The sequence below is a fragment of the Desulfatibacillum alkenivorans DSM 16219 genome, assembly GCF_900142135.1.
Classification (GTDB): domain Bacteria; phylum Desulfobacterota; class Desulfobacteria; order Desulfobacterales; family Desulfatibacillaceae; genus Desulfatibacillum; species Desulfatibacillum alkenivorans.
Window position 1 is genome coordinate 115,344 of record NZ_FQZU01000004.1, and the last position, 57,671, is coordinate 173,014.

Annotated in this window: 50 protein-coding genes and 1 tRNA gene (2 of these 51 cut by a window edge); 24 read left to right on the top strand and 27 right to left on the bottom strand. The window is 55.6% G+C overall.

All coding sequences use genetic code 11. The features are described 5' to 3' along the window. Positions 1–876, top strand: partial view of a PAS domain S-box protein gene (locus tag BUE18_RS05265; RefSeq protein ID WP_073473651.1) — the 3' end only. It extends 2,247 nt beyond the left edge of the window; 876 of the gene's 3,123 nt are visible here — the last part of the coding sequence; its start codon lies off the left edge, out of view; the stop codon is at positions 874–876. A 397-nt stretch (positions 877–1,273) separates the two neighbouring features. Here BUE18_RS05265 and BUE18_RS05270 read toward each other — a convergent pair whose 3' ends face one another. Beyond that, positions 1,274–1,651 (bottom strand): hypothetical protein, encoded by a 378-nt coding sequence (locus tag BUE18_RS05270; RefSeq protein WP_073473653.1) that lies wholly within the window; start codon positions 1,649–1,651, stop codon positions 1,274–1,276. Positions 1,652–1,781: 130 nt separating this feature from the next. Between BUE18_RS05270 and BUE18_RS27435 the strand changes: the two genes are divergently transcribed. The 10 genes from BUE18_RS27435 to BUE18_RS05315 all read left to right on the top strand — a co-directional run bounded on the left by BUE18_RS27435 (position 1,782) and on the right by BUE18_RS05315 (position 12,166). Continuing rightward, the gene (locus BUE18_RS27435; RefSeq protein WP_139264618.1) at positions 1,782–2,078 is read left to right on the top strand and encodes a hypothetical protein; all 297 of its coding nucleotides are present in this window, start codon (positions 1,782–1,784) and stop codon (positions 2,076–2,078) included. A 426-nt stretch (positions 2,079–2,504) separates the two neighbouring features. Continuing rightward, the gene (locus BUE18_RS05275) at positions 2,505–2,948 is read left to right on the top strand and encodes an Hsp20/alpha crystallin family protein (RefSeq protein ID WP_073473655.1); all 444 of its coding nucleotides are present in this window, start codon (positions 2,505–2,507) and stop codon (positions 2,946–2,948) included. 20 nt (positions 2,949–2,968) lie between these two features. Then, positions 2,969–5,326, top strand: coding sequence for an endopeptidase La (gene lon / locus BUE18_RS05280; protein ID WP_073473657.1), 2,358 nt, complete (start codon positions 2,969–2,971; stop codon positions 5,324–5,326). A 14-nt stretch (positions 5,327–5,340) separates the two neighbouring features. After that, entirely contained in the window at positions 5,341–6,057 is a 717-nt protein-coding gene (locus BUE18_RS05285) for a septal ring lytic transglycosylase RlpA family protein (protein ID WP_073473658.1), read from the top strand. 7 nt (positions 6,058–6,064) lie between these two features. Further along, a complete protein-coding gene (gene gmhB / locus BUE18_RS05290; protein WP_073473870.1) occupies positions 6,065–6,658 on the top strand; it encodes a D-glycero-beta-D-manno-heptose 1,7-bisphosphate 7-phosphatase in 594 nt (197 codons plus the stop codon). Then, positions 6,651–8,840 carry an SF1B family DNA helicase RecD2 gene (gene recD2 / locus BUE18_RS05295; protein ID WP_073473660.1) on the top strand — a complete coding sequence of 730 codons (2,190 nt, stop codon included), beginning with the start codon at positions 6,651–6,653 and terminating at the stop codon, positions 8,838–8,840. Before gmhB ends, recD2 begins: the two co-directional genes overlap by 8 nt. Positions 8,841–8,848: 8 nt before the next feature. Continuing rightward, entirely contained in the window at positions 8,849–9,595 is a 747-nt protein-coding gene (locus tag BUE18_RS05300) for a retropepsin-like aspartic protease (protein WP_073473662.1), read from the top strand. Positions 9,596–9,611: 16 nt separating this feature from the next. Then, positions 9,612–10,346 carry a methylenetetrahydrofolate reductase C-terminal domain-containing protein gene (locus BUE18_RS05305; protein ID WP_073473664.1) on the top strand — a complete coding sequence of 245 codons (735 nt, stop codon included), beginning with the start codon at positions 9,612–9,614 and terminating at the stop codon, positions 10,344–10,346. A 555-nt stretch (positions 10,347–10,901) separates the two neighbouring features. Next, on the top strand, positions 10,902–11,477 hold the full coding sequence (locus BUE18_RS05310; RefSeq protein WP_073473666.1) for a hypothetical protein: 576 nt from the start codon (positions 10,902–10,904) through the stop codon (positions 11,475–11,477). Positions 11,478–11,593: 116 nt separating this feature from the next. Then, a complete protein-coding gene (locus BUE18_RS05315; protein ID WP_073473668.1) occupies positions 11,594–12,166 on the top strand; it encodes a hypothetical protein in 573 nt (190 codons plus the stop codon). A 12-nt stretch (positions 12,167–12,178) separates the two neighbouring features. Here BUE18_RS05315 and BUE18_RS05320 read toward each other — a convergent pair whose 3' ends face one another. Further along, positions 12,179–13,009, bottom strand: a complete 831-nt coding sequence (locus tag BUE18_RS05320) for a 1-acyl-sn-glycerol-3-phosphate acyltransferase (protein ID WP_170868272.1) — start codon at positions 13,007–13,009, stop codon at positions 12,179–12,181. 598 nt (positions 13,010–13,607) lie between these two features. Here BUE18_RS05320 and BUE18_RS05325 point away from each other — a divergent pair. Both BUE18_RS05325 and BUE18_RS05330 read left to right on the top strand, forming a co-directional pair. After that, positions 13,608–14,276: an Hsp20 family protein gene (locus BUE18_RS05325; protein WP_073473670.1), complete on the top strand. Its 669-nt coding sequence runs from the start codon at positions 13,608–13,610 to the stop codon at positions 14,274–14,276. An 81-nt stretch (positions 14,277–14,357) separates the two neighbouring features. After that, on the top strand, positions 14,358–14,915 hold the full coding sequence (locus tag BUE18_RS05330) for an Hsp20/alpha crystallin family protein (protein ID WP_073473672.1): 558 nt from the start codon (positions 14,358–14,360) through the stop codon (positions 14,913–14,915). Positions 14,916–15,209: 294 nt separating this feature from the next. Here BUE18_RS05330 and BUE18_RS05335 read toward each other — a convergent pair whose 3' ends face one another. The 12 genes from BUE18_RS05335 to hemL all read right to left on the bottom strand — a co-directional run bounded on the left by BUE18_RS05335 (position 15,210) and on the right by hemL (position 25,259). Next, positions 15,210–16,037 (bottom strand): universal stress protein, encoded by an 828-nt coding sequence (locus BUE18_RS05335; protein WP_073473674.1) that lies wholly within the window; start codon positions 16,035–16,037, stop codon positions 15,210–15,212. Positions 16,038–16,094: 57 nt separating this feature from the next. Continuing rightward, a complete protein-coding gene (locus tag BUE18_RS05340; RefSeq protein ID WP_073473676.1) occupies positions 16,095–17,816 on the bottom strand; it encodes a chloride channel protein in 1,722 nt (573 codons plus the stop codon). Positions 17,817–17,823: 7 nt separating this feature from the next. Next, entirely contained in the window at positions 17,824–18,348 is a 525-nt protein-coding gene (locus BUE18_RS05345) for a PTS sugar transporter subunit IIA (protein WP_170868273.1), read from the bottom strand. Positions 18,349–18,863: 515 nt separating this feature from the next. Further along, positions 18,864–19,226, bottom strand: a complete 363-nt coding sequence (locus BUE18_RS05350) for an LIM domain-containing protein (RefSeq protein WP_073473680.1) — start codon at positions 19,224–19,226, stop codon at positions 18,864–18,866. Between the two features lie 91 nt (positions 19,227–19,317). After that, on the bottom strand, positions 19,318–20,385 hold the full coding sequence (locus tag BUE18_RS05355) for a histone deacetylase family protein (RefSeq protein ID WP_170868274.1): 1,068 nt from the start codon (positions 20,383–20,385) through the stop codon (positions 19,318–19,320). Positions 20,386–20,404: 19 nt separating this feature from the next. Further along, on the bottom strand, positions 20,405–21,319 hold the full coding sequence (locus BUE18_RS05360; protein ID WP_073473682.1) for a diguanylate cyclase: 915 nt from the start codon (positions 21,317–21,319) through the stop codon (positions 20,405–20,407). 98 nt (positions 21,320–21,417) lie between these two features. Further along, a complete protein-coding gene (locus BUE18_RS05365) occupies positions 21,418–22,068 on the bottom strand; it encodes a redox-sensing transcriptional repressor Rex (protein WP_170868275.1) in 651 nt (216 codons plus the stop codon). A gap of 110 nt (positions 22,069–22,178) precedes the next feature. Then, positions 22,179–22,457, bottom strand: coding sequence for an ATP synthase F0 subunit C (gene atpE / locus BUE18_RS05370; RefSeq protein WP_073473685.1), 279 nt, complete (start codon positions 22,455–22,457; stop codon positions 22,179–22,181). A gap of 90 nt (positions 22,458–22,547) precedes the next feature. After that, positions 22,548–23,237, bottom strand: coding sequence for a F0F1 ATP synthase subunit A (atpB, locus tag BUE18_RS05375; RefSeq protein WP_073473687.1), 690 nt, complete (start codon positions 23,235–23,237; stop codon positions 22,548–22,550). Then, positions 23,238–23,630: an ATP synthase subunit I gene (locus BUE18_RS05380; protein WP_073473689.1), complete on the bottom strand. Its 393-nt coding sequence runs from the start codon at positions 23,628–23,630 to the stop codon at positions 23,238–23,240. A gap of 8 nt (positions 23,631–23,638) precedes the next feature. Beyond that, the gene (locus BUE18_RS05385) at positions 23,639–23,860 is read right to left on the bottom strand and encodes an AtpZ/AtpI family protein (RefSeq protein WP_342039436.1); all 222 of its coding nucleotides are present in this window, start codon (positions 23,858–23,860) and stop codon (positions 23,639–23,641) included. Positions 23,861–23,981: 121 nt separating this feature from the next. Then, a complete protein-coding gene (hemL, locus tag BUE18_RS05390; RefSeq protein WP_073473693.1) occupies positions 23,982–25,259 on the bottom strand; it encodes a glutamate-1-semialdehyde 2,1-aminomutase in 1,278 nt (425 codons plus the stop codon). A 145-nt stretch (positions 25,260–25,404) separates the two neighbouring features. On the opposite strand from hemL, the gene BUE18_RS05395 reads away from it, so the two are divergent. After that, positions 25,405–26,193 carry an RNA 2'-phosphotransferase gene (locus BUE18_RS05395; protein ID WP_073473695.1) on the top strand — a complete coding sequence of 263 codons (789 nt, stop codon included), beginning with the start codon at positions 25,405–25,407 and terminating at the stop codon, positions 26,191–26,193. Positions 26,194–26,585: 392 nt separating this feature from the next. On the opposite strand, the gene BUE18_RS05400 is transcribed toward BUE18_RS05395, so the two are convergent. Continuing rightward, complete coding sequence (locus tag BUE18_RS05400) at positions 26,586–27,638, bottom strand: helix-turn-helix transcriptional regulator (protein ID WP_139264620.1); 1,053 nt, start codon at positions 27,636–27,638, stop codon at positions 26,586–26,588. 360 nt (positions 27,639–27,998) lie between these two features. Here BUE18_RS05400 and BUE18_RS05405 point away from each other — a divergent pair, with 360 nt between their 5' ends. The 3 genes from BUE18_RS05405 to BUE18_RS05410 are packed head-to-tail and all read left to right on the top strand — an operon-like array spanning position 27,999 to position 29,675. Next, complete coding sequence (locus BUE18_RS05405) at positions 27,999–28,847, top strand: alpha/beta hydrolase (protein WP_073473698.1); 849 nt, start codon at positions 27,999–28,001, stop codon at positions 28,845–28,847. 12 nt (positions 28,848–28,859) lie between these two features. After that, positions 28,860–29,027: a hypothetical protein gene (locus BUE18_RS27850; protein WP_015947611.1), complete on the top strand. Its 168-nt coding sequence runs from the start codon at positions 28,860–28,862 to the stop codon at positions 29,025–29,027. Between the two features lie 6 nt (positions 29,028–29,033). Beyond that, positions 29,034–29,675, top strand: a complete 642-nt coding sequence (locus BUE18_RS05410) for a YkgJ family cysteine cluster protein (protein WP_073473700.1) — start codon at positions 29,034–29,036, stop codon at positions 29,673–29,675. Positions 29,676–29,883: 208 nt separating this feature from the next. Here BUE18_RS05410 and recD read toward each other — a convergent pair whose 3' ends face one another. The 7 genes from recD to BUE18_RS05445 form a co-directional block, all read right to left on the bottom strand. Beyond that, positions 29,884–31,650, bottom strand: a complete 1,767-nt coding sequence (recD, locus tag BUE18_RS05415; RefSeq protein ID WP_073473702.1) for an exodeoxyribonuclease V subunit alpha — start codon at positions 31,648–31,650, stop codon at positions 29,884–29,886. Beyond that, a complete protein-coding gene (gene recB / locus BUE18_RS05420) occupies positions 31,647–35,153 on the bottom strand; it encodes an exodeoxyribonuclease V subunit beta (RefSeq protein WP_170868276.1) in 3,507 nt (1,168 codons plus the stop codon). Before recB ends, recD begins: the two co-directional genes overlap by 4 nt. Then, positions 35,150–38,407 (bottom strand): exodeoxyribonuclease V subunit gamma, encoded by a 3,258-nt coding sequence (gene recC / locus BUE18_RS05425; RefSeq protein WP_073473706.1) that lies wholly within the window; start codon positions 38,405–38,407, stop codon positions 35,150–35,152. The genes recB and recC overlap by 4 nt, the downstream gene beginning before the upstream one ends. A gap of 88 nt (positions 38,408–38,495) precedes the next feature. Beyond that, complete coding sequence (locus tag BUE18_RS05430) at positions 38,496–40,097, bottom strand: two-component system sensor histidine kinase NtrB (RefSeq protein ID WP_073473708.1); 1,602 nt, start codon at positions 40,095–40,097, stop codon at positions 38,496–38,498. Positions 40,098–40,115: 18 nt separating this feature from the next. After that, on the bottom strand, positions 40,116–40,979 hold the full coding sequence (locus BUE18_RS05435; RefSeq protein ID WP_073473710.1) for a substrate-binding domain-containing protein: 864 nt from the start codon (positions 40,977–40,979) through the stop codon (positions 40,116–40,118). A gap of 34 nt (positions 40,980–41,013) precedes the next feature. Further along, on the bottom strand, positions 41,014–42,930 hold the full coding sequence (locus BUE18_RS05440) for an ATP-dependent helicase (RefSeq protein WP_073473712.1): 1,917 nt from the start codon (positions 42,928–42,930) through the stop codon (positions 41,014–41,016). Positions 42,931–42,932: 2 nt separating this feature from the next. Continuing rightward, complete coding sequence (locus BUE18_RS05445; RefSeq protein ID WP_073473714.1) at positions 42,933–43,160, bottom strand: hypothetical protein; 228 nt, start codon at positions 43,158–43,160, stop codon at positions 42,933–42,935. A 176-nt stretch (positions 43,161–43,336) separates the two neighbouring features. Between BUE18_RS05445 and BUE18_RS05450 the strand changes: the two genes are divergently transcribed. The 4 genes from BUE18_RS05450 (at position 43,337) to BUE18_RS05465 (ending at position 49,358) form a co-directional block, all read left to right on the top strand. After that, entirely contained in the window at positions 43,337–44,545 is a 1,209-nt protein-coding gene (locus BUE18_RS05450; protein WP_073473716.1) for an aminopeptidase, read from the top strand. Continuing rightward, positions 44,542–47,016, top strand: a complete 2,475-nt coding sequence (gene priA, locus BUE18_RS05455) for a replication restart helicase PriA (protein WP_073473718.1) — start codon at positions 44,542–44,544, stop codon at positions 47,014–47,016. Before BUE18_RS05450 ends, priA begins: the two co-directional genes overlap by 4 nt. A gap of 43 nt (positions 47,017–47,059) precedes the next feature. Further along, a complete protein-coding gene (locus BUE18_RS05460; RefSeq protein ID WP_073473720.1) occupies positions 47,060–47,530 on the top strand; it encodes a PaaI family thioesterase in 471 nt (156 codons plus the stop codon). A gap of 589 nt (positions 47,531–48,119) precedes the next feature. Next, a complete protein-coding gene (locus BUE18_RS05465) occupies positions 48,120–49,358 on the top strand; it encodes an iron-containing alcohol dehydrogenase (protein ID WP_211482782.1) in 1,239 nt (412 codons plus the stop codon). 154 nt (positions 49,359–49,512) lie between these two features. On the opposite strand, the gene BUE18_RS05470 is transcribed toward BUE18_RS05465, so the two are convergent. The 3 genes from BUE18_RS05470 to BUE18_RS05480 form a co-directional block, all read right to left on the bottom strand. Beyond that, positions 49,513–50,046, bottom strand: coding sequence for a hypothetical protein (locus tag BUE18_RS05470; RefSeq protein ID WP_139264621.1), 534 nt, complete (start codon positions 50,044–50,046; stop codon positions 49,513–49,515). Between the two features lie 462 nt (positions 50,047–50,508). Further along, positions 50,509–51,675, bottom strand: coding sequence for a Fic family protein (locus tag BUE18_RS05475; RefSeq protein ID WP_073473724.1), 1,167 nt, complete (start codon positions 51,673–51,675; stop codon positions 50,509–50,511). 503 nt (positions 51,676–52,178) lie between these two features. Next, positions 52,179–52,255, bottom strand: a tRNA-Arg gene (locus tag BUE18_RS05480). A gap of 104 nt (positions 52,256–52,359) precedes the next feature. Here BUE18_RS05480 and tadA point away from each other — a divergent pair. From tadA to BUE18_RS05495, 3 genes are read left to right on the top strand one after another with little or no spacing between them, the layout of a single operon-like run. Beyond that, positions 52,360–52,830, top strand: coding sequence for a tRNA adenosine(34) deaminase TadA (tadA, locus tag BUE18_RS05485; RefSeq protein WP_073473725.1), 471 nt, complete (start codon positions 52,360–52,362; stop codon positions 52,828–52,830). After that, positions 52,823–54,115, top strand: a complete 1,293-nt coding sequence (locus BUE18_RS05490) for an adenylosuccinate synthase (protein ID WP_073473727.1) — start codon at positions 52,823–52,825, stop codon at positions 54,113–54,115. Before tadA ends, BUE18_RS05490 begins: the two co-directional genes overlap by 8 nt. A gap of 55 nt (positions 54,116–54,170) precedes the next feature. Continuing rightward, entirely contained in the window at positions 54,171–55,106 is a 936-nt protein-coding gene (locus BUE18_RS05495) for a GGDEF domain-containing response regulator (protein ID WP_073473729.1), read from the top strand. A gap of 495 nt (positions 55,107–55,601) precedes the next feature. Here BUE18_RS05495 and BUE18_RS05500 read toward each other — a convergent pair whose 3' ends face one another. Beyond that, positions 55,602–56,768 carry a (Fe-S)-binding protein gene (locus BUE18_RS05500; RefSeq protein WP_073473731.1) on the bottom strand — a complete coding sequence of 389 codons (1,167 nt, stop codon included), beginning with the start codon at positions 56,766–56,768 and terminating at the stop codon, positions 55,602–55,604. Continuing rightward, a protein-coding gene (locus BUE18_RS05505) for an FAD-binding oxidoreductase (protein WP_073473733.1) crosses the window boundary here: on the bottom strand, positions 56,768–57,671 show its 3' portion. The gene runs 455 nt beyond the window's last position; only the last 904 of its 1,359 coding nucleotides appear in the window; its start codon lies beyond the right edge, outside the window; it ends in the stop codon at positions 56,768–56,770. Before BUE18_RS05505 ends, BUE18_RS05500 begins: the two co-directional genes overlap by 1 nt.

The window sequence follows — 57,671 nt, forward strand, 5'->3', positions numbered from 1 at the left end:
AAGATGCTTCGGCGTCTCATAGGCGAGGATATAAATCTGGTTTGGCTGCCCGGCGAAAATTTGGGGATCGTCAAAGTGGATCCATCACAAATTGATCAACTTTTGGTTAAGTTGTGCGCCAACGCACGAGACGCCATTGAGGGGAAGGGCAAAATCACCCTAAAAACGGACAATGTGGCCTTTGATGAGGCCCTGTGTGCGGAGCATATAGGTTGTGCGCCTGGCGAATATATCTTGCTGGCTATTTCAGACAACGGCTGCGGTATGGATGAGCTAACCCGTGACAACCTGTTCGAACCCTTTTTCAGCACCAAGGACGTGGGGAGTGGGACCGGACTTGGTCTCTCCGCAATATATGGAATTATTAAGCAAAATGGCGGTTTCATCACTGTTTACAGTGAACTTGGACAGGGAACCACTTTTAATATTTATTTACCCCGGCATGAAATCATTACTGGACCGCCTCAAAAAAGGCGGAATCAAGCGCTTCCTGCTGCACGGGAAAACGAAACCATTTTATTGGTGGAAGACGAGCGCGCCATATTGAACATGACCCGTCAAATGTTAGAACAGTTTGGATACAAAGTCTTGGAAGCAAGCACGTCAGATGAAGCCCTCCGACTGGCCGAGGAATACACCGGCGAAATTCATCTGTTTATGACCGATCTGGTGATGCCGGAGATGAATGGCCTTGAATTGACTAAAAGACTGATGGGTTTATATCCAAATGGCAAATGCCTTTATATGTCCGGTTATACGGCCAACATTATTGAGCGGCGCGGTGGCTTGGCGGATGGGTTGAATTTTCTCCCCAAACCATTTACACGAAAAAATCTCGCTGATAAGATTAGGGCGGTGCTGGATGCAAATGGATAGAGGAACTCACTCTTGTCCAAAATAAGGATTTGAAAGGCAAGTCATTATTCGAAATGATAAAGACCTTGCCCAATACAGATATCGGAAAAAAAACGCTTCCTTGCGTACGGGCGAAAACCCAAATCCTTTTGTTGTAGAGTGGGTAGACGCCCCGCAGCCTGCTGCGCCGGTTTTTTGAGGCGCCTTACAGCTTGCTGTGGGAGTCTGCACTTTTTCAGGCCTCTCAGAGGGCTTGCCCAATCCGTCAAATTATTTTATTTTTACCATCTTCCCATCAGTCTTTAGGCAGCCTTTTGAGTTATTGACATTTTGGCGGATGTCCCCAAAAAAAGTCTTTCTCCCTATTAAAAGAGACAGGTTGACCTGTTAGCAGATTAATCAGGGAGTCCTGTAAAACTCATTTTTCTTGTTTTTCGACCAACCAGGATAACGCATCTTTTCTGGAACTGAAGCATTTTAAGTAAATGCCGCGGTTAATTCCCGTGGTCTCGAGGCTTCTTTCGTCTTGTCCCAGTGACGAGCATAGGACGGCGTATTTTATAGTTTTGAGTTTCTCGTCTGCGGCAATTTTCTCGTTGTGTTCCAGCGCGGCGACGATTGGCGGGAATCTCAGGAGCGATGAGGCATCAATGAGGACCTTTTGGATGCCGCTACTCGATAAAGCGTCAGCCACCATCTTTCTTTGCTTTGCCAGATCATTCGGCGTGACGGGCTCCGGAAGGTAGGTGACTACCAGAATGCCGATGTCTTCATTCATGTCGAGGCTGATGCCCATGCCTCCTCCTGATCAACGGTAATTATCGCCGTCCCGCCATGTTGTGCATAGCATTTTAAAATCCGTGCCATAGCTCCATACGGCAAATATGCAATTGTGTATATAAATGCCTGGAACTATGCAATAATCTTTGCAAAGCAATTTTAGTGCGGCGATGTTAGACATTGCCGGCTGCCGAAACAACACACAAGAAAGAGTCCCAATAGACGCCAGGATAAAACATTTTGCTTTGCAATGCAAAAACAAAAGTTTTGGGGATATCCGTCAAAAAAACCTTGGGGATGATGGTAAAAAACTAAAAATTGTATCAGATTGGGCGGCGGCAGCGCCCAAAGGGATGCGCAGTGCAAAAACAAGGATGCCGCTTCGCGGCGGAATTTGTTGGGTTTCGCAAGCTCAACCAGCCTACGATTTCGTCGTTGGTTAGAGATGAGGCATGCAAGGGAATGACGGACGTTTGCTTCTTTTCTCACTTGCGCGAAGCGCCATTTTAACGTTTTGATCAAATCTTTTTGCCGCTTCGCGGCGTGCAGAAAAAGGGTTTGCCGCCGGAGGCTTTAAGCCCCTGCGCGAAGCGCGCTTGAAAAGTTTTAGCCCCTTTTTTTTTCAAAAAGAGGGCCGCCGGAGGCAATAGTCTACTCCGCCGGAGGCAGGCGGTTACGCCGTTCGCCGCCGGAGGCGGGCTGTAAAATGCGCCTGCCTTGCCCTTTAATTCCGCTCTTCATGCTGGTTACCGAATAAAAATCGAACACGCCTAACCTTTACGATGCCGGAACCCTGTGTTATCATTGTAGGTAAGGCATTAACACGGCGCCGGGCGCGAAACCGGCGACCCTTAACCCGGAGGTAGAAAATGGATTACATAAAAATCCGTTTCGGAGGTGGTTTCGGGCAGTTGCAGTCAGAGCTGGAAGAAACGCTGAACAACTTATACAGGACCGCCAGCCCTGTGTTCTCCGGTTCTTCCCAGGGCTTCCGGCCTGCAACCGACGTATTTGAAACTCCCGATGAAATTGTTATTATGGCTGAAATGGCTGGCGTGAACAAGGATGAACTGTCAATCGAACTCGACTCGCGGGCGGTGAAAATATCCGGCAGAAGAAAGGAAATCCGGCGGGGCGCCCAGGCGCGCTTTCATTTGGCTGAAATCCCCTACGGATATTTTGAACGCACATTGTTTTTCCCCAGGCCGGTGGACCCGGAAAAGGTGACGGCCACCTACGCCGAAGGCATGCTGGAAATCCGTGTGGCCAAGGCGAAAACATTGTCGCCCCAGAGAGTTCAAATTCAAGATTAAGGAATAATCAGGGTGAAAACATGACTGACCAGATTTCGTCCCAAGAAGAAATGCAGCCAGGTAAGATCCCGGAAATAATATCCATCGTTCCCGTGGTGGATGTGGCCCTGTATCCCAAGATGCAACTGCCCCTGGTTGTGGGCCAGAGCCAGCTCATCGAGCTGGTGGACAACGCCATGGCCAACGACAGGGTCATAGGCATTATTGCATCCAAAATCGCCGATCCCCAGATAAACCACAAGCCCGAGGACCTGTTTGAGGTGGGAACGGCGGCGGCCATTGTGAAGATGGCCAAAGGGGCTCCGGACAAAGCCCAGATGCTTGTTCAGGGAATTACCCGGTTTAAAATCGAGGAATACACCCAGGAAGAACCCTACCTCATGGCCAGGGTGACTCCGCTGGAAGACATATACCCCAAGGGCAAGGGCAAGGAAATCGAGGCGCTGACCTCCAACCTGGTGACCTTGTTCGGCAAGATCGTTGATTTCACCTCCCTCCTGCCCCCGGAAATGGCGGAATGGATCAAAACCGTGGGGGATGCAGGCACCGTGGCCGACGTGGTGGCTTCCACCATCCAGTCCACCCTGGAGGAAAAGCAGAAAATCCTGGAAACCCGCGAGGTGGACAAGCGCCTCATTGCGGTGACCAAGATGGCCTCCCATCAACTGGAAATCCTGGAGCTTGGGGACAAGATTCAAACCCAGGTCAAGGGAGACATGGATAAAAACCAGCGGGACTACTACCTGCGGCAGCAGTTGAAGGCCATCCAGCAGGAGCTGGGCGAGGGCGACAAGGAAAACGTCGAGGTCCAGGAGTACGAGGCCAAAATCAAGGAGATGAACCTTCCCGAGGCCGCCCAGAAGGAAGCGGAAAGGGAGCTTTCCCGCCTGTCCAGGATGCATCCGTCGTCTGCGGAATACACCGTGGCGGCCACCTACCTGGATTGGATCACCTCCTTGCCCTGGCACGCCGGCACGGAGGACAACCTGGATATTAACGAGGCCAGAAAGATCCTGGACGCGGACCATTTCGGCCTGCAAAAGCCGAAAAAGCGCATCCTGGAATACCTGGCCGTGCGCAAACTCAAGCCCGACTCCAAAGGCCCTATTATTTGCCTTGCAGGGCCTCCAGGCACGGGCAAGACCTCCCTGGGCCGCTCAATTGCAAGGGCTTTGGGCCGGAACTTCGTGCGCATATCCCTGGGCGGCGTCCGGGACGAGGCGGAAATCCGCGGGCACAGGCGCACCTACGTCGGGGCCTTGCCAGGCAGGATTATTCAGAATATAAGAAGAGCGGAGTCCAATAATCCCATTTTTATGCTGGACGAAGTGGACAAGCTGGGCAATGATTTCCGGGGAGATCCCTCCTCGGCCCTGCTGGAGGTGTTGGATCCGGAGCAGAACGATACCTTTTCGGACCATTACCTGGATGTGCCCTTTGACCTGTCCAAGGTCATGTTCATCGCCACGGCCAATATTTTGGACACCATCCCCCCGGCCCTCCGGGACAGGATGGAGGTGATCGAACTTTTGGGCTACACCCTGGAGGAAAAGGTCAAGATCGCCAAAAAGTACCTGATCCCCCGGCAGAGGGAAGCCCACGGGCTTAAGGCCAGCGACATAAAAATCACGGATGCGGCCGTCAAGCAGATCATCAACGGCTACACCCGGGAGGCGGGCTTAAGGAACCTGGAAAGGGAGATAGCTTCGGTATGCCGGGGCGTTGCCCGCAAGATCGCCGAAGGTTCGGAAGAGTCCGTGACGGTCAAGCCCAAGGAGTTGCAGGAGTACATCGGCCCCATCAAAAGGCTGAACGAAAAAGCCGTGACCGTGAAAGTTCCCGGTGTGGTGAACGGTTTGGCCTGGACCCCCACGGGCGGGGAAATGCTGACCGTGGAAAGCGTGGCCATGCCAGGCAAAAAAGGCTTGACCCTGACCGGACAGTTGGGCGGCGTCATGAAGGAATCGGCCCAGGCGGCCTTGTCGTTCATACGCAGCCGCGCGGACAAGTTGAAGGTGGACCCTGAATTTTTTCAGGAGCACGAAATCCACGTGCATGTGCCCGCCGGCGCCATCCCAAAGGACGGCCCGTCGGCCGGCGTGACCATATTAACGGCGCTCACCTCCCTGTGCACCGGCAAGGTTGTTAAAAAGGACGTTGCCATGACAGGGGAAATCACACTCCGCGGACAGGTTTTACCCGTGGGAGGCATTAAAGAAAAGGTTCTGGCAGCTTACCGGGCCGGCGCCAAGGAATTGATATTACCCAAATGGAACGAAAAGGACTTGGAAGACATTCCGGAAAGCGCCAGGGAAAAAATAACCTTCCACTTTGTGGATACCATGGAGCAGGTATTGGCCCTGGCCCTGGAAGACTGATCCTTGCAGCCGCCATGGGCGTTTTGATTGTTTTCTGCTTGGCGGCGATTCCGGCTTGCGTCAAGGAGCCGCCGCCGCCCAAGCAGCAGATAAAGACCTCCGCGCCCACGTCCAGGCCCTATAAAATCCAGGGCAAATGGTACCATCCCATTCCCGACGCCAGGGGGTTCACCCAAACAGGAAAAGCCTCCTGGTACGGGAAGGATTTTCACGGCAAGAAAACCGCCAACGGCGAAACCTACAACATGCACGCCATGACAGCCGCCCACAAAACCCTTCCCCTGGGCACGTGGGTGCGCGTCTATAATCTCACCAACGGAAAAACCTGCGACGTGCGCGTCAACGACCGGGGCCCCTTTGTAAGAGGCCGCATCATCGACCTGTCCTACTCCGCGGCCAAGGAAATCGGTCTGGTGGGTCCGGGCGTGGCTAAAGTGCGCATCAAAGCCCTGGCGCCTCCGGCCGGAGCGGTCCAGGGAGACCGGAACGTCTACTATAAAGGCAACTTTACAATTCAGATAGGGGCTTTTAAAGATAGGACCAACGCCGAAAATCTGGTAAACAAATTGTCGGTCAAATACAATAACGCCCATATGGTCCAGGCAATGGTCGGAAACGACCGGTACTACAGGGTCCGGGTGGGACAATGCTCCACCCTGGAGCAGGCCGCCCAGTTTCAGTCCGTCATGAGGTCCAGGGGATATAAAAACGCCTTTGTGGTTGCTGAATAAAGGTATTATGAAAAATTTGCACAGCGGGAAGTTTGTTTTTCTGGATCGGGACGGGGTGATCAACCGGGACTCGTCCCATTATATCAAGAACTGGTCGGAGTTCCATTTTCTGCCCGGCAGCCTTAAGGCCCTGGCCTTACTGAAGGAAAACGGATATCATGTGGTGGTCGTCACCAATCAGTCCATCATAGGACGGAAAATGGTTGAGCCCCATGTTTTGCAGGACACCCATGACAATATGCGCCGGGTTGCGGCGGAAAACGGCGGCGAAATCCGCGAAATTTTTTTCTGCCCCCATACGCCGGACGATCATTGCGATTGCCGGAAGCCCAAGCCGGGGCTGTTGCACCAGGCCAGGGACGCTTTCGGCCTGGACCTGTCCAACCACGCCATGATCGGCGACAGCGCCAAAGACGTTCTGGCCGCCAGGGCCGCCGGGTGCGGCCTGGCCCTTTTGGTGGGCACGGGGAACGGCGAAGCCGCCCTGGAGGATTTGCGCCGTAAGGGCGTGGAGCCCGATTATGCGGCTCATGACCTGCTCGATGCGGTGAAATGGCTCCTTGCCCGGGATAAGGAAGCCTTCGGAGGCCTTCATGCCTGAGATCCAAGGCAAAGTGCAGGGCATCACCTTTTTTAACGAACGCAACATGTACACCATCGCCAGGGTGGACACGGACAATGGCCTGAAAACCCTGGTGGGCGGCATGGGGCGTTTGGCCGTGGGGGAGACCATCAAGGCCCGGGGCGAGTGGGACGTCCACCCACGCTTCGGCGAGCAATTCAAGGTGGACGCCTTTGAAATCCTCCTGCCCTCCACCACCGAGGGGGTGCGCAATTACCTGGCTTCCGGCATGATCCGGGGCGTGGGGCCGGCCATGGCCGACCGCATCATCGATCATTTCGGGGAAAAGGCCCTGGAAATCCTGGACGAATCCCCGAAAAGGCTTTCCGAAGTCAAAGGCATCGGCAAAAAAAAACTCAAGGGAATCATCGCCGACTGGCAGGATAAGCGCACCCAGCGCAACGTCCTCATGTTTCTGGCCAGCTTTGGAATAGGCACAGCCTACGGGGTGCGCATATTCCAGACCTACGGCCAGGAAACCGGCGCAATTATCAAGGACAATCCGTATAAACTGGCCGAAGACGTGGCCGGCATAGGCTTTTCCACGGCCGACGGCATCGCCCGGAAAATGGGCATCCCGGCGGACTCGCCCAAACGCCTGGAGGCGGGGGTCCTTCACGCCCTGGGCCGGGCTTCCAACAACGGCCATTTTTATTTGCCCCGGGAGGAGTTGATCCACGAGGCGGCTTCCTTGCTGGATCAGAACCCTTCGGACGTGGATAACGTCCTCAGCGGCATGTGGCAGACGGGCAAGGTGATTTTCGATAAAATCACGGAGGATCCGGAAAACCCGCTTGATATCGTTTACCTGACCGCCTATTACGCCGCGGAAGTCGGGCTGGCCCGCCGCATCCAGGCCTTCTTGACCGTGCCTTTGAACCTGAAAAAAATCAAGGCCGAGGAAGCCCTGGAACGGGTGCACCAGCGCTTCGCCATTCGTTTGTCCGAAGAGCAGCTGGACGTGCTGGAAAAAATTTTCGGCTCCCGGATTTCCGTGATCACGGGCGGGCCGGGTACGGGAAAGACCACCCTGGTCCGGTCGGTCCAACTGTTGTTTTCCGCCATGGGAAAAAGCGTGCTCCAGGTCGCTCCCACGGGACGGGCTGCCAAACGTCTTGCGGAGGTCACCTCGCGGGACGCCTCCACCATTCACAGGGCCCTGGCTTACGACTTTAAAACCGGCAAGTTCTTCCGCAACGAGGAAGAGCCCCTGGACGCAGACGTGATCATCGTGGACGAAGCCTCCATGGTGGACGCCTTTTTGATGTATCACCTGATCAAGGCCATCCCCATGAACGCCGTGCTCATCCTGGTGGGCGACGTTTCCCAGCTTCCCCCCGTGGGGCCGGGCAATGCATTGCGGGATATCATCGAGTCGGGCCGGGTTCCGGTTTTTCACTTGACCAAAATTTTCCGGCAGGCCGCCCAAAGCCTGATTATCCGCAACGCCCACAGGGTTAATGCGGGGGAGGACCTGGTCACGGTCCGCGACCAGAGCAAGGAAGACCCGGATTTCTATTTCCTGTCCGAAAACGACCAGGAGAGGATGGTGTCCCTGGTGCTGACCATGTGCCGGGAGCGCATCCCCAACCGGTTCGGGTTCGACCCCATGACCCAGATTCAGGTGCTGACGCCCATGCACAAAGGGCCTGCGGGAACCATCAACCTGAACCGGCAGTTGCAAAAGGTTTTGAATCCCGGGGTGGACTTGCTTATCAAGGGAGAGCAGTCGTTTCGCCCCGGCGACAAAGTCATGCAGATCAAGAATAATTACTCCAAGGAGGTCTTCAATGGCGATATTGGGACGATCGCCAAAGTGAATCCATCCTCCAAAAGCGTGGTGGTGGAGTTCGACGCCGGCCCGGTCCCCTATACTTTCAGCGAAATGGAGGAACTGGTCCTGGCCTACGCCGTTACCATCCACAAGTCCCAGGGATCGGAATATCCGGCGGTGATCATGCTGCTTTCCACGGCCCATTACGCCTTGTTGCAGCGCAATCTGGTTTACACCGGAATCACCCGGGCCAAACGCCTTATGGTGCTGGTGGGCAGCCAAAAGGCCGTGTCCCTGGCCGTGGGAAACGACACGCCGTCCCGGCGCGCCACCCGGCTGGCTCACAGGCTGCGCCAAACCTCCCCGTCCCTGGTGGATGACCAATAGAGGCTCCAATGATCAAGCCGTCCGCATATTTTTATCCCATTCTGCTGCTGATCGCGCTGCTGTGCTTTCCGGCCCTTCTTTGCGCGGAATTCTACAGATACAAAGACGATTCCGGAAAGACCTGTTATGTGGACGACATCGCAAAAGTTCCTCCCGAATACAGGGACCAGATAAAAAGCTACACCGAAGAGTCGGACCACATGACTCCCGCCGAAAAAGCGGCCCTGGAAGCCAGGAGGGAGCGGGAGCGGGCCTATCGCCAAATGCGCCGGGAGCAGCTATTGGAGGCCCAGCGCGAACGGCAAAAAATGCAGCAGTTGCAGAACAAGGCGGACGCGGCAACCGCCAATGACGTCAGGGGTTCGCACGGATACACGGCCGTGACCATCGCCAACAACCAGGTGGTGGTGCCGGTTCAGTTCCGTTTTAAGGGCAAGACCGTAACCGCATCCATGCTGTTGGACACCGGCGCCAACAGGACTTTGATCAACAAAGACGTGGGCGAGCGGTTGGGTTTGAAGCCGGAGGACGGGGGCATGACAGGCATCCAGGTTGTGGGGGGAGGGCTGCTGCCTGCCATGGACATACCCGTGGATGAAATCAGGGTGGGCCCCAATAAAAGAAAAAACATGAACGTCCTTGTGCTGGAAAGAAGGGCCGCCGGCGGCCACGACGGCTTGTTGGGCATGGATTTTCTCATGGGCTACAAGTTTCATGTGGACTACGACAAGCAGCGCCTTGTCTGGTCCCGCTAAAAATGGGGGAAAGTTGATGGTAAAAAGCGAGTGGAAGCCTGAAGAGGAAATCAGGCTGGCCTTGGAGGGAAAGGATCGCATCGCCGTCATCTCCTGCGCCGTTTGCGCCAACCTGAGCGGCACGGGCGGTTATCAGGGGCTGAAAAAAATGCGCCGCCTGGCGAAAAAATGGGGCAAAAAGGTTGTTGTCTCCCAATGCGTTGTGGCCTGCTGCTCCCAGGAAATCATGGGCCAGACCAAAAAAGTGCACCTGGACCCCGTCGCCGCCAAATGCGACGCCCTGGTCATGCTCTCCTGCTCCGGCGGCGTTAAATCCGCATTCATTACAGATCCCGGCATGCCCATTGTCGCGGCCCTGGACTCCATGGGAAGCGCTGTGGTCACGCGGAAAGAAAGCATTATTGCGGAAAGCCTGTGCACCGGCTGCGGCCAGTGCGTCCTCACTTACACCGGCGGCGTCTGCCCGATAGCCAAGTGCCCGGCCAAGCGCCAATATTCCCCCTGCCCCAAACAGCCCCGGGAGGGCGATCAGTGCGCCTTGGACCCCGCTCGCAAATGCGTGTGGAAGGAAATTGAAAAGCGTGGAGACCTCCAGGCCCTCCAGGCCCTGGAAGCAAGGCATAAAAACAGCGGCGAACCCCGCCTCGCCGCTGAAATTCCTCAGGAGTTCCCCGGCCTGGGCAAGGCCCTGGCCGGATGGGCCATGGCCAAAAGCGGCCGCTTCGCCCGGATAATCAGTTCGATTTTGTAATCCTGAGCCAAATGTGCTTTAGAGATTGCTCCCTTCCTCCGCCAAGATTGCAGGAACACTGGGTCCCCGTTTCCGGGAGTGCAGAGTTAGGGGGACACGATCCTTATCTCATCGGAGTCCTTGCTGATTAGGTTCACTATACCCGAGATAAGGTCATGTCCCCCAAACTCATCCCTGCGTCTCCCTTCACGGGGATGACCGAGAGCGGAAGCTTTAACTGCCAAAAGGTTTTGGATCCTCCCTTATCCTGACGGAAGGGCGGCAAGCGTCCTCCGGATTTTAGTCAGGCGCAAAAGGCCGTCATCCCGGCAAGGGCGATCCGCTTTTCAGGATCGTCCGCAAGCCGGGACCCAGCGTCATTTTGGACTTGCCTTGGAATATAACCATTGGTTTGCACGCGACATAGTATGAGCACCCAGGAATTCTATTCCCGAGGAGGCAGCCGGCATTTTTTTGTTGACCAGTCGTGTATTATGTACTACACAATAAATAAATGCCCATGATAATGTCAGGCCCATTGTTTCGTTCCTTTTTACTGCAAAGGAGGAAAGTGCCATGTCAAGAGATGTGAACGTCCCCCCAGCCCTTGTGGCCCAGCAAACCGGCGCCTGGTGCTTCGCCGCCGCGGAGCAGATGGCGCGCGCTTACTACGGGCTCCCTGTCCTTAACCAGTACGAAATCGCCTACAACAGCCTCATGCAACTGGTCGGGGCCATGGCGCCGCCCCATTTGGCCAATTGGAACAACGCCACACTGCTTGATTTGATGAACGGCGTGGTTGCGGATATTACGCCCGCCCAGTTGGCCGTGAGCGGCAACCCTCCTAATCCCAACAGCCAGCGGGTCGCCCTGGTGCAAAACACAATGGGGGCTTTTAACATAGCGCCTTTTGCGGGGGCGAGTTTAGGCGGACAGGCCACCCAGGGGAATTTCCGGGCCGATATAGAGGCCAACAAGATCGTGGTGATCGGAAACTTTATCCATTACTATGTGGTTTATGGATATAACGACATCAACGGATTTGACCTCAAAGTCCGGGACCCCATGCCCACGGGCGTGGGAGGCCTTTCCACAACGGTTCCCTACGCCAACTTCAACGCTTGGCACGCCAAAGTGGTGATCCGGTTTTAATCCTTTGGGCGTGTCAAAGCGATTTTGCGCGCCTGGCGCGTTTAGGACGGATTTTGGCAGGGAACCGCGCATGCCTGAGAATATCCGCCTGGCCGCGCATTTATGGAGGTATTGCTATGTCCAGAGACGTGACCGGCCCTCCGGGCCTGGTGGCCCAGGAAACCGGCGCATGGTGCTTCGCCGCCGCAGAGCAAATGGTCAGGGCTTACCTGAACATGGAGGTTCCCTCCCAGTACGGCATCGCCTATGCCAGTCTCATGCTGCTGATCAGCCAGGGAGATCCTGATCTTCTTCTCGCCTGGTCAACCGCCGCCGAAACCGACTTGTTGCTGGAAGTGGACGACGATATCACCCCCGAACAATTGGAGGTCTCAGGCAATCCACCCAATCCGGACAGCGAGAGAGTCGCAATGGTAAAGCGCACGTACGGAATCTTCAACCACTGGGATCTTGGCGGAGCCATTAGCTCTTCCTGTTTACCCCGGGACTTCCGGGAGGATATCGGCTCTGACAAGCTGGTGGTGATCGGCAACCGGAATCACTATTATGTAGTCTATGGATATACGGACGCCGGCCCCTTTATCCTGCGCGCCAGAGACCCGTTCCCTCCCGGCCTTGGGGCCGGGACAAGACTGATCCCATGGGGGGATTTTAACGTGTGGGAATACAAGGTGGTCATCCGGTTTTAAAGGGCGAAGCGGTCAGGCGGCCTTTTCGCCTTTAAGCTCGCCGGCCAGGCGAGTGAGGGTTTTCTGCATGGCGGCTTCCACCTTGTCGGCGCATTGGTTGACGTAATCAAGGTCCTCCGCGGCCTCGGGGCCGCGGCGGCGGAATCGTATGGGCTTCATGGCCTCGATCTTGATTTTGGCCGGGTAGGGCAGAAAGACCGGCGCAGGTCCGGGCACGACTCCCCAGGGCAGGCACAAGGTGAGGGGCCACACTTTGGAGCGCAGCCATTTATCCATGCCCAGGGCCTTGGCGAGCCATTGGTTGTCGCTCACGATAATAGTCGTCGACTGGGCGCCCGCCGCCACAAAGGGAATGATGGGAACCTTTTCCCTGAGCGCCAGCTTCATGTATCCCCGGCGGCCGCTGAATACAATCTTGTTCCTGTGCTTGAAGGGCCTCCAGGCGTCCGTATCTCCCCCGGGATAGACCACCACCTTTTTACCCTGGGCGAAGGCCTTGGCCGCGTTCTCGTGGCAGGCCCGGATTCCGCCCATTTTCGTAAGCACTTGATTGACCCCGGGCAGCCTGATGGGCAAGTCATGGGCCAGCCCGTAGGGCAGGGCGTCCACGCCCAGAACTTTGTACGCCTCCGTAAAGAAAATAAAGGTGTCCAGGGTCATCATCCCCATATTGTGGTTGCCTACATACAACGCCGGCCCTCGGGGGACGTTCTCCAGGCCGTGCACCGAAGCGCGGAAATAGGCCTTCAGCAGCCTGCCCGTCAAAGGGGAAACCCAGTCGATGAGGCCGAGGTCCCTGTTGTCCAGGGCGTCGATGTCCCGCATTTTTAGAAAATCCAGCATGGTTTGTCTCAAGGCCTTTAAGAGAGATTTTTTGATGAGAATTCCACGTTTGATAAACAGGATACCACACCCGAACCCTTTGACGCAACATGTCATGAGCACATGCCGCGATCGCCTGCCGCAGTATTTCCCCCATCCCCGTGGAGAAATGCGGCGGGATGATGAGGGCTGTGATGCAATCATCGCGGCGCAATTACGGAAAGGGGGACCCAGCGTCCCTTTCTGTATTGATTTGGAGCCAATGGGCGTTCCGTTTATTTGTCTGCTACATGGAGCCGCTTTTCATAAAAAGTCGTCCGCCCCCCCTTGACAGGGCATGGCGTTGCGTTATTTTGTATTCGTAAGTTGAATGTATTCATAAGAATAACATCGCAGCTGATATTTTTTTCTGTCTTTCAGCCGAAGAAGGAGGAAAAAAATGAAACCCAACGCCTTTCCATAAAGAACCGCCCTTAATGCAGGAATTCGGGGCCGTTAATCCCTCCCTGCAAGCTGGAAAAATCCCAACCAAACAGATCGCACCTGACAAGTGAGGTCCCTTTTCGGAGGAAAAGCGCTCTTTCGAAACCGCGGCCTATTGTGCGGAAAGGAGAATCTCATGGAACTGGAAAAGAAATACACCGTGGCCAAAATCGGCGTTCTGGCTCTTTTGGCGGTTTGCGTCCTGCTGGGCGCCGCCCTGCTGAAAGACAAGGACGAGCCCATCCGAATTGACGATTTGAGTGCGCCTGCCATGCCCAAGGGCCTTGAGTCTTTTTCAAAATCTTTCTCCAAGGAGTTCAAGCAGGGCCAGGATCAGGCCTTTGACATGCTGGATAAATTTTTTGATGAGGGCTTTTTCAAGGACAACTCCGACCCCTTCCAAAAGATGGAGCAGATGAGAAGGGATATCCACAAAAAACTGGAGAAAGGACTGCAGGGCTCTTTTGACGACTCCTGGGACGATTGGTACGACGCCCGGTTTACGGGCCACGATTCCTTTTCCATGAGCATGGAGGATAAGGCCCACGCCTATGAGTACAAGATTTCCATACCCAACCGGTCGAGCCAGGATTTGAAGGTGGACGTCACCAAAGACGGCATTCAAATTTCGGGAACCCTGAACAAAGTAGTGGAAAAGAAAAACGCCGACGGCGAGGTGACGGCCAGGCAGGAGGTTGCCTCCACCGTCAGCCAGCGGTTTTCCCTGCCTGACGACGCCAATTACGGAAGCGCCAAAATCACCAACGGCGATGACCAGATAATCATCACCGTGCCCAAAGTATAGTATGGAAGGCCCGCCGGTCAGGCGGAACTGTGTTGCGGGAATTGTCCGCTAATTGTGATCAAGAGCAAGGAGGTCATTATTATGGATGCCAAAAAACTCGCACCATGGAACTGGTTTAAAAAGGAACAGGAAGAAAAAAATCTGCCCATTGTGAACAAAAGCGCCGAGCAGGCTGTGCAGCCCCGGGCGCCCCTGGCCCAGTTGCACAGTGAAATCGACAGGATGTTCGATGACGTGTTCCGCAGCTTCGGCATGCCCGGCCTGGGAACCGGTTGGAGCCTGCCGGCCTTGACCAGGGACCCGTGGATCAAGCCCACCCTGGACATCAGCGCCGCAGATAAGGAATATCAGGTTTCCGTGGAACTGCCCGGCATGGAGGAAAAGGACATCCACCTGGAATTAGACAAGGACGTCCTGCGGATTTCCGGCGAGAAAAAGCAGGAGACCGAAGAAAAGGGCAAGAACCACTACCGGATGGAACGCTCTTACGGCTCGTTCCAGCGGGTCCTGTCATTGCCCAATGATGCGGATCAGGACGGCATCAAAGCATCTTATAAAAACGGGGTCATGAAAATCAGCATCCCCAGAAAGGAAGCCCCGGCTTCACAGGGCCGGAAAATCGAAGTGTCCGCCGCATGACGCTTGAGATATGTATCGCGTTCCCTGAAGTAAAAACAAAAGCGCCGCCCCGGTCAAGAAGCCGGAGCGGCGTTTGATTACAAATTGCGTTTAAAAAGGTAATAATATTCGGGGAACAAACGATGATAGATTCTTCGCGACTACTGTCGTCGAACCTCTCCATGGTGGCGCCAAAGGCTATAACTATCGAACCAGACAGAAGGGCGAAGTGAATGCCTGCCAGGGTGAGAGCAGCAATAAACAGCCTTTTTGGCATTGGCGCCGGCTCCGCTTTTGGGGTGGATCAATGGAAGATTAAAAGACCCTGCACTTGGGCCCTACGATCATCATGTTATTGATGATCTGGGACTGGATGACCTCCAGCTTGCTGCCGAACAGGGCTTCGCGGATCATGCCGTGGCCGTAAGCGCCGATGACGGTCAAGGCGTCGGGCGGAATCTCGTAAAGGTTGTCCTCCAGTTTGGACTTGCTCAGAAAATGCCATTCGCGGACGCCTTCCTCCACCACGGAGGTCATTTCCCTCGCCTGGAGCAGGTTGTCCAGGGTTTCCCGGTTGACGTCCCCTTCCTCGATGGTGAAAAGATCCAGGGGCATGCCGGAGCGCCTGCTAAGCGACAAACCCATGGAAAGGGCTTTGAAGGCGTTTGCCGAACCGCCGAAAAAAACGGCCACGCTGTTCCAGGGCTTGTAGCACAGGCTGGTCACCAGCACGGGAAAAGGAGCGGCCACGGCGATTCTGCGCACCTTGGGGCCGACGTACCCCAGGCCGATGCGGCTTGTTTTGTCGCTCATGCTTCGGGGGCAGCACATGCAGTCGAACCCGATGGGGACGTCGGGCAGGGTGGAGGCGGTGAAATCCTTGGGCGTGAGAAAGTCCACGGAGACTCCCGCTTTTTTCGCCAGGGCCTCCACGTGCTCCTGGGCCGTTTCCGGGTCCGAAAGGTAGGACTGGTCCAAATCCACCTGGGTCACTTCGTTTTCAAAGTACATGAGAAACTTGGAATGACGGGGGATGTACACCCTCAGGGTGAAGTCCAGGGTCTTGCAGAAATACAAGGACTGCATAAAGGTTTCCCGTCCGAAGGCGTTGTTTCTGAAAACGTGTAAGAGACTGTTAACCATGGGATTTGCTCCTTATTCGTGATTTGTTGAGCAAGGCGCCAAGCTGAGGCCTCAAGGTCAATAAGTGGTTTGGACTATCAACTCGCGGCGGTAATGATCCAGCAGGGTCCCTTTGGATACCATGCCCAAAAAGCGTTTGCCTGATATTACGGGCAGGCTGAAAGCCTGGATTCGGTCCATAAGCTCCAGAACGTCCGTCAGCCTTTCATCCGGAGAAACAGCGGGAGGAAAGTGGTCCATGATGTCCACGACAAGGACGGTTCCGTACAATTCCCGGTTGAACAGGTATGGCCTGACCTTGGCAAGGTCGATCATTCCTAAAAACTCATTGGTTTTCACATCCAGGACCGGAAAGTGGTTCCTATGCGAGGATTTGACCTGCGCCACCAGGTCCGCAAGGGTCATATGATTGTTCAACGGGATCAGATTATGCTCCAGCACCTCCGAAACCTGCAAGTCCTCCAAAACCCTTTCGTCCGTGCCCGGCCGGATCAGCCCGCCCTCGGCCTTCAGGTCCTTCAGGTAAAAGGAGTCGGATTCAAAATACCGGCAAACGCTGGAGGAGACCAGAGACACCACAATCAGCGGCAGAATGACCTCATACCCGCTGGTGATGTCCACCACCAAAAACAGGCCCGTCAAAGGCGCCTGGAGCATGCCGCCCATGATGCCGGCCATGCCGAGCAGGGCGTAGCATCCTTCGGGCGCCAGATGCCCGACGTCAACCATAAGGCTTAACAGCCTGAAATACGCCACGCCCGTAAAGCTGCCCACAACCAGGCCCGGCGCGAAGATGCCGCCCGAGCCCCCGGACCCCAGCGTCGTGGCTGTAACCAGCATTTTCAGCCCCAGTATGGCGCAAAGCAGCACAAGGCCGGGGCTGTACTGGCCGTGAATCAGGGAGTAAATCTGGTTGTACCCTTCTCCCAGGACCTGGGGAAAAAAAAGGCCCACAAGACCCACGCAGGCGCCGCCCACAAAGGCGCGGCTCATCTTGGATGCAGGCAGCTTGCCCCACATCTTGCCGCTGCTTCGGATCATGCGGGATAAGGCCACGGAAACCAATGCCGTGGCCAGGGCCAATCCAAACGCCGCGGCGATATCCCAGGTTCCCGGACTGAAATGGGCGTGGGAAAACCGAATGCTGTTGCCCATCAGCAGCCGGCCCACCTGGGTGCCCGCCACGGAGGCCACGCCGATGGGGATGACGTTGACGGCGGTCCATTCCCCCAACACGACTTCCAGGGTGAAGACAATTCCGGCGATGGGCGCGTTGAAGATGGACGCAATAGCCGCCGCCGCGCCGCACCCCACCAAAGTGATCCTGTGACGGGACGGAAAGCCCAGCCTTTGGGCGATGTTGGAGCCGATGGCCGACCCGCTCATGACCACCGGGGCTTCCGGTCCGGCCGAGCCGCCGCTGCCGATGGTCAGGCAACTGCTGACAAGCCGGGAAAAGCTGGAACGAAACCGAAGCAGGCCTCCGCGCCGGGAGACTGCATAAATGATTTCCGGCACCCCATGCCCTGCGCCTTCCCGGACGATTTTGTTTAAAAACAGGGAGGATAAGGCCGCCCCAACGCCGGGCAGGACGAACACCCACCAATAATGCTTGGCGTGGGCGCATAATTCTGAAAGATGTTCAATGGCGAAGCTCAGTCCGGCCGCAGCAACGCCGCTGCAGCATCCCACCAGGACGCCGGCGAGAAGCAGCGCCACCTTTTCATGACGCAGAAAAAACAGTCGTTTGGCCATGCCTGCTATGTTTTTTGGCGTCATGGCTAACCTATAAACCGGAGTCCGCCACCTTGGCTTCCAGTTCCTGCACTTTTCCCAACAAATCGTCCGAAGTGGGGCGCTGATTCAAAAATTCTACAAAAGAGTCGTCCCGCAGGCAAAAGGCAAGCCGCGAAAGAAGGCGGAGATGAACGTCCACTGAAGGGCTTATGAGAAGAAAAAGGGTGGTTACGGGCTTTCCGTCAATGGCGTTGAAGTCCAAAGGCTCTTTAAGAAAGCAGGTGGTGACCGAGGCTTCCGCCCCTGCATCCTCCGTCTGGCTGCGGACGTGGGGAATGGCCACCCCTTTGCCTTGCCCCGTGGAGCATAAACGCTCCCGTTCCAGAAGCTGCTGGGTGAAGGCCTGCAAGTGATCGCCGGCCACCGGGGAAAGAGACGCCGCCTGAGTCAGAGCTTCATCCACGGTGCCGCCCTCCACGTCCTTGAACACCCCTCCCCGGCGCATGGCCTGAACCAGGTTGTGAGCGGGCGCCGGACATTCGGGATCGTCCTGGCATGTTTGGCTTATGCTCAAATTCTTGCTCTTGGCCCAATTGGCAAGCCAGCTCTTATCAAATATGGGAGCGCTGCTGGGGCCCGCCGGTACGGGTAAGAATCCCTGGGCTATCCATCTTTCAAGAGTTTTGACCGGCAGACTCAAAAAAGCCGCCGCTTGTCTGATGTCCATTTTCATAAGCAAAAAACACGTCCACCCTCTGTCTTAAAAAGACAGGGGGTATATTCTTTGGAACGAAAAAATTTCCGCTCGCGACCCTGAATTAAGGATGAAAAGTTTTTAAAAATTTGGGCTGTTCCGAAAAACAAACCACGGGGAGGCAAAATAGGACAAAGAAGGCGTACAGTCAACCCCTATAAAAAATGATTTGCTTGGGATAGGAGATTCTTCAATACAGTGTGTCTTTTATTGATGAAATAATGATTATATTCCTGGTCCGGCGCCTGATTCTACTCATACCGCTCTATGCAGGCCCCCCTGATTTTGACTTCGCTTATAATCCCGGGCAACTGCCGTTATTCCGCAGCGTTGAACTACAAAGCCCGGATCATCGCCTTGCCTTCCACGCTTTTGATTTCGATTTTTCCCATACGGGACAGGGCTGCAAGTTCACGCTCTCCGTCGGCAGGGCTGATGACGCCGCGGGTGCGCTCTATCAAGTCGGCAGGCTCCGCTTTCCTCAACTCCTTGACGACTTTCAGCAGCATTTTCTGGTTTTCCGTCATGGGAGTAATCATTCCATGCTTCTCAAAGGATTTGGCGCTGTAATCCGCCCAGGGATCGCAGAACCGGGCGGGGGATAGAATCTGAATATAGCAGTCTTCACAATAAACGTTTCCAATGTGTTCGTAGCGGTCGTCCTGGGGAATATCCCGGCTGCATTGGCGGCATTTCATGGCAGTTGCTCCTTGGGTCCAGGGAAAAATACTCCGTCCTAATCCAGTTGCGGCTTTTTCGTTCAGCGGTTTTTTATAGGGTTATTGTGGGTCAAAGGCAGGGCGCCCTGTTTGCTTCCGCCATCCTCAGACTGCCGGCCTTGAAGACGTTTTTCAATAGGTTTTCTATGGATCGGGCGATGATGCCGGCGCTTTCCTTGGTGTATCCCCCGGAAAGGACCATGGCGACGGGAACGTTCAGCTTTCCGGCCGTTCTGAACACTTCCTCGTCCCGGTCCATAATTCCTTTCTCCGAAATGCTCAAAACTCCCAGAGGGTCGTTTTTGTAAATATCAGTGCCTGCATTGTAGAAAATCAAGTCCGGATTGCATTGAATGATAGCCGGCTCCAGGTTTTCCCTCAACAGGGCGAGGTACTCCTCATCCTTCGCTCCATAATCGACGGGCAGATTGAAGTCGATGTATTCGGCCGCTTCTTTATCGCGGGGATATATTTCCGCATTGTACATGTCAAATATGAAAACCCGCGGATCGTCCTTGAAGATCGCCTCGTGCCCGTTGCCCTGGTGAACGTCCAGGTCCACGACCATGATCTTCATCCCCGGGCTTTGCTCCCACAGGAGATGAGCGGCGACAGGGATGTCGGCGTAAAAGCAAAATCCTTCCCCCTGGTTTGCCTTGGCGTGATGGTATCCGCCTGAAAGATTGACGCTCCAGCCGTACTGGAGGGCCAGGCGGCTGGCAAGCACTGTGCCGCCTGTCGCGTAGCGCATGGGTTTGAGGATTTTCTTGTCCAGAAGGAAGCCGGGCATGAATTTCAGGGCGCCCATTTCGGCGATTTCGGCCACGACGGTGGATTTTTTCAGAGAGTTCAAATACTCCCGGGAGTGCACCCGCAAAAGATCCAGCTCCGAAATTTCCTCAGGCTCGTAGATGCGGTCAGGCGACAGCCCGGCGTTTTTCTCAAGATATTTGTAAACCCGGCCGTACTTCTCGCTGTCAAAGGGATGGAGCTTTTGAATCCCGTATAAGGTAATGTTGTAATGCTTGCTGTAAACAATAGGCAAAGGGATTTCCGGCTGATCGCCAAAGGCGGCCGGGCGTAAGAACAATGCGAACAGGCAAAGGCCGGCGACGCCCCAGACAAGCAGCATTTTCATTCTTCCATCCTCCTGCAGACTACACGGCGGCTTGATTGGCGCCGGCGCGTTTGCTTCGGTACATAAGTTCATCCGCCCTTTTCAGAAGGGATTCCACGGTATCGTCCAACCGGGCTACTGTGCCGCCGATGGAGCTGGTCACCTTGACGATTCTTTGATTGTCCCCTGAGCCTATGGTTACCCGGCTCTTTTCTATGATGCGCAGCACCTTTTCCGCAATTTGGGATAGCGTTTGCAAATCAATGTTGGGCAGGATGACTAAAAACTCATCCCCTCCCCAACGGCAGACAATGTCTGACGCTCGCAGATTGCCCGAAAGCGTCTTGGCCACCGCTTTTAAAACCAAATCTCCAACGTCGTGCCCGTAGGTGTCGTTGACCTGTTTGAATTTGTCTACATCGCAGAAAAGAATGCCGAAAGGCCAGCCGTATCTTCTGAACTCATTCAGTTTGGCCTCCAGCCGGGCCTCTCCGCAATTCCTGTTGGCCACCCGGGTCAAAGGATCGTTCAAGGCCAGGTCTTCCAGCTCCTTGGCCTTTTCCCTTTCGCGAAGAACGGGCGTGGCGTCCTGGAAAATCTCCACCACGCCGGTTATGCGCCCCTTTTTGTCGTGCAAGGGCAAAATTCTGGCCTGAGCCGGCACCAGATGCCCGTCCTTGTGGTGGTATGAAACGGTGATCTCCCTTAGAATTCCGTCGTGCATGGTTTTCATGGCAGGGCACATGCCCGCCTCGCACAGGTTATGCCCCCAGTTGTCCACATACATAACCCGGTTTTCATGGCACGACCTGCCAACCACCTCCTGGGCGGAAAATCCCGTCAACTGGGCGGTGCTCTCGCTCCAATAGGTGATGATTCTATCCCTGTTTACGCAATAAACGCCGTCAAACAGATTATCCAATATATCTTTACGAAATTGGCCGTCCTCAAACATGACGCATCCCTCCGGTGCAAATTTTAACGGAATATTAACCGTTAGCACATTGGCGAAGTTTTGTGCAAGCGTAGAGAAAAGAGCGAGGGAACAAGCGTTTAGCGGGGGTGACGCTGAGTCACGTCACTGCCTGTGGTCAGGCTGTAACACAGGGCGTGCAAGCGGACCGTAAAGTCCACGTTTTCCACAAATACATTTTCCGGCACAACAAGCCGGACGGGAGTGAAGTTCAAAATGGCGTGAATTCCAGCCTCAACAATGCGCATGGCGCAGTCCTGCGCCCTGTCAGCCCCTGTGGCGAGCACGGCTATGTCGAAACATCCCGGGCCTTTGATCACTTCTTTGATGTCTTCTGACTGGGAAATTTCCATGCCCTGCACTTCGGTTCCCACAAGGTCTATATCCTTGTCAAACGCGGCGGTGAAAATAAAGCCCCTTTGGGCGAACTGTTCAAATCCGAGCAAGGCCTTGCCAAGGTTTCCCACACCAAACAGGCCCAGCCGCCATGTGCGGTTGGTCCCCATGACTTCTTTCAGGGCGTTCAACAAATCGTTGACGTAATAGCCCACGCCCCGGACTCCAAACTGGCCGAAGTAGGCTAGGTCTTTACGAATCTGGGCGGGATTGGCGCCGCACATTTTCGCCAGCTTAACGGAGGACACCAACTCCACACCGTCATTATGGAGCATTTCCAAGTGCTTGGCATACAGAGCCAGACGTATAACCGCTATGTTTGGTATCTTATGCACAAGATTATCCTGAGTCTTGATTAGTGAACCTTTTCACAAGAATGGAGAAAAAGAGAGGCTGCGTTTTACGGCAGCCCCTCTTTTTTTAAACCATATTACCGCGGGGTCTCTTAGCCCAACAGAGCGGCGATGGCGCCAGCCTGGGGATGGGCGAAGATGAGAATCAGGGCCACAACCAGAGCGTAGATGGCCAGAGATTCGATCATGGCGAGACCGATCAGCATGGTGGTGGTGATTTTGCCGGATGCTTCGGGATTACGGGCGATGCCTTCAACGGCGGCCCTGAGGCCGATACCCTGAGCGATGCCGCAACCAAAAGCTGCGATAGCCATACCAAAACCTGCTGCGGTTACTGCTGCGATAAAGAAACTAAGAGCTGTTGCTTCCATTACGAAAACCTCCCTCAAAAAAGATAGTTAATATCGGGCTTCTTCCAAAAACCCTTACATACACGTTTAAAACGCGTTTGAAAGCCTTGACTAATGCGCGTGCTCAATGGAGCCTGCAAAGTACATGATGGACAGCATGAAGAACACGAATGCCTGCACAACCGCCACCAGGATGCCCATGGCCATGATCGGCAGGGGCGCCAGGAAAGCGCCTGCCAGGAAGAACAGAATCATGAGCACCAGTTCGTGACCCATCATGTTTCCGAAAAGACGGAAGGTCAGGGAGAGAACCCTGGCGAGATGGGAAATGGTTTCAAGGATAAGGAACAGAGGCGTCAGCGCCAGGATGGGGCCCATGAAGTGCTTGATGTATTTGGCTCCATGATGCTTGATGCCCAAAAAGTGGGTGAAGCAGAAAACCACAATGGCGCAGGAAAGAGGCGTGTTCACGTTAGCAGTCGGGGGAAAGAAACCGGGAAGCAGACCCATGAGATTGCATACGAGAATGTACAGGAACAGGGTGGCTGCCAGGGGAAGGAACCAGCGGCCTTCCTCGCCCACAACGCCGACCATGAACTCTTCCAGGCCGCCCACGATGATTTCCAGGACGTTCTGCCCCTTGCCGGGAATCATGGTGATGGTTTTCGCCGCCACAACGCTTAGACCGATTAAAATGATCATGGCCACCCAGGAGAAAATAATATGATGGTATTCATGACCGAAGTGATCTAAGCCGACCAAACTAAATAGCCACGGAAAAAATTCGAAAAAGTGCTTCACTTATCTTGCCTCCTTGCTGAAAACATATTTCAATTCGAGGATCAAGGCTATAAATATGCCAGCCACGACCACGGATAATCCTACAAAAAGACCTATGGGATGTACTATTCTAAACAACAAAAGACCGAAAATCAGCAGGCCGCTGACGAAAAAGCGAAGGTAATACTTGGCCACCACAACCCGATGATTGGTCCCGGGGCCGGGGTCCAAGGCGTTTTGCAAGGTACGGGACAGCAGATGGAAGTTAACCACCGTAATCAGTCCCCCGCAAATAATGCCCATGGCGAACGGCCCAGGCGCCATATACAGCCCAATGCAGCTAGCCAGCGCGAATATCGCCCAGTTGGCCCAAACCACATTTTTTATAAGACGCTCTTCCAAGGACTCGTTCATGATCCCCCTCACATCTTTTGGCTCTTTTGATGGGCCAGCCAGATGTTCCGGTATCCCGCCGCTATTCCAAAACCCAATCCGACAAAGGTCAGCCAAGGATGCGTATCGAACCGCCGGTCCAGATACACCCCCAGCCCCAGGCCGATGACAATGGCCAGGGCCACGGAAAGTCCGAGGCTGCTGAAATAGGACATTTCCCTAATAAATTTAAGGGTTTCTTTGTTCATCATCCTGCCTTGTACGCACACGGCTGTTTAGTTTGCACGCGAATGTGAAAAACAGCACATGCGGGTACGGGACGGCGAAACGTACCAAACGCAAGCCTCGAAGTCAACCAAAAACGTACTTTAGCTATAATTGCTTAAAGACCTTTTCAGCCGCCTTCAGGGTGGCTTGAATATCGGCCTCCGTATGAGCCGCAGACACGAACCACGCTTCAAACTGGGACGGCGGTAAAAAGACGCCTTCATCCCGCATCCCCTGGTAAAACTTGGAAAAACGATCCAGGTCGCATTTTTTGGCGTCCTCAAAATTTTCCACCGGACCTGCGCTAAAGAATAAGGTCTGCATGGAACCCACTCGGCTTACCACCGCTTCCACGCCGGCGTCCGCCGCTGCTTTTTTCAGGCCGTCGGCCAAAGTTTGGGAGCTTTTTTCCAAAGCCTCGTAAAAACCGGGAGCGCTGATTTCCTTCAAGGCGGCAATTCCGGCGGCCATGGCCATGGGATTGCCCGACAGGGTCCCGGCCTGATACACCGGCCCGGAAGGCGCGATTTTCTCCATGAGGGAGCGCTTGCCGCCGTAAGCGCCCACCGGTAGGCCGCCGCCGATGACCTTGCCCATGGTGGTGAGGTCCGGCGTTACGCCGTACAGGGACTGGGCGCCGCCCAAAGCCACGCGGAATCCGGTCATGACCTCGTCCAGAATCAAAACAATGCCGTACTGGTCGCAAACCTCCCGCAGGCCTTGGATGAATTCCGGCTTGGGAGCGACCACGCCCATGTTTCCGGCCACGGGCTCCACAATGATGGCGGCCGTCCGGTCGCCCTTTTTCTTGCAATATTCCTTGACCGCCTCAATATTATTGTACTCCAGCGAGGCGGTGGACTCAGCCACCTTGTCCGGCACGCCCGGGCTTCCGGGAATCCCAAGAGTGGCCACGCCTGACCCGGCCGCCACCAACAGGCTGTCGCCGTGGCCGTGATAGCAGCCGTCGAATTTCACGATCCCGTCCCGGCCCGTGGCGCCCCTGGCCAGGCGGATGGCGCTCATGGTGGCCTCGGTGCCGGAATTGACCATGCGGACCATTTCCACCGAGGGCACAATGTCGACCACGGCTTCAGCCAGTTCGATTTCCAGCTCCGTGGGGGCGCCGAAGGTGCACCCGTTGGCCAGGGCCGCTTCAATGGCCTTGATCACGGCCGGATGCCGGTGCCCCAGGATCAAAGGACCCCAGGAGCCTATATAATCAATGTATTGCCTGCCGTCCGCGTCAAAAATCGCCGAGCCCTGGCCCCTGGCGATAAAACACGGGTCCGTGCCCACGGACCCGCAGGCCCTCACCGGGCTGTTCACCCCGCCGGGGATGGTTTTGCACGCTCTGGCGAATAGTTCTTTGGATTTTTCCATATGCGAAAGCCTCCTTTCAGGAGAAAATAAGGTTTCAATCGTGAAAAATTGCTATCAAAGCGGGGTCTAAGCGTCAAGAAAGCTTTTCCTTATTCCCAGGCTTTGGTATTAAAATACCATAAGACCCTGAACGACGGAGGAAATCATGGGATCAGGTAAAAGACCGGAGACTTTGAACAAGTTACTGGCCTACGCACTGGGGCGAAGGCCTGACGAGTTCGGCCTCTTTCCGGACGAGGATGGCTGGGTGAAAGTGAAAGACCTGGTAAGGGCCCTTTCCGAGGAAGACGGATGGAAGCACGTCAACAAGGCGCATATCAAGGAAGTGGCCTACACTTTGGACGACCCCGCCATAGAGTACGAACACGAGGAGGGAATCGTCCGGGCCGTGGAGTGGGACCCGTCCTTATATTATACGGGAGTCCCGGAGGACCTGCCCAAACTGCTTTATGTGGGCGCCCGCAACAAAACCTATCCCGAAATCGATAAAAAGGGCATCTTCCCGGTAGGCGCGCCCTTTGTGATCCTATGCCGGGACGAAGACATGGCCTTTCGCATCGGAAGGCGACGGGACGGCAATCCCATTATCCTGACCATCAATACGGCCATGGCCCAGGATCGGGGCGTGGTCTTTGAGGAAGCCGGGGAGCTGCTTTTGACCGCGGAGTTCATTCCCAAAGGCTGCTTTACCGGGCCGCCGCTTCCCAAAGTGGAGGAGATGCTGGCCGCCAAGAAACCCGCCAAACCCAAGCCCGCGGAGGACCCGGCCCTGTCCATGGGGGCCTTCGCCATGGACCTGGACGACGGCTACGGCAAGGGCTACGGCAAGGGCAAAGGAGATAAAGGCTTTAAGAAAAAAGGCGGCCGCAAAAAACGCTCCTGGAAAGAAGACGCCCGCCGCCAACGCCGCCAAGGCCGCGACGACGAAGATTAACCCCCCCCAACGGGCGCGGCCTGCCGCGCCCGTGGTCATCATTCCCGAATGGGAATACTCCATCGAAACCGTTTTTTTTGTAGTCGCACGGTTTCCGCGCCCTAGTCGCGCGGTTCCCTCGCCCTATTTGCGCGTTCCCCGCGCTCTCCCTGCGCCCGGCCGGTTTATCCGTCAGATTTTCCCAAAAGGTATCCGAAAGGATAATTGCCCTCCGCACTCGGAACGGTTACTATGATACATTCAAAAAAAAGTGCGGCTGACGGGGGATGGTTGGCGTCAGGGAGAGGGAAAAGCGCTTTCTACGTTTGCATCGCATGCTGAGCATCAAGGCGGTGCAAACGCAGGAAGGCGGGCGCAGGTGGTGCGCGCGCACAACGCAGGCGCCAAAATCATCAGAACACGGAGGCGCTTTCCAAAAGGGACTTTCGTCTCATGGCGTTGAAAAGGGTTTCGGTCCTGCCGCACGCTCCCAGTTTTCTCGACGCATTTTTCAAATGCTTTTTTACGGTGACCTCCGCGATATTCATGGCCTGGGCGATTTGCAGGTTGGAGTAGCCCAAGGGAAGGTAGGAAAGGACTTCCTGCTCTCTGGGGCTTAAGCCGTCTTTGGCGAGGACGGCGAAATCCTCCTTGCGGTCATGCGGCTTTAGAAGAAGCACCAGGACCGTTCTTTGCTGTTCCGTAACCACGGCGTGGGCGGTCATTGTCAGCTCCAAGTCGGGGAGAACGCAAACGGTTGTCCAGGGGCCGGCGCCCGGGGGGATGGCGCCCCGTGGGGCGACGGCGCTTTTAAGCCATATCAAAATGTCTTCAGGAAGGATTCTCCAGGCCGAATGCTTGAAGCATCGTCTTAAAAACGCCTCGGTTTCTTGGGGGAGATCGATTATGTTCAGGGCGCCGTCCAGACAGAGATACAAGTCCTTACTACTTTTGCAAACAGTTTCCAGGGCGGCGCGCTTCAGGTCGAATTCCGCATGAAGCATCATGGTGTGGGACAAGGAAACCAGAAACGGGCTCAGGTATTCCAGGGTTTGCCGGTCGCTTTCTTCAAAGGCGAATTTTTCGTCGGTCCGATAAAAAGCAATGCCCGAGTCTATGGCGGGCGTCCGGGCGCAGTGGAGGGTTAAAAACTGCGTGGTGTCCGTATATTTTTTGGATGTTTCATAGCAATAGACCGCTTCCTCGCTGGAATAGAAGTCCTTTGGGGAAAAAATGCACGCGCCTCCCACAGGCTGCCTTAAAGACTTTTCCCTGACCGGGTCATGCTCCATGACTTCGATGTATTTTTCATTCCAATCAAAGGGAAGCCCCGGATTAGTGGCCACGTTATAGGAATTTTGCGGAAGTCCGAACGTGTAGAGCCCCATCCAGTCCACCGGAATCAACGTGTTTATGACAGAGGTGAGGATGTGCGGGAATTCACTGTAATCTTGCGTATTAATCAAGGCATGATGCAGCTCTCTGAGCGCATCCGCGATTTTGTCTTTCCTGAGACTCGAAGCCACTGGCTCATTCCATTGCTTTAAAAAGCAGAAAAACAGATCATCCCGAAACCTTGGGCGTTTCCCTCTTGAAACAGAAGGATCCCGATTTTATGAATCCTAATTTATCATCTTAGTCATGAATATTAAAGCATTCAGTGATGCTATTTCTTTTTTTTCGGCCGGCGCCTCCATTCCATTTGCAGACAATTCCGGCGAACCATACTTTACTTTGACCTCGCTTCCTGGGTGGTGTAATACACTGCAAAAAGAAATTCGGTTCGCCAAAGGCGGTTTTTTACGGTATCAGGACGGTTTTTTTCTATGTTTTGGATTATTCTGATTGTTTTTTATGTAGCTTTAAGTCTGGCGGCCACCTATCTGGTGCATCAAATGCCCCGGCGGCCGGTCCATGAAGATCCCGACTGGGGCGCCATTGAGGACCTGCGCATTCCCGCGGTAAACGGCGGAACCCTGGAAGTCTGGCGCATCGCCCCGGACGGCCCGAGCAAGGGGATCGTGGTCCTGGCCCACGGCTGGAGCCGCAACCGGGACCGCATGGTGCCCCGCGCCCGCGTACTGGCGAAACAGGGCTTTACCACAGTCATGCACAGCGCCCGGGACCACGGCAATTCCAGCCCCCAAAAATGGATGCAGGCGGCCAAGTTCGCCGAGGATATCGAGACGGTCCTGGACTGGATCGGGGAGCCGGTGATTTTGTACGGTCATTCCGCCGGAGCGGGCGGCGCCATCATCGCCGCGTACAATCGCCGGGAGCAGGTCCGCGTGCTGATTCTGGAAGGATGCTACTCCTACACCCGCCGGGCTTTGTTTTTGCTATACTCCAGCTTCAGCAAGGCCTTTGGAATATTGTTGGGCCCCATGGTTTTGTTTTGGATGAGCCTCATGTACGGCCGGCAGATCGACGAACAAAGCCCGGCCAACCTGGCCCCTAAACTGCTCATGCCGGTGCTGCTCATCCACGGAGAGTTTGACGAAAAATTCCCCCTGTCCATGGCGCACGCCATGAAAAAACGCTTCAAACCCGGACAGGCCGACCTTTTTATCGGCAAAGGGGCGGGGCACAGCGATTGCCCGGACGCGCCCGGATATGAAGACGCGGTTATAAATTTTGTAAATTCGCAGTGGCAACCAAGCGAAAACAAAGGATAGACGCAGATTTAAATGGAAAAGGAAAAGGGCAACAAGGAAGACACGACCTTCCGCTGGTGCGAAAAGCGGGAGCAAAAAGTGGCTGTAACCGTATGCCGGGCCATGGCCCGCAAAAAGAAATATTGCCTTAAGTGCCTGGAAAAATACGATCAACTGCCCTTATTCCCGGGCTTGAAATAGGAAAAAATGGACAAAAAAGCAACCGCGCTCATGCGCTTGTACTCCCTGCTGGACCGTATTATCGAGCCCTGGCCCACGGCCTGCGAAAAAGGCTGCGCCTCCTGCTGCACCACCCACGTGACCGCAACTGCGCTGGAAGGCCGCGCCGTCCTGGATTATCTGGAAAAGGAAAACCGGATTTTGCCGCCAAATTTGGACGAAGGGGAGTTGTTCACCCCGGCGGTCACCACAAACGGCCTGGCCCGTTTATGCATGGAGCGCAAGGAGCCGCCCGAGGAGTTCAAGCCGGACCATTTTAACCCATGCCCTTTTTTGGAAGACGGCGTATGCTCCATTTATCCGGCCAGGCCTTTGGGATGCCGGGTTATGGCGTCATCCTCGCAATGCAAGCCCGGCGGCTTTGCGGAAATGGACGACTATTGGCTGACCGTGAACCAGGTCTTTCTCCAAGCCTTGGAGGCCCTGGATTGTCCCGGCAAGTTCGGCAATTTTTCCATGATCCTGCAATATCTTGCGTTCGGCCAAAGCGCCGAAAAATTGCTGAATAACGAGCCTGTGCCGGGGCTCATGATTCCCCCGGAGCACCAGCAGCAAATATCCGCCATCCTCCCGGAATTGAACCGCATCCTGGCCGCCGCTATGGGATGACGGGCGATTTTGGCGCTGGTAAAATCATCGAGGGATTACAGCATTTTTTGGGTTTCGCAAGCTCAACCAACCTACGTCTTTTCATGTAAAAATAGTACGTTGGGTAGAGAGATCACAAAATTATCCCATTGAGGGAAACCTGTTTCCGCCAAAAAAGAGGGTCGAGGTTCAGGGAGTAGAACTCGAAACCCAACAATCAGGCTTTCCATCAACTCTTCCACAAAGCATCCTGCAAGCCTGACGGCCGGCGGGTGGGGCTTAGGACCGCTTTTTTAAAGGATGCCATGGCGCCCACGATCCGCAGCCTGGACCGGGTGCGGGTGACGGCCGTGTAAAGCAATTCCCTGGTAAGCACGGGCGAATTCTCCCCCGGCAGAATCAGCAGCACGGACTCGAATTCCGAACCTTGGCTTTTATGCACGGTCATGGCGAACGCCGTGTCATGGGCGGGCAGCATGGATCTGGCGTAATGCCTAAGCTCCTCTTGCAGGCCGGGAAAGACCGCCTTTCCATCCATATAAACGCCGTGGTCGCCGTTAAACAGGTTCATTTCCGCGTCGTTGCGATTGACCACCACCGGCCTTTTTTCGTACCAGGGATAATTTTGCAGCAAAATCAGGCCGTCTCGGGCGAAAATGTCCTCCACAAGGCTGTTGGCCGAGTTCATGCCCCACGGCCCTTGCCGCACTCCGCACAGGACGCGGAATCCGCCGAAGGCTTCCAGGGCCTGGGCCGGATTTTGGGCCGAAATAAAGGGCGAAAAGCCCTCCCGTAGTGGCTCTTCCAGCAAGGCTGGAAGGGTGCGCGGATTGTTGACAGCTTCGTAGATGATCTCCCCGCCGCTTTCCAGGCTGGCTGCCGCGCCTGCGGCGTCGCCCCGGACCACGCAATCAGCCAGTTCGCCGATGCCGGAATCCTTGGCGAACCGGTAGTTCTTCACAAGGTGCACGATCCCGTCCGCCATGAGGGCCAGGCCATTCTCCGAAGGAATCGCCTGTCTCGTGGCCTTGGCCAAAACCCTGGCCCATTCCGGGGAGAACGACTGCGATCCCGGTCCCGAGCAAATATCGCCCATGACAGAGCCCGGCCCCACGGAGGCCAACTGGTCCTTATCCCCCAGTAAGATCAGCTTGCCGTGATCGGGCAGGGCTTCCATAAGCCGGGCCATGAGGGACAACTCCACCATGGAGGCCTCGTCCACAATCAGGATATCGGCGTTAATGGGGTTGTCGGCATTGTGGATAAACCGGCTGGAGTTGAACCTCGCTCCCATAAGCCGGTGGATGGTCTTGGCCCGTTTAGGAATGGCGTCCTCCATTCCCGGGGGAACGCCCAGGCGGCTTAATTCCCTGCCCAGGGATTCCAAAAGCCTTGCCGCAGCCTTGCCCGTGGGCGCGGTGATGGCGATGGAAGGCGGCCTGTCGCCCGCCAGGGACAGAAGCAGGCGGATGATCCGGGCGGCGATGGTGGTCTTGCCGGTTCCGGGCCCGCCGGAGATTACGGACAACTTGCGCAAAACCGCCGTGGCCGCCGCGGCCTTTTGCCAGTCGGTTTCATTATTCGGCAAGGGGGCGAACAATCGATCCAATTCCTGGGCCAGCCGGTCCTGGTCTGTATACGCCGGGTCGGGAACGCTCCATGCCAGGATTTTTTTCGCGGTCAAAGCCTGATCTTCGTAATACCGGTGCAAATACAGCCTGCCGGCCTGATCCAGAATCAACGGCCGGTGCTCCCCGGGCTCCCCGACCACCGGCGACTTTGCCAAAGCGTCAATCCATTGCACCGGACTTTCCGGGCAATCCGGGCTGAGCAGGCATTCCCGGTCCAGCCCGGAGTTCAGTTCAACGCAGGTATGGCCTTCCCGGGTTCGCAGGGATACCAGGGCCGCGGCCGATTGCAACACCGGGTCTGCGCCGCCCGCCAGTTTTTGCAGAAACGCGGCGAATTGACCGTCTATGGCTTCGAATTCGATCATAACAGGGCGCCTTTCAGCCGTTGGATCATGTCCAGGCCCGGCCGGTCCTGAAAAATACCGTATTCCGGCCCCAGGCTTTTATCCACTCCGCGCAGGAAGATATAAAAAATTCCACCGAAATGCTTTTCATAGTCGTAATCCTTGATGCGCTGGGCCAGGTGCAAATCCAGAGCCAGGGTGTACAGCAAATATTGCAGGTCGTACTTGTGATGAACCATGGCGTGGGCCAGGGATTTCGGGCCGTAATCCTCCGGGGCGTTCCCCAGGTGATTGGATTTCCAGTCCACAATATAATACCGCCCGTCATAGCAAAAAACCATGTCCATAAAGCCGTGGACAAACCCTTTAACCGGCGAAAAATGCAGCCGGTCCGGCCGGTCCTTGGGGAGGCCGTTTCCGAAGATCCCCTCAAAAGCCTTGGGCGTAATTTTCTTGATGGGGAAGTAAAACTCCATTTCGTTGGATCGCGCCTGCATGGGAATGCGGCTTAGGGTAAAGTCCGGCCTTGCTTTGTCCAAGGGGCAGAACAACACATTCTGAACCATATGGGCGACAGGCTGAACCCATTGATCCTCGAATCCGTAAACCTCCAGTTTGTCCTGCACCAAATCAAGAACCTTTTCCGGAGCATGATCCAAAAAGTCCAGGTTTTCAAAGATGTCGTGAAGCATGATGCCCGGGCCGGTTCCCCGGGGAAAGGCGAAGATGCCGGCCGCTTCCTCCTCCGGCTCGTCCTCGACTTCAACCTGCGGCCCCGGCGCCGCCGCCTCGTCCGCGCCCGGCTCGTTCCTGCCGGGCTGATCCATGGACAGGGCGGAAAAACTGGTGACGCCCCAGGTCAGGTCCGGCCTGGCCTTAAACTCCATGGCTTCCAGGGCGGAGTCCGTCCCGCCGGCCCCAAAGGCCGCCGGATAAATTTCCTCGGGAGGCAGGGTCAGGGCGATGGCGTTGTCCGCGCTTTTGGCAAGCTCCTCCAAATCCTCGAACAAGGTTTTGTAGTTCAGCCGGATTTCCACCCGGCCGTCTTGCACGGCGCCCCCATGGAGAAGATAGGCGGGGGCGGATGTCTGTGCCTTGTTGATGGCCCCCCAAAGCATGTAGCAGCGCTTTTTGGCGCGGGTCAGGGCCACGTATGCCAGCCGCACGTTTTCCGCCACGGTTTCCAGCTTGGCCTGCTCCCGATGGGGCGAATCCTCGGCGCGAAGATCCAGGGTCAGGCGTTCGTCCCGGTCCGGGTCGTGAAAGGTCAGGGGCGCTCCTTTGCGCGGCTCGGACTCCTGCCACATGAACGGGCAGAAAACCACGGGGAACTCCAACCCCTTGCTGCCGTGCATGGTCACAACCTGGACGGCCTGGGCGTCGCTTTCCAGCCGAAGCTGATGCTCGTCCTTTCGGGGCGAGGACGGGTCCATTTGCCGGTCCAGCCATTTGATAAGACCAGAAACGCCCAGTTTCCGTTCTTTTTCCGCCTGATGCAGAACCTCGGCAAGATGCATGATGTTGGTCAGGCGGCGCTCTCCCTCGGGCAGGGCCAAAACCGCAGAGGGAAGCTCCTTATTATGCATGAAATAAGTGAACATCCGCATGAAACCGGATTTCTGCCAGATTTCGTGCAGATCGGAAAACAAGGTCAGGACCTTTTCCATCGGCTCTTCGCCCGGAGTCAGCCGGTCAAGCTCCTCGGCGGTCCAGCCCAAAAAGCTCACGGATAGCGCCGCCTTGACGTTTTGCAGCCGATTGGCCGCGGCCGCGGTCATGACCCGCCGCATTTCAATCGCCTCCGGCGTTTCAAACAGATCTCCGGTCCTGTTCAATACGCTATGGACGCCCGCCTGCCGAAGCCCGTCCCGAACAGCCTGGGCCTGCATGTTGGACCGCACCAGCACGGCAATATCGCCGGGGGAGTATTCTCCCTGCCCGAGCAGCCGGGAGACTTCCGAGGCCACGGCCCGAACGGCGATGTCCTGCACTTCGCCGATGGTCACGGCTTTATCGTCCTTGGGCGCTACGGCCCAGATTTCCAGGGGCGGCGTTTGCCTCTTTTCCAAAGGCAGGGCCGGGTCCACGCCGGGCTTTGGCCCGACTTTTTTAAACTCGATGCCTTCCAGCACAAAGGCCTGGGGATTGCGCGAAAAAATCGCGTTCACCCCCCGGATGAGTTGGGGCGACGACCGCCAGTTGTTTTCCAGGCTGTAGCTTTCCTCCACGTTTCTGGAAGCCTGGAGATAGGAAAACAAGTCCGCGCCCCGAAATCCGTAGATAGCCTGCTTGGGATCCCCGATTAAAAACAGCGCCTGCCGCCTACCGGCGAATAAGGTGTAAAAGATGTCGTATTGCGCGGCGTCGGTGTCCTGAAATTCGTCAATGAGAGCGGCCTGGTATTTCTTGCGCACAGCGTCGGCCAGGGCCGGACCCATAGGGCCGGAAAGGGCTTTTTGAAAGCCCAACACCAAATCGTTGAAAAAACGAATGTTCTTGGCGGTCTTTCGCTCCGGCTCGGCTTTTTCGGCGAACCGGAAAACCTCCTGATCCAGATGGAGCAGGTATTGCTCCAAGTCCCGCTCCATTTCCTCTCCGGCGTCATGCAAATCCTGGCAGTCGTTGAAAAAATCCAGCTTGGGAATTTCGCATCCTTTTTTGCCCGCCTTTTGCACCGTGTCCGCGCAGAAATATTTAAACTGAAGGAACAGGGGAAAGCCCGGCTCTCCGGACTGCAAATAATCGTCCATGGCCTGGGCGAAAACCTGGGCCTTGCCCGAATCCGGCTTGCCGTATTGATTGGCCTTCAAATCCCCGGATTCAAACACGGCCAGCACCTGATCCCGGTTGGCCGGCCATGCGTCAGCGACTTTTTTTCGCGCCGCCTTAAAACTGTCCAACGCGGAAAACTCAGGCTTTTCCGCCTGGGGGATAATTCTGATTCCCGGGTATTTGGCCGCGTATTCCAGCAGCCTTGCATAATATTCCGGCGTGCGGGTTCGGTGCATGGCGTAGGCGATGATCAGTTCAGGAGCTTCGTAGAACTCCCTGCGCCAGAAATCCCGGGCGATTTCCATCAAAAAGTCCTGGTTGTCCGTAACCAGGTCCGCGTCAAAGGAAGCCCCGGACTCAAAGGCGTTTTCGCCCAAAACCCGCTGGCAGAAGCCGTGAATGGTGAACACCGCCGCCTCGTCAAAACGCCGGATAGCATCCTCCACCCGAAGCCTGCTTTGGGGATTGTCGTGTTTTTTCACCACGGCTTGTACAAGGTCGTCGTCAACGTCTTTGCCGTTAAAGGCGTCCCTGGCGGTTTTTAACCGGTTTCGAATGCGATCCTTCAACTCCTGGGTGGCGGCCACGGTAAAGGTCACCACAAGGATTTGATCCACCAGCAGGCCTTTTTCAATGAGCAGCCGGATATAAAGGCTTGTGAGGGTGTAGGTTTTGCCCGTTCCGGCCGAGGCTTCGATCAGGTTTACGCCTTCCAGGGGGGCGAATTGAGCTTCGCGCGATTTCGTCATCATCGCCCTCCTTTCCGTTCGCATTCCAGCATGGGCGCATAAATTTCAACGGCCAGGTCCCTGAATTCCCGGGACAGGGGATCGCGCCCTTCAAAGCAAAGCGCGGCATACGAGTCCAAGGCCTCTCCCCGGCCGAAAAAGTCCGGCCCCCATTTACTCCTGGCCGCCTTCATGGCCTGGCCAACGTCGTCTGTCTTGAACATGCTTTGGGCGTAGGCGAAAGAGGCTTCAGGAAAGAACGGCGCCGGAAATTCCATGCCTTTGTCATAGACGCCGGCCAGGGCGGCCAGCCGGGTTACGGCCTCTTTTTGCTCTACGTTGTCGTAGTAATAGATAGCGTCCGTTCCCGCAAACAGGCTTTGGTTTTCAAAGCCCGGCCTGACTGCGCACAAGAAAAGATGCCGTATCCAGGCGTTCAGCCGGTCAAATGCCTTGGCCGAGGCCGTGCGGTGCAGGATCAATCCCCAGGGCCCCAGGGGCGCCAGCCTGCCGTGGATTTTCCATTCGCCCGCCATGACGTGGGCGTCCAGGCGCTGGTTTGCCTCGCTCAGCATTGCTTCCGCTTTACGGGCGAATGGACTAATTTGGTTTTCCAGCTGATTGAAGGCAAAGGCTCCCACATTGCCGTGGGGCAACTCCCCCTGCGCCTTGGCCAGAGCGTACAAGTCCAGGGAAGATCGTCCTTGAACCCGCTTTTCTACCATCTTTCCGGCCAGGACATGCCTTTCCAGGCCGCCAAGGCTGAAGGCCTCGGCGCTGTCCATGGCTTCCGTGTACTCGTCCAAAAAGACGCCCACCCTGTCTTTAAGAACGGACTTCGCCGGCATGCGAAAGAACCCGCACAGGGCTTCCAAAGAAATGGTCTTATCCTGGGCTTCGGGCGCTTCCAGGGGTTGGGAGAAAAATTGCCGGGACTGCTTTTCCCCGCGCTGCAAAATGCCAGCCGCCCGGCTATATTGTTTGGAGTAGCTGAAAAGGCCGGGGCATTGGCCCGAAAAATAATTCGGAGAAAAAGGCTGCAACTTGTGGACGGTCGCAATAGGTCCTGAGCCGGAAAGATCGAACCCCGCCTCCACGTAGTCGATCAATTCGCTCACCAAAGGAGAGGGGCACAAGGCCGCGTTATCCTGAATCCCCTGGCCGGTAAACGAAATGTGCAGCCTGCTTTGTGCGTTAATGATCGCCTGCAAAAAGGAAAACCGGTCGTCTCCCCGGGGAGACCGGTCCCCGCGTCTGGGCGACCGGGCCATGTAGTCAAAGCCCATGCCTCCGTCCTGCCTGGGAAAGGCTCCGTCATCCATGCCCACCAGACAGATGACCTTGGCGGGAATTCCAGCCCCCTGGGCGATGGAGCAAAAATTAACGCCGCGCCTTAAAATGCCGCCGCTGGGCGAACTCTGCTCCAAGAGCCCGGCGACCGCCGCCTTGACCACGGCCGCCGAAACCTTCCTGCCGTATCCCTGTTCGGATTGGGCCTTGGATGTCTTGGAAAAGGCGATTTGCAAGAGGTGCAGGTCTTCCGCATCGGGGCTTAAAAATTCCTGCAGGACGCCTTCCAGGATTTCCGCCCATTCCAGGATTTCGCGGCTTTTTTCCATCTTTTGAGAGAGTTGAAACAAGGCCTCGGTAAACTTTGCGAATCGTCCCAATAAAGGGGCGTCTTCCATAGCCAGATCCCCGAAGGGGCTGATGCCTTGAAAAAACTCTTCGTCCAGGCCTGACATGGCGTAGCCCAGCATCAGGCGGTCCAGACCGCTTTCCCAGGTGTTATCCCCGGTGGCGGGCAGGCCCAGGGCCTTGCGGCTGTCTGCATTGGCGCCCCATCGCACCCTGGTCCGGGCGACCCACCGGGCCAGGGTTTCCAGATCCTGTTCCGAAAAGCTGAATTTTTCCGCCACGGCGGGCATGCCGGCCAGATCCAGAACGGCCGCCGCCTCAAACCGGCTTTGGCAAAGGTCAAAGATTTCCAGAAAAGCGTTCACGCTGGGGCTGACCGTGCGGATTTCCTTATGGGCGATGCAATAAGGCAGGCGAATTCCCCCGGGTCCTGGTGAAGCGAAGACTGCTTCCACATAGGGCGCAAATTTGTCCATGTCCGGCGCCATGACCATGATGTCCCGCGGGTCCAGGTCCGGGTCTTCGTCCAAAAATTTTAGGATATGATCGTACAGAACCTCCATTTCCCGCATGGGGCTGTGGCAGTTATGGATCGCCAGGGAGCGGTCTCCAGGACGCGTACGCGCCTTTTCCTGCGCTTTTCGTCCATCCTCTTCCTTGAACTCCAGAATCTCCCCCTGAATCATGCCCAATAGGGACGTGCGGTCCGGCGACTCGTATAATTCCTGGGGGTGGCACTCCAGCCCTGCTACCAGCCCCAGAAAATCCCGGCCCACTCCGCCCAGAGAAGCCAACAGGGCGTTGCCTTTTTCCAGGTACAGTTCTTCGGGACGGGTGAAGGGGCTCCGGGTGGTAATCCGGGTGATTTGCTTGTCCGAAAAGGCGTGAGCCCAATATTCCTTACAGGGATTTACGTGAAAAAGATACACGGGCAGCATACGCCCCACGCCGGAGAAAACGTCCAGGTGGAAAGGAGGCATGCCCCAAACGCCGAAAAGCGAAATTCTTTTGGGCAGGACGCCGGGCTTGGGCTTGCCGGACCCGAGCGCCTTGAAAAAAGCATTACGCAGGCCCGGCCGATGCCGGTTGTTAAAACCCTGGCTGATTTCCCGCCACAAAATGGCCTGCCAATGCTCGCCCTTGCCGCGGTCCCAGTTCAAAATCATTTCCGGCCGAAACAGCAAATACCCGTCAAATACTCCGGCGATGCGCCGGCTCAGGCCGAACCGTTTGCGGCCGTCCGGGTCGTCCTGGAGGTATCGTTGGATTTCCGTAAACGGCGGTTCTTCCATAAACCGGGCCAAAGCGTCCATGATTCGCCATGTCATGGCCCAGGGTGAGAATGGGGACTGCTCCTCGTTTTCCATGGGAGGAATTATGCTGGCGAACAGTTCGTGCATATACGCATTGGGCAGTGTAACCCGAATGTTTGCACACGCGCCGTTGATTTTCGCCAGTTCCAGGTACAGCCAGCGGCCCATCACCGGATTTTGGGTCAAAACGATTTCCTGCTCCAAAGGCGGCAAAGGATCATTAATCAGCAAATCCGCCAGTTGGCCGGCCAGAGTTTGCAGGCTGTTGCTGGAATAAACCCGGAGGCATTCCTCGCCGAATATGGAGTCGAATCGATTATTAGGCATGGGCTTTCCAAGGCGTTGCGAATTATTAACGTTTTACATGCGTATCGCCGTTTACTTAAATCAATCAGGCGAGCAATGCAAGGGAGCTTTAAATGGCGGGAAGAACCACTTGAAAAACAGCGCCCTGTTCCGGGTTGGACTCCACGCTGAGGGCGCCTCCGTGCTTTTTCACGATGGACAGGCATGTGGCGAGGCCCAGGCCCATTCCTTTTTGAGCGCCCCGGGTTTTGGTGGAAAAATACGGCTCGAAAATGCGGGAGCGGTTTTCGATGGAGATGCCCGGACCTGTGTCGGAAAAGGAAATCCGGACGTAAGCGCCGGCTGGCAGGGTAAGAAGATTGTTTGCCTCCAGGATGAGATTTTCAGCGGAGATTTTTAAATCCCCCCCGTTAGGCATGGCTTCTTTGGAGTTCAATACAATGTTCTGGACGACCTGTCCCATTTGCACAACGTCTGCAGAAACGGGAAAGATGCTGGGCAGCATGTTGTAATGCACCCGAACGTTGGAGCCCGCCAAAAGAGAGTCGGCCCGCTGCTTTATTAGCTGGGAAATATTGATTTCCTCCTGCAGGGGCGCTCCGCCGGAGGAAAAGGTCAGAAGCCGCCCTGTCAGGCTGCGGGCGTGTTCAATGGATTCGCACGCATTTAAAAGCATTTTCCTTTTAGGGTCGTCCGGGGCCATGTCTATAGCCACCAGCTCCGCATTGCCAAGGATCAGGGAAAGCAGGTTGTTGAAGTCGTGGGCTATGCCTCCGGCAAGCACTCCCAGAGACTCCATCTGCTGCAGCTTGAGCTGCTCCTCCTGGAATTGATGATGCTGCGTGACGTCCCGAATCACAAAAACGCCGCCCGAAATCACCCCGCGTTTGTCCCGTATGGGGGCGCCGCTCAGGCTGAAAAATTCCCTTTCTCCCTGCTTCCGAATAATGTCGTTGGGAAAAACAAGAATTTCGCCCTGGGCGGTGACCCGTCTGAAAAAAGAGGGCAGCAGTTCCGCATGTTCGAACGCGTCGGCGGAAAAAAGGCGCTCCATGGATTTTCCGGCCAAGACCTCCTGGGCGGCGCCAAGGACGATTTCCGCTCGCATGTTGGCCGTGAGTACGCATAGGTCTTTGTCAATGGTGATGACCGCGTCGCCGATCCCCTTTAAAATGGCGCTGGTTTTTTCCTTTTCTTCGTAAAGATCGGCCAGGGCTTTGTTCAGAGCGCTTATGGGCAGGCGGCGCAAGGCCAAAAAGCTCATGAGCCCGGCCAACAGCCCCACCAAGAGGGCAACGGCCGTTTTTTTCAACAATCCCCGGTAAGAGCGTTTCAGGACCACCGCGCCCGCTGGCTGGCCGGATATCCAGAACCGCTTTTCCAGGGTGATGGCGGGAAAAGGCGCTTCACGGGGAAGGTCCAGCACCACGTTGTTATCTTTATCCAGAATCTGTTTGGACACTCCTTCCGGCACGTCCCCGCCGCTGCGGTATAGAACCTCCTCTATCCGGTACTCCATAAAAGGCCAAAGACCCGGATACTGGGCGGCGAAATTGCTGACCATGCGCGTGGTGATTTCAGCCGCAGTGCTGACAACGGCTTTTTCGTGCTGATAGGCGGTTAAAAAGTATACGAGGGGGATTCCCAGCGCGATTACGCCGGATATGATGGCGGCGATGAGTGTTGTGATAGCGCTGATGCGATCAGACATAGGCCTCTCAATACGTTGCTAAGGCCTTAGGTGGCCCGTGTCCTCCAAAATTTTTATACCTCTTTCGGAAAAAACAAAGTCTGCAAATTGTTGGGCCGCAGGACTCATGCCGGGCCTGAATATCATGTAATAGGTTTTGAAATAAGGATATTCGGGATTGACCTTGCCGTCGATCAGGGGCGGAGCGCCCTCCAGGGAAAGAACTTTCACCGCTCTTTTCTCCGCCATAATTTGCCCTAAAGACAAAGAGGCGAGCGCCCCTTTGTTGGATTCCAGCAAATCTGCCGTATCCTGATCCGTCACAGCGAACATCATACCACGACGGGCAAGGGCCTTGTCTACTGCTTTATCCAGTTCAGGAGTCATGGACTTGATGAACAGTGTGTCCGACTCCTGGGCGGGGCGCACAATCAGGTGGATCGGGCTGCCGTCCGGCCAGGATTGGATGCGGCCCGAATAAATCCCCTCCAGTTGGTGGTAGGTCATATTTTCGCTGGAGGAAACCGCGGTGGTTGCAAAAACAAAGGGCGCCCTGGCGTACACCCTTTGCCAGAGCCCCTGCGCCTTTTCCTTATCCTTTAAAGGACGCACGCTCAGGCTGACGTCGATGCGTTTTTTGACCAGAGCGTTTATTCCCCCGCCGCTGCCCAGGCTTGGCAAAACCTTGACGGAAACGCCGGGATGCTCGGCCATGTATGCCTTGGCCAAAAGATGGACGGCGCCCAACGCGGAACCGGTGCCGCCCGCCGCAACATCGGCGTTCAGACCAAGGCCGCCCTTGACGTCCTCCCCAAAACATACGCCTGCCAGGAATCCGGCCGTGCAAATGAACGTCAAAATCACAACTATGGTCATGCGGGATTTTTTTGAAAAATTGCGCATGGCTCCTCCGGATCATCGTAATTTTGATAAGGGTTTAGTACGACTCCCTCCGCAACACCGTTCTCGGAAGCCGTTCCAAAAACCGGGAGGGGCGATACAGGTACGTCATGGACGCCGGATCGAAAACATCCGTGGGATGCACGAAAAACAGCTCCTTTTTCGCCCTGGTGGCCGCCACGTACATCAGGCGAAGCTCCTCTTCCAGGCTTTCGCCCTCTTTGGCCACGGCCTGGCGCGACGGAAACCGGCCGTCCAAGGTCCATATGACGAACACCGCCTCCCATTCCAGGCCCTTGGCCGAATGAATGGTGGAAAGGACCATGCGGTCCGGCGGGGCTTCGCCCACAGCCAGGACGTCTTCCACCGTGCTGGTGGGAGGCTCCAGGGTGACGTCGTGAATGAATTTGGCAAGATCGGCGCCGTAACGCTCCATCATGGAGACGAGCTGGTCCAGATCCTTCTGGCGTTTCGGCCAGTTGTCGAAGTTGCTTTCCAAATAGGGACGGTAATACTCCAGGACCTTCTTGCCTATGTCCGCCACCTTTTGTCCGGGCCGGGAGATATCCGTGATCAGGTCCCGCAAGGCATTAAACCCGGATTTGTAAGAGGGCGCAGGTTTGACGGCGGCCAGGCCCGGGCCGGAGCAGATTTTATCCGACAAGGTCTGGGCGGTTTTGGCGCCGACCTTATTCAACAGCAAAAGGGCGCGATGCCAGCTCAGCTTGTCCTTGGGAAAGGCGGCGATCCGCATATGCACCAGCGCATCCTTGATATGGGCGGATTCCATGAATTTGAATCCCCCGTATTTGACGAACTTGATTCCATGCCGGGTCAGCTCCACTTCCAGGTCAAAGGACTGATACCCCGCCCGGAACAGAACGGCGATTTCCCGCAAGGGAACCTCCTGGCTTTGCAGCCTTTTGATCTCGTCCACCACGAATTGGGACTGGGAATTCTCATCCCTTGTGCTTACCAGGACGGGCGCGGCGCCACCCTGGAGATTGGTGAACAGGGTTTTGGTGTATTTTCTGGCCGCCTGCTTGACGATCTTGTTGGTCACGTCCAATACGGGCTGGTAGGACCGGTAATTCTCCTCAAGCCGGATGATTTTCGTCCCCGGAAACACGTCGGGAAAGCGCATGATGTTTTCGAAGTTGGCGCCCCGGAATCCGTATATGCTTTGGCAGTCGTCCCCCACCACCATGACGTTCTGGTGGCCCTCGCCCAAATATCTGAGGATGTCCGCCTGAATCAGATTGGTATCCTGGTACTCGTCCACCATGATATAGTCATATTTTTTAGATATGACGTCCCGAATTTCAGGCTCCGTGGCCAGCATAATGCGCATGTGCAGCAACAGGTCGTCAAAGTCCATCAGGTTTTCTTGGGACTTTGTCATGGCGTACTGGTTGTACATCTCGTCCAGGATGTCTTTGTGGGGAATGAAATGATTGTATTCGGAAAACAGGATCTTTTCCACGCTCATGCCCGTGTTGGCGCTTCGGCTGAAAATGGAGGCGACCGTCCCTTTACGGGGAAAATTCCTCACGCCTTTGGGGACCAATTCCTTTTTCAGGCGGTCGATGAGCGCTTCGCAGTCCGGCCTGTCCAGAATGACGAATCCCGGGTCAAAGCCCAGCTTAAAGGCGTAGCGCCGAAGCATCTGGTGCGAAAAAGAGTGAAACGTGCCGCCGGCGACGTCGTCGCAGTCCATGCCTAGAAGCACGCCCGCCCTCCGGAGCATTTCCTCCGAGGCTTTGCGTGTGAAGGTCAAAAGCAGGATGCGGGCCGGCGGCGCCCCGGAGTCCACCAGACGGGCCACCCGATAGGTCAGGGTGCGGGTTTTGCCGCTGCCCGCTCCGGCGATGACCAGCATGGGCCCCTCCAGGGTGGTTACCGCTTCGTATTGGGACTCGTTCAGGTCTTTTTCGTACTGGATATTGGATGCCATAATCAGGATTTTTCCTGGTAGTTGGACAGGTCGGAGATAAAGTCCATGAAATCCCTTTCGGCCAGGAACTTGGTGATGATCTGGTTCACCGCTTCTGACGTATCCACCCGGTATATTCCCTTGGCGTCCGCGCCTACAGCCTCTTTGGCCTTGGCCACAATGGTTTTCAAAGCCTCTACGGGAATTACGATGTTGGCGTTGATAAGTAAGGTCTCGGTATTGTCGCTCATGGGCTTCTCCCTTATTAATCTATGGAAATTGCTTGCGGTCTTGCGTTGCTGGAAGATAGTATGTAAACATTGATACCCTGTCAAGAAGGCGGGTTAACCACAGCGATAATGGCGTTTTCGCCCGAACTTCAAATAGCTGCACAGGCCTGCAAAAGGCGTTGTTTACGGAGGCGAGTATGGATATTGAGTTGTTGAAGAAATATGCGCAGGTTTTCTGGTGGGGATTGACCACGGCCAGGGTGGATAAATACAAAAAAGGCGACTCCATTTTGGTCAGGTACGACCGGGCCGCCATGGAAACCGCCGAAGTCCTCCAGGCCATGCTTTTGCAGCAGGGCATGAACCCCATTCTTCGAATGAGCTACACCCCGACCATGGAGCGGCAGTTTTACGAGCTTTCCAACAACAAACAACTGGTGTTCATCCCCCCGGGAGACGAGGAGCTTTTCCAAAACATCAACGGCAGCATCAGCCTGATCGCCCCCGAATCCCTCACCCATCTGGCGCATATAGACTCCTCCAAAATGGGCAAGGCCGCCGTGGCCCGCAAGCCGTTTCGCGACATCCTGGACAAACGGGAGCAGGAAGGCGCCTTCGGCTGGACCTTGGGCATTGTCCCGACTCAGGAGTTGGCCAGGCAGGCCAAGCTCTCCCTGAAAGCCTATACCGAGCAGTGGATCAAAGCCTGCCTGCTGGATCTCGAAGACCCGGCCAAGGAATGGCGGAAGCTGTTCAACCGCGCCACCAGTCTCAAGGCCTGGCTTAACGGAATGGACGTGGATTATTACCAGGTAAAATCCACCAATACGGACCTGAAGGTCGATCCCGGCGAAAAACGCCGCTGGATCGGCATTTCCGGCCACAACATTCCGAGCTTCGAGCTTTTTCTCTCCCCGGACTGGCGCGGAACCGAAGGCGTGTATTTCGCCAATCAACCCTCGTTTAGAAGCGGAAACTACGTCAAGGACGTCCGCCTGGAGTTCTCCAAGGGCAAGGTGGTGAAGGTCACGGCCAAGCAGGGCGAGGACTTTGTGAAAAAACAGGTGGCTATGGATAAAGGCGCGGGCCGTTTGGGCGAGTTCTCCCTGACGGACAGGACTTTCTCCAAGATCGACAAGTTCATGGCCAACACCCTGTTCGACGAAAATTACGGCGGCAAGTTCGGCAACTGCCACGTGGCCATAGGAGCCTCCTACGCCGACACCTACTCCGGGGACGCCAAGGAACTGGACGCCGACCTGAAAAAGAAATTGGGCTTCAACGACTCCGCCCTTCACTGGGATCTGGTGAACACGGAAAAGAAAACCGTCACCGCGCACCTGAAATCCGGCGAGTCTCTGGTCATCTATAAAGACGGCGAATTCACGGGCGCAACAGCCAAGTGAAGGAACCGGGAGTCAGACGAGGCGCCTCCCAACCTCCGGAGGCCTATCTGGAGGTGGCTGTCGCCGCACCTCTGGAGCAAACCCTGACCTATAAGCTGCCCCAGGATCAGGCGTCCCTTGCCGAGCCGGGCAAACGGGTGCTGGTCCCCATGGGGCGGCGCAGGGTCACGGGCTATATCCTGGGGCCTGCTCCCAAACCCGAGGGCTTTAAGGCCCGGTCCATCCTGGATATCCTGGACGAACTCCCCCTGTTCCCCGAAGCCATGGTTCCCCTGTTCCGGTGGCTGGCCGATTATTATCTCTACCCTCTGGGCCTGACCATCAAGGAATCCCTGCCTTCCGGCGTTAATCACCTGGAACTGGCCATGGTGCAAATTGCGCCGAAAGGGGAAAAAGCCCTGGAAGCCGGACAGGCCAACTCCAAGGAGCAGCGGTTTCTGGAAATTTTGCTGACTGCGGGCGCCATTACCCAAAATCAATTGGTCAAAAAAGCGGGCAAGGGCGCTTCGGTCTCCACCATATTGACCATGCAGCGCAAGGGCTTTGTGGAGATCAACCGGGTCATGCAGAAGGGCCGGGTCAGTTCCAAGACAGAAACCTATGTAAAAGCCCTGAAACACAAAAGCGACGCCCCGGCCCGGCAGAAATCCCGGCACAAGGTCCTGGAAGTTCTTCCCAAAGATGGGGAAATGGCCATGCGGGACCTGAAAAAAGAGGTTCCGTCAGCGCCCCGCTGGATTTGGGAGATGGAGGAGGCCGGGGAGATCCAGGTGTTTGAAAAAGAGGTTTACCGCGATCCCTTCGGCGAGCCCATCCCCCCCGACGAAACCCGCTTCACCCTCACCCCCGAACAGGAGGCGGCATACAAGGAAATCACGCAAGCCCTGGGGCAGGGATACAAATCCATCCTTCTCCACGGCGTGACCGGCAGCGGCAAGACCGAAGTCTATCTCCGGTGCGTGGAAAAAGCCCTGGAGCAAGGCCTTTCGGTTATTGTACTGGTGCCGGAAATCGCCCTGATCTCCCAGATGCAAAGGCGTTTTTTAGCCCGATTCGGAGAGAAAGTGGCGGTGCTTCACTCCGGCCTCTCTGACGGCGAACGCCTGGACCAGTGGATGCGCATTGTCCGTGGCCAGGCGCCCATCGCTTTAGGCGCGCGTTCGTCCATCTTTGCGCCGGTGAAAAACCTGGGCATCGTCATCGTGGACGAGGAGCACGACGAATCCTACAAGCAGGACAGCCGCTTGCGGTATCAGGCCCGGGATCTGGCAGTCATGCGGTGCCATATGGAAAAAGCCGTGACCGTGCTGGGATCGGCCACGCCGTCCATATCCTCGCGGCATAATTGCGCCAACGGCAAATTTCAAAAGATCAGCATCAAAAACCGGGTGGCGGAGCGGCCCTTCCCGGAAGTCACCCTGGTGGATCTCCGCAACGCGACAGCGGGCCAAAACCGATCCCTTTTGACCGACGTGCTTAAGCATCATCTGTCCGAAACCCTGGCCAAAAACGAGCAGGCCCTGCTTTTTCTCAATCGCCGGGGGTTCGCCAATTTTCCGGTTTGCCTGGAATGCGGCGGAACCATTACCTGCTCCCATTGCGACGTGTCCCTGACCTATCACCAGGAGGCTGGCTGCTTCCAGTGCCATTACTGCGGCTTTTGCCAGGACATCACCAAGGGCTGCCCCTCGTGCGGCTCCCGCAAGCTCAAAATGATGGGCATGGGCACGGAAAAGGTGGAGGATTCCCTGCGGGAAATGTTTCCGCAAGCCAATATAGGCCGGCTGGACCGGGACGCGGCGGCGAAAAAAGGGGGCCTGGTTTCCGTATTGAAAGGCTTGCGCGAAAAAACCACGGACATTGTAGTGGGCACCCAGATGATCACCAAGGGGCATGATTTTCCCAACATCACCCTGGTTGGCGTGGTGTGCGCGGACCTTTCCATGGGCTTTCCGGATTTTCGGGCGGGCGAACGGACTTTCCAGCTATTGGCCCAGGTGGCGGGCAGGGCCGGGCGCGGCGAAAAGCCCGGCCGGGTGGTGCTCCAGACCTACAACCCGGAGCATTTTTGCATCACTACGGCCTGCGCCAACGATTACGAAGCCTTTTGCAACGAAGAGCTAAAGTTCCGGCATCAATTGAAATACCCCCCATTCGCCCGCCTGGCCCAAATCCGGTTCACCGGGGAGGACGTCAAGGAAACAGGCGCCTTCGCCAACGCCATTGGCGAGGAATGCCGCAAGCTTCTGTGGGCCGAAAAAGCCTTTAAGAATTCCGTCCAGGTGCTGGGACCCATCCCGTCGCCCATTGCGCGGATCGCCCGCATGCACCGGTGGCAGATGCTTTTGAAGGGGCTGGATCACAAGGCTTTTCGCGCTTATTTGCGGCAGGTGAACCGGATCATCCAAGGCAAGGCCGGGACCAAAGGCCCCACCGCCGTCATTGATGTTGACCCGGTGAACATGCTATAATTTTAATTTCTCATCACCATAATTTTTACGGAAGGGTTTGCACATGGAAGACAAATTAGAGGCTTTTCAGGATTTTTATCCGGACGATTACTCCCATTGCTACGGCTGCGGCAGGCTGAACGAGCACGGCATGCAGATCAAAAGCTACTGGGACGGCGAAGAAAGCGTGTGTCGCATCCACCCCCGGGATTATTACACCGGCGGGATGAAGCATATTGTCTACGGCGGGCTTATCGCCTCGCTCATCGACTGCCACGCGGCGGGCACGGCCGCTGCCGCCAAGATTAAGGAGTTGGGCGAGGAAATGACCCGAGAGACCATGCCCCGGTTTGTCACCGCCAATTTGAATGTGAATTTTAAGGCGCCCACGCCCATTGGCGCGGAGATCGAGCTTCGGGGCAAGGTGCTGGAAATCAAGGGCCGCAAAGTGACCATCGGCGTGGACCTGATCGCCGAGGGGGTGGTCTGCGCCGAAGGCCAGGCCTTGATGATCCAGGTCAAGGAAACTGTGTAATAAGAAGGGTTCAAGTCTTTGGTTGGCTTTTGGCGGCCGGTAAAACCGGGACAATAGTCAATCAGAGACTGACTTCCTAATATGAAATTTAAGTTACTGCATCTACGGTTTGTGCGTTGTTATGAGATGGCACCGATCACGAAAAATTTATTTTATACAATTGTGAACCGTCCACGATGGACATGTTTTCGTTATCCCGGGCGTCTTTCAAAAGCCCTCTATTTTTGACTGGCCCTTTATAAGCGCGCCTTTTCCGCTTCCGGCATGAATCGTTTTTATTGACACCGGAATTCCAGTTTGGGCAGGTTATTTTCCGGAAAGGATTTAGGCAGATAAGCCGGGATGGCGTATTTTTTCGAGCAAAGAATTCCCGCGTTGACGGGCCAGTGGCGGCATAGCTTTTTTTGTGTTAACACCAGTTGAAATGAACGCCTGTCAGAGGCGTCATCGGGCTGTTTAATCCTGGCGGAGCAGCGAAAGCCGCTTCCCGCAAGCCGGAGGGGGCCGCCGTCATCGCCGATGCCGGCGGGAGGAATATCGGGACTACCGGATATAATCGGCTTGCTACTTAACTTTAAGGAGGGGGATCATGATCTGGCAATTAAAAAAGGCTTATTATAGGACGTATCAATGCGGATTGGGGTTGGGGATGAAAGTCTCTCCCTGGCTTGAGCCGGAAATCATAGACGGCCCGGACAGCGTTAAAAAACTTCCGGCCGTTATAAAGGAAAAGGGGTTTGAGAGGGTTTTGGTGGTCACGGATGCGGTGCTCATGGGCCTTAATCTGCTTGACACGCTTTTCGAGGCTTTGAAGGCGGTCGGCGTAAAATACTACGTTTACGACCAGGTGCAGCCCAATCCGACCATTGCAAACATTGAAGGCGCGCTGGATGTTTACAACGCGAACAACTGCCAGGCCATCATTGCGTTTGGCGGCGGATCTCCCATGGATTGCGCCAAGGTGACAGGCGCCAGGGTGGCCCGCCCCGGGCGTTCGGTGGTTAAGATGAAGGGGCTGTTCAAGGTGATCCTTCCTGCATTGAGAATGGGCTCTTTGCTTCCGCCTATGCTTTTTGCCGTGCCCACAACCGCCGGCACCGGCTCCGAGACAACCATCGCCGCGGTGGTGTCCAATCCTGAAACCCACGAAAAATTCCCGGTGGGGGACTTCGTTCTCCGGCCTCGGTATGCGGTTTTGGATCCCATGCTGACGCTGGACCTGCCGCCTCACATCACGTCCACAACCGGCATGGACGCCATGACGCACGCCGTGGAGTCCTACATCGGCAAATTTTATAATAACGAAAGCACGCGCCTTAAAGCCATAAAAGCCGTCCAGCTCATTTTCGAAAATATCGAAAAAGCCTATAATAACGGCCAGGATGTGGAAGCCCGCGGCCAGATGCTGCGCGCCGCCTATGAGGCAGGCGTCGCATTCACCCGCGGGGGCGTGGGCAACGTCCACACCATAGGCCACAATCTCGGCGGCATGTACGGCATTCCCCACGGCCTGGCCATGTCGGTCATCCTGCCTTATGTGCTTGAATGGTATGGCAAAATAATCCACAAACAGTTGGCGGAACTGGCGGATATGACCGGCATCAGCGCCGCCGGCATGGACAAAGCCCAGAAGGCCGAAGCCTTCATACAGGCCCTGAGGGATCTCAATAAGCGAATCGGGATTCCGGAGAAGTTTGAGCAAATTAAGGATGAAGACATTCCGTTGATTGCCGAGCGCGCTTTGAGCGAGTGCAACCCCAACTACCCGGTTCCCAAGATCATGAAATTGGAGGATTGCATGGCTGTCATTAAATCGCTTCAGGCCTGATTGAATTCCGGGGGCCTTATCTCAACAACAAGCCCATAATGCATAAGGCATGGCGGCTGAGATAAGCCCCCCCAAAAAAAATCGGTGTGAAAAGCGTATGAGCAGCGCTAATCCCGCCGCCGCTTCCGAGGAAACTGAGCAACGCGCCGTTTCTTCATTCCCCAGGCGCCGGTAAAACCAACTCCACCAAACCTTCTACAGCCAGTCCATTGATCCCAAGCTCATTTTTCATCCCAGGCAGATGCTCAGCCCAGGCTTCGGCGGGAGTCGGGGACTTGGGGTCGCCGGTGAAATACACATTGACCAGCCACGCGGGCGCCCGGCAAATCTCCCTGAAAAAGTATAAGTGGGCGATCCTATTGGCCGATTGGTAAAGCTGCCCGGTCCAGTCCGCTTCCGGAGACGCGCCGAGAAAATTTTTGACCTCGCTCAGAGCCTTATCAATGAGTTTTCCGGATTTGGGCGAGGCTTGGCATCCGTTACCATACACCTCATTCACATGACTCTTTGCTTCCACCAAAATAACGCCTTCGGCCCGCCCTGAATCCTGGTTTTCAATCCTGGCCAAAGCGTCCCACACCGGGCCTCGTCTCGGCCAGAAGCCTTGAAGGCGATCCCACAGATGAGCAAAGCCCAACGCCTCAAGAAAGGCCTTATCCTGATATTCGGCGTAGTTGTCCTTCTCCAAGGGCGACGCCCAGACAATTTTTCCATCAGCAGGAAAATCCGGAATAGCTGCCAATAGAGCCCTGTTCAGTGCATCCCGCCTGAAATTCACATAGGTCTGAATCCGGCGCTGACTGCCTGCGTATGCGCGTCCGTTTCGGTCTGTTCTTTGTTTTGAGTTTCTGGTTTGGTCCAAGGCTAAACGATCTCATCGTTGTATAATATTAGAGAAAACTTGTTCCTATGCATTTTGGGGAAGCTCTCCACAACTATTATAATGATTCCGGTAAATGCACCAACCAATCAGAGGACAAATAAAGTGTGGGGATGTTTTTTTATTTACGATATATGTATTCATCCTTTGCTCTTTCCCAGTTCAAGTAGCCGCTTTCAGTCCAGGTTGATCGACCTGCAGGACGCCAGCATGGCCGCCTGGGGTAGCGTCTGAATTCATGTTTACTAGACAGGCGCCCAAGCGGTCATATCAATCCGGAATTTCGGCGCCGCGGTTTAAAATCTCGATGTAATCCGCGTAACTGTACAAACGGTTGCGTTTCTTTTTTGTGAGTTCTTTGACGATGCCGAGTTCTTCCAGTCGGCTTAACGCCTTATTTACCGTTGCCGGAGTGATGCCTGTCTTTTCGACCAGCCAGCTCGAAGTGGCGATGGGGCGTTCCATCAACGCCGGAAGAATCTGCATGAGGGATTCCGCGGCTCGCCCTTGGCCGTAAATGAGGTCTCTGTTCTTTGCCGTCAGGTCGAGGATCTGTTTTGCGGTTTCTACAACCTGATCAGCGGTGAAAATTACGGCATCCGCAAAGAAATCCAGCCAATTCTCCCAGTCGCCGGTTAAACGCACCCGGTTAAGCAATTCGTAATAATATTGACGGTGCGTTTTGAAGTAGAGGCTGAGATAAAGCATGGGCTCGCGCAATACTTTTTGATCGCAAAGCAGCATCGTTATCAATAACCGCCCCAAGCGGCCGTTGCCATCCAAAAAGGGGTGGATCGTCTCGAACTGCACATGGGCGAGAGCCGCTTTTAAAAGCACCGGAGTCGGCTCCGGTTGGTCATGCAGGAAGAGTTCAAGTTTGCTCATGCATTCCATCACTTTTTCCGGCGGCGGAGGGACAAAAGCCGCATTGCCCGGTCTGGTTCCACCGACCCAGTTTTGGCTTTTTCTAAACTCACCGGGAGTCTGCTTGCTTCCCCGCCCTTTGCTGAGCAGCACGCTATGGACTTCCCTGAATAGGCGCAGCGACAGGGGCAGACCCTCTTTCATCAACTGCAAACCATGGTAGAGAGCCGCAACATAGTTGCTTACTTCCTGAACGTCATCCAACGGAACGCCTGGCTCCAGGTCCAACTCAAACAGCAACAAGTCTGACAGCGACGACTGAGTACCCTCGATCATGGAGGAAAGAACGGCTTCTTTCCGTACATACATGTACAGAAACAGCGAGGTTTCGGGCAACAGGTCGGAGATATTGTCCAGCCTCCCTAAAGCTGTCAGCGCTTGGTCGAATTTCCGGCTTAACGCCGGAGTCCAGTTAATGGGCGGGGTTGGAGGCAGGGGCGCCGGCACAAAAGCGTTGACCTTCTCTCCCACCGTTGACACGGAGACATACTCGCCTTGGAGTTCTCGTTTCATATCGTTTGCCTTTTACCTAAAATATGGCTTTCTCTTGTTTTAGTTTAAAGCCTTATCCTAAAATAATGGTGTGGAAAGCAAAAAGCAAGAGAATTTTTAATGCAGCGCCTGGAGATCCTTTTCAATCGCGCCCATAGCGAATAGAACAGACCATTCCTTCCCAAAGGCTATGGACGCTCCGGGACGAAAGGTGTATATCCTTATTACAAGGGCTTGGGATTTTTTGGATTCAAAGATCCGGCTGCGAATGGGGCGAATGAAGCGGCTATTAATGGTAAGGTCAATTTCGAGGGGACACGATACTTATCTCGGGCGTTATACCCGGAGAATTCCGTCCCTTTTTTTGAGATAAGTTCATGTCCCTGAAATTTTGGGATTTTTTGCGTGAAGAATTAGACAGCGAATACGGCGCTGGAAAGGGGCCGGGGACGGCCGCAGCGGAAAAGAAAGAGGCCGTAAAAAACAAAAGGGATCAGCCCGCTTGGGCCGACCCCTGTTATTTTTGGTACGCCCGGCAGGATTCGAACCTGCGACCTACGGATTCGTAGTCCGGCACTCTATCCAGCTGAGCTACGGGCGCAAAAACTGGGACTGAATTATTCTCTTTCATGCCGTTTGTCAAGCCCCTATTAGGATGAAAATATCGGTGACGAAAAAAAATTTGTTTCCTGACAAAGGAATTTTATGGAAAAACATTCCGAATACATGCAAATGGCTCTTGACGAGGCTAAATCTGCGTGGGATGAAGACGAGGTTCCCGTGGGCGCGGTTCTTGTATTGCCGGATCAGGACCTTATCATCAAGGCGCACAACCGGACCATTGGTCTGAACGACGCCGCCGCCCATGGGGAAATCCTGGCTCTGCGGGAAGCGGGCCGGGTTATCGGCAATTACAGGTTGTTAAACAGTGTGCTATACTGCACCGTAGAACCCTGCATCATGTGCATGGGCGCCGTGATTCACGCCCGCGTCAGCAAGGTGGTTTACGGAGCGCCGGACCCCAAATGGGGCGCCTGCGGCTCCTTGTACGACTTTGCGTCCGACCCGGGCTTGAACCATCATCCGGAAATCCTTTCCGGAGTGTGCGAAGAGGCGTGCCGGACGATCATGCAGGAATTTTTCCGTCTAAAAAGACAAGGAGCAAAAAGTGGCTAACATCGTAGTGGTTGGCACCCAATGGGGAGATGAGGGAAAAGGCAAGATCGTGGACATGCTGGCTGAAAAGGCCGACATGGTCACCCGTTTCCAGGGCGGAAACAACGCGGGACACACCGTGGTTGTGGACGGAACCCAGACCATCACCCACCTGATTCCTTCCGGGATTCTTCAGAACAAGACCTGCCTCATTGGAAACGGGGTGGTTGTGGATCCCAAGGTTTTGCTGGAGGAGGTGGACAAGCTCCTCGGCATGGGAGTGGAAATCAACGCGGATAACCTGCTTATCAGCGAACGCGCCCAGATCATCATGCCCTATCATCAGGCCATGGACCACGCCAGGGAAGCCAAAAAAGGCGCCCAGAAAATCGGCACCACCGGCCGCGGCATCGGCCCCTGCTACGAAGACAAGGCGGCCCGCAAGGGCGTCCGCTTTGTTGATTTGTTGGACCCGGAAGTTTTTGACTCCATGGTGCGGGAAGCCTGCGAGGAAAAAAACTTTCTCCTGACCGAATTTTTCAAGGCCGATCCCGTGGACCCGGACGCCATCATCGCCGAGTATACGGAATACGCCAAACGCCTGGCGCCCCACGTGGTCGACGTTTCCGTGGTTTTAAACCAGGGGATCAAGGAAGGCAAGCAGGTGCTTTTTGAAGGGGCCCAGGGCACCCACCTGGACATCGACCACGGCACCTATCCTTTCGTCACCTCGTCCAATACGGTGGCAGGCAACGTGTGCGCAGGCTCGGGCGTAGGCCCCGGCCAGCTCAACGAAGTGCTTGGCATTGTCAAGGCCTACACCACCCGCGTGGGCATGGGCCCCTTTCCCACGGAACTGGAAGACGAAGTCGGAAACAAAATCCAGGAAAAAGGCGCGGAATTCGGCGCAACCACCGGCCGCCGCCGCCGTTGCGGCTGGCTGGACATGGTCCTGTTGGAAGCCACGGCCCGTTTGAACGGCCTGACCGGCGTGGCCATCACCAAGCTGGACGTCCTGGGCGGCCTGGATTCCTTGAATATTTGCACCGCCTATGAATGCGAAGGCGAAACCCTCAATTTCTTCCCGGCCGACCTCAAGGTCCTGGCCAAGTGCAAGCCGGTTTATGAAGCCATGCCCGGCTGGACCGAGGATATCTCCGGCGTCAGAAACTTTGACGACCTGCCGGAAAACGCCCGGAACTACCTGAACCGGGTGGAAGAGCTGTTGGGCGCGCCCATCAAGATTATTTCCGTCGGCCCCGGCCGCGATGAAACCATGGTCGTGAAGGACCCTTTTGCGGGATAATTCACGGGACCCATAAAGCCCACGGACAAGATCAACAGAAACGGAGAGAAGTTCCATGACGGATTTCAGGCACGCTGATATTTTGATTGTGGACGATGACATTGATGTCGGCAATACCCTCCTGAAGTTGGTCCTGGCCGCCGGTTATAACGGAGTCAAGGCGGAAGACGGCGAACAGGCCCTGGAAATCCTGAAAAACAGGGAGGTGGATCTTGTAGTCACGGACATCGAACTGCCGGACATACAGGGCCTGGAGCTGACCAATCTCATCAAAAAGGAGCATGGCGCCGACGTCATTGTCATGACCGGCTTCGGCGAGCAATACACCTACGAAGACGCCATCGAGCAAGGCGCCAGCGACTTTATCATCAAACCCATCAAGTTTTCCGAGCTGAGCCTGCGCATCAAACGGGTTCTGCGGGAGCGCGCCTTTGACCAGGAGCGGGAAAAGCTCATGGGCAAGCTCCAGGAGCTGGCCGTCACGGACGGGCTGACCAAGCTGTACAACTCCCGCCACTTTTACGAAACCCTGGACGTGGAAATTCGCCGGGCCCGGCGCTATGGACGGCCTTTGTCCCTCCTGCTTTTCGACATCGACAAGTTCAAGAATTTCAACGACACATACGGCCATATTGAAGGAGACCGCGCCTTGGCCCGTATTGCAAGGGCCGTGCAGGACTGCATTCGCCTTACCGACACCGCCTTCCGTTACGGCGGCGAGGAGTTTACCGTGCTCATGCCCGAAACCGACGAGGAAGAGGCTTTAGGCGTCGGTCAGAGGGTGTGTGAAGAGGTGCGGGACCTGGTGCATCGCGCGGACGCCGAGGAGGTGCATTTGACCATCAGCGTGGGCGTCACCCAGTGCACTCCCGGCGAGGATCTGGCCGACATGGTCAAAAGGGTGGATGAGGCCATGTACAAGGCTAAACGCGCCGGCGGAAACCAGGTGGCCGCGCTGTCCGCCCCGGGCCGGCCGGGGGGCGAGGCGTAATTGCGTGCTCTCCGCGCTGTAGTTGCCAGGTTTTCTTGCCCGTAGTTGAGTGGTCCCCCCGCCGTAGTTGCTCCCTCTTTGTTGGGTTTCGCAGCGGCGATACAGGCCGTATTGTGCGTTCAGGCAAGTGGCGTTTTTCCCAATTCAACGCTTTATTTCAGCGCTCTACCCAACCTACATCTCATCATCGTGCGACGTAGGTTGGGTAGAGCTTGTAAAACCTTTCCTGCGGAGGCAGTCCCTTTTTCGCCGGAGCAATGTTTAAAGCCAAAAACATGTGTGCGAAACCCAACAAATGGATTTTCCCAAAACCTTCTTCCGTCCTTGCAGCCCGTTATTCTCGCTTTCCAGGCCGGCATTATTGTCGTCGCCTTGGAAAGGCGCCAATCGTCCAAATGCAACCGGTGAATGGCATTTCCTTTACACAAAAAGAAATCCCGGAACGGTTTAAACCATCCCGGGATTTCTTAATGTGTTTCAACAATGGCTACGGCGTTATGCGGTCAAAATCTCTGATATGTCCCGCACCTTGATTTTATCCTCCAGGCCTTCCACCTTCACCGCGTCCTCCAGCATGGTCAGGCAGTTGGGGCAGGCCACGGCCAGGATGTTGGCTTTGGCTTCGTCCGCCTCCCGGGCCCGGATGCGGGCCGGGCTGTCCTCGCTGCCGCCCAAAAAATCCGTGTAAAAATTGCCGGCGCCGCCTCCGCAGCAAAGCGCGCCTTTTTTATTGCGGCCCATTTCCGCAAAGGCCGCGCCGGGTATGGCGGCCAGGACCTTTCTGGGGGCCGAGTATTCTTCGTTCCAGCGCCCCAAAAAGCAGGGGTCGTGAAAGGTGATGCGGGCGTCTGCTTGCTCAGGCGCTTTGATCAGGCCTTTTTTAAGCAGATTGGCCAGAATCTGGCTGTGGTGATAAATCTGGAACTCGCCGCCGAAATCCGGATAACGATTTTTAAACACGTTGTAGGAATGGGGCGACAGGGTGATGATCTTTTTCACTCCCAGTTCGGTGAACATCTTGATGTTCTTTTTCGCCAGATCCTCCAAAAGGGCGTCTTCGCCCATCATCTCCACTTCGTTTCCGTCGGAAATTTCCTGAGACCCCAGGACGCCGAAGGATACCCCGGCCTGCTGCAGCAGTTTGGCGGTCGCCCTGGCCGCGCCTTGGGCCCGGGTGTCGTAAGAGCCTTCGCAACCCACGTAAAAGAGGAATTCCTGGCCTTTGTAGGGCTCCAGGTTCAGGCCCTCCATCCAGTCTTCACGCCGTTTTGCAGCCATGCCGTAGGGATTGCCGTGCAACTGAACGTTGGTGAGGAACTCGCCCACGGCCTTGGGAATCTTCCCTTCATCCACCATGGCGGTTTTGGCGGCGATGATCATGTTGACCACGTCGTCGTTAAAGCTGTGAGGGCATTTTTCCACGCAGTTTTTGCAGCCCACGCAGGAATAGACGATGTTAGCCAAATTGGGGGACCATTCCAGCTCTCCGTTCAGCCAGGCGCGGATGAGCCACAGCCTGCCGCCCGTGGAATAGCTTTCCAGGCGGAACCTGGCGTAAGGCGGGCAATTGGTGATGTCGCTCCAGTCCGTGGGGAACTTGCAGTATCCGCATCGAAAGCAGCGGTGAATCATATCCTTGTATTTGTATTCCATGAGATTCATTAGTCCACCTCCCAGTTGCCGGGGTTCATGATCCCATTGGGGTCGAGAATCTTTTTCACTTCCTTCATGAGGCGAAGAGCGCCCGGGTCCATGCGTTCGAGCATGAGTTTCTGGCCGAAGATAGCGGGCTTCCAGATGGTCCCGTTGAGCTCCATGACCAGTTCGTCCGTTTCGTGCAGGGCGTCCCTGGCGTGCTTGACCGTGGCGTCGTCCGCCCTGTTGAAAGCGTAGGACCAGGAGAACATCATGCTGTGGCAGCTTCCAATAACCCGGCCGAGGACCGTGTACGGGATGAAATGCCGGCCCGAGATTTCCGAGCCCCGGCGGTAGCATTCAGGATAGAACGACACGGGCACGATGGCGCCCACGTATTCAAAGCCGCCGCCTTTTTTCCAGTCGGCCGACTTGCTCACCTGGGGGCGGGATCGTTCATCATAGAGCGAGACGATGCCGCCCACGCCGTTGCGGATGTACTTGGCAAGCTGAACGTCGAAGGTCATATGCCGTTTGAACTCCAGCTCCTCCTCGGAATCCCCGGTGTTGATGATGCTGATGTAGTGCAGCCGGTTCATCATGGGCGGAATTTCCGAGCTGGTGGCGATGAGGTCTTCCGCCATGCCCAGGTGGGAGATTTCAAAAAGCACGTCCGGGACGAACTCCTCGTTTTCCACCACGAACATATTGTTTTCCCTGAATTTTTTGCAGGGATAGAGCTTGAGGGACACCTTGGTGATGATCCCCGTGGCGCCGTTCCAGCCCAGAAACAGGCCGATGTCCGGCAGGGGGTGCATGGTGTACCAGCCCGAGCCCACGGCGCAGGATCCGAACCGGGCGATGTCGCCCGTGGGCAGAACCACTTCCAGGCCGTTCACCATGTCCGTATTGAACCCGTAGGGATGGGCA

Bases quoted from the DNA above. Each gene is read 5' to 3' on its own strand.
- BUE18_RS05270 (WP_073473653.1), bottom strand. From the start codon at position 1,651: ATGGGCATCAGCCTCGACATGAATGAAGACATCGGCATTCTGGTAGTC.
- BUE18_RS05275 (WP_073473655.1), top strand. From the start codon at position 2,505: ATGGATTACATAAAAATCCGTTTCGGAGGTGGTTTCGGGCAGTTGCAG.
- lon (WP_073473657.1), top strand. From the start codon at position 2,969: ATGACTGACCAGATTTCGTCCCAAGAAGAAATGCAGCCAGGTAAGATC.
- BUE18_RS05285 (WP_073473658.1), top strand. From the start codon at position 5,341: ATGGGCGTTTTGATTGTTTTCTGCTTGGCGGCGATTCCGGCTTGCGTC.
- gmhB (WP_073473870.1), top strand. From the start codon at position 6,065: ATGAAAAATTTGCACAGCGGGAAGTTTGTTTTTCTGGATCGGGACGGG.
- recD2 (WP_073473660.1), top strand. From the start codon at position 6,651: ATGCCTGAGATCCAAGGCAAAGTGCAGGGCATCACCTTTTTTAACGAA.
- BUE18_RS05300 (WP_073473662.1), top strand. From the start codon at position 8,849: ATGATCAAGCCGTCCGCATATTTTTATCCCATTCTGCTGCTGATCGCG.
- BUE18_RS05305 (WP_073473664.1), top strand. From the start codon at position 9,612: ATGGTAAAAAGCGAGTGGAAGCCTGAAGAGGAAATCAGGCTGGCCTTG.
- BUE18_RS05310 (WP_073473666.1), top strand. From the start codon at position 10,902: ATGTCAAGAGATGTGAACGTCCCCCCAGCCCTTGTGGCCCAGCAAACC.
- BUE18_RS05315 (WP_073473668.1), top strand. From the start codon at position 11,594: ATGTCCAGAGACGTGACCGGCCCTCCGGGCCTGGTGGCCCAGGAAACC.
- BUE18_RS05320 (WP_170868272.1), bottom strand. From the start codon at position 13,009: ATGCTGGATTTTCTAAAAATGCGGGACATCGACGCCCTGGACAACAGG.
- BUE18_RS05325 (WP_073473670.1), top strand. From the start codon at position 13,608: ATGGAACTGGAAAAGAAATACACCGTGGCCAAAATCGGCGTTCTGGCT.
- BUE18_RS05330 (WP_073473672.1), top strand. From the start codon at position 14,358: ATGGATGCCAAAAAACTCGCACCATGGAACTGGTTTAAAAAGGAACAG.
- BUE18_RS05335 (WP_073473674.1), bottom strand. From the start codon at position 16,037: ATGGTTAACAGTCTCTTACACGTTTTCAGAAACAACGCCTTCGGACGG.
- BUE18_RS05340 (WP_073473676.1), bottom strand. From the start codon at position 17,816: ATGACGCCAAAAAACATAGCAGGCATGGCCAAACGACTGTTTTTTCTG.
- BUE18_RS05350 (WP_073473680.1), bottom strand. From the start codon at position 19,226: ATGAAATGCCGCCAATGCAGCCGGGATATTCCCCAGGACGACCGCTAC.
- BUE18_RS05355 (WP_170868274.1), bottom strand. From the start codon at position 20,385: ATGAAAATGCTGCTTGTCTGGGGCGTCGCCGGCCTTTGCCTGTTCGCA.
- BUE18_RS05360 (WP_073473682.1), bottom strand. From the start codon at position 21,319: ATGTTTGAGGACGGCCAATTTCGTAAAGATATATTGGATAATCTGTTT.
- atpE (WP_073473685.1), bottom strand. From the start codon at position 22,457: ATGGAAGCAACAGCTCTTAGTTTCTTTATCGCAGCAGTAACCGCAGCA.
- BUE18_RS05380 (WP_073473689.1), bottom strand. From the start codon at position 23,630: ATGAACGAGTCCTTGGAAGAGCGTCTTATAAAAAATGTGGTTTGGGCC.
- BUE18_RS05385 (WP_342039436.1), bottom strand. From the start codon at position 23,860: ATGATGAACAAAGAAACCCTTAAATTTATTAGGGAAATGTCCTATTTC.
- hemL (WP_073473693.1), bottom strand. From the start codon at position 25,259: ATGGAAAAATCCAAAGAACTATTCGCCAGAGCGTGCAAAACCATCCCC.
- BUE18_RS05395 (WP_073473695.1), top strand. From the start codon at position 25,405: ATGGGATCAGGTAAAAGACCGGAGACTTTGAACAAGTTACTGGCCTAC.
- BUE18_RS05405 (WP_073473698.1), top strand. From the start codon at position 27,999: ATGTTTTGGATTATTCTGATTGTTTTTTATGTAGCTTTAAGTCTGGCG.
- BUE18_RS27850 (WP_015947611.1), top strand. From the start codon at position 28,860: ATGGAAAAGGAAAAGGGCAACAAGGAAGACACGACCTTCCGCTGGTGC.
- BUE18_RS05410 (WP_073473700.1), top strand. From the start codon at position 29,034: ATGGACAAAAAAGCAACCGCGCTCATGCGCTTGTACTCCCTGCTGGAC.
- recD (WP_073473702.1), bottom strand. From the start codon at position 31,650: ATGATCGAATTCGAAGCCATAGACGGTCAATTCGCCGCGTTTCTGCAA.
- recB (WP_170868276.1), bottom strand. From the start codon at position 35,153: ATGATGACGAAATCGCGCGAAGCTCAATTCGCCCCCCTGGAAGGCGTA.
- recC (WP_073473706.1), bottom strand. From the start codon at position 38,407: ATGCCTAATAATCGATTCGACTCCATATTCGGCGAGGAATGCCTCCGG.
- BUE18_RS05430 (WP_073473708.1), bottom strand. From the start codon at position 40,097: ATGTCTGATCGCATCAGCGCTATCACAACACTCATCGCCGCCATCATA.
- BUE18_RS05435 (WP_073473710.1), bottom strand. From the start codon at position 40,979: ATGCGCAATTTTTCAAAAAAATCCCGCATGACCATAGTTGTGATTTTG.
- BUE18_RS05440 (WP_073473712.1), bottom strand. From the start codon at position 42,930: ATGGCATCCAATATCCAGTACGAAAAAGACCTGAACGAGTCCCAATAC.
- BUE18_RS05445 (WP_073473714.1), bottom strand. From the start codon at position 43,160: ATGAGCGACAATACCGAGACCTTACTTATCAACGCCAACATCGTAATT.
- BUE18_RS05450 (WP_073473716.1), top strand. From the start codon at position 43,337: ATGGATATTGAGTTGTTGAAGAAATATGCGCAGGTTTTCTGGTGGGGA.
- BUE18_RS05460 (WP_073473720.1), top strand. From the start codon at position 47,060: ATGGAAGACAAATTAGAGGCTTTTCAGGATTTTTATCCGGACGATTAC.
- BUE18_RS05465 (WP_211482782.1), top strand. From the start codon at position 48,120: ATGATCTGGCAATTAAAAAAGGCTTATTATAGGACGTATCAATGCGGA.
- BUE18_RS05475 (WP_073473724.1), bottom strand. From the start codon at position 51,675: ATGAAACGAGAACTCCAAGGCGAGTATGTCTCCGTGTCAACGGTGGGA.
- tadA (WP_073473725.1), top strand. From the start codon at position 52,360: ATGGAAAAACATTCCGAATACATGCAAATGGCTCTTGACGAGGCTAAA.
- BUE18_RS05495 (WP_073473729.1), top strand. From the start codon at position 54,171: ATGACGGATTTCAGGCACGCTGATATTTTGATTGTGGACGATGACATT.
- BUE18_RS05500 (WP_073473731.1), bottom strand. From the start codon at position 56,768: ATGAATCTCATGGAATACAAATACAAGGATATGATTCACCGCTGCTTT.